Raw genomic sequence first — 57,671 nt, 5'->3', positions numbered from 1 at the left:
CGTGGTTCTTTATAAACTGCTTTCTCTCAAGGTCAATTGAGTTCCCAGTTTGACCATGCGGGGGTGGTAGTTGGCTGGTTTATGGAGCATGGCATGGACCAAGTCAACCGCCTGTATGCCCATTTCTTCGGTAAAGACCGTGATGCTTGACAGGGCGGGGTAGACTTGTTTGGTAATCGGGGTATCGTTAAAGGTGATGATTTGAACCCGATTGGGAACGGCGATTTGAGCTTCTTGTAAGGCGCGGAGGGCACCGACTGCGAGGCTATCATTGGCAATGAAAAAGGCAGTTGGCAAGTCATCTCCCAACTTATCAATGGCTTCTTTCATGAGCTGGTAGCCTGATTGGCTGGTAAAGGACCCTGTAAAGACAAGTCGTTCTTGGTAGAGGTCACGATCAGACAGGTATTGTTTGAAGGTCCGCAATCGTGGGTCTAACAAGGTTACTTCCTTGTCGTAGGTCTCTTCTTGGCCGGCAATCATACCGATTTCTCTAATCCCTTGCTCAAGATAGTGGTCAATCACTTGCATGACAGAGCGATTAAAGTCCGTCGTCACGCAGGAAAATCCGTCTGCCAGCGTATCAAAATCCACAAAGACCAATGGTTTATGAAAATGAGCGAGTTCAGTCATCTGTTGGTGGCTAAACTTTCCAATGGCAATCAAGGCGTCGACCTCTTTTAAGAGCGGGGAAGAAATATCGTGGAAACAACGGACAATGTCGTAGCCTAATTCTAAGGCTCGCTGCTCCAAGCTAATCCGAATTGAATAGTAGTAGAGATCATCCAACTCCCTGCTTTCGGTATACCATTGAATGATACCGATTTTTCGAATGTTGCCATCTTGCTGTTGCTGCTTGATAAGATGTTTGGTATAGCCTAATTCTTTGGCAATGGCAAAAACCTTTTCGCGCGTGTCAGGGCTGACAGATAAGCTCGCATCTTCTTTTAAGACACGGGACACCGTAGCAGTAGATAACTGCGTTTTTTGTGCAATATCTTTTAAAGTAACCATAATCCTTCTCCTCAGTTCTCTTTCATTATACCACACTTTATACTAGAATTTGACAAAATAGACGGTTTAGTAAAATAAGCAGTTTAGTAAAATTTACTAAAAGATTGACAAACCAATCAAATCAGTTTACAATAAAATAAAAACGGTTACATCGGGAGGATAACAGATGAACACAGCAGAACTTCAACAGGCATTTGAGGAAATTTTTGGAAAAGAAGCGGATGCAACCTTCTTTTCTCCAGGACGGATTAACTTAATTGGAGAGCACACGGACTACAATGGTGGCCATGTGTTTCCAGCAGCGATTACCTTGGGAACCTATGGTGCAGCCCGTAAGCGTGAGGACAATGTGTTGCGCTTTTATTCTGCTAACTTTGAGGAGCTTGGCATCATCGAGGTAAACTTAGAGAGCTTAGTCTATGACAAGGCAGACAACTGGACCAATTATGCCAAAGGGGTCTTGAAATATTTACAAGAAGCAGGCCACATGATTGATACAGGGCTTGATGTCTTTGTCTATGGCAATATTCCAAACGGTTCTGGCTTATCATCGTCTGCTTCTTTGGAATTGTTGATTGGGATTATCGCAGAGGAATTGTTTGATTTGGACTTGACCCGTCTTGATTTGGTGAAGATTGGCAAACAGACTGAAAATCAATTCATCGGGGTTAATTCTGGTATCATGGACCAATTTGCTATCGGCATGGGAGCAGATCAGCGGGCGATTTATCTAGATACCAATACACTTGAGTATGAATTAGTGCCACTTGATTTGGGTAATCATGTCATCGTCATCATGAACACCAATAAACGCCGTGAACTCGCAGATTCCAAGTACAATGAACGCCGGGCAGAATGTGAAAAAGCAGTGGAAGAATTAAATGCAGTGTTAAACATTCAGACCTTGGGTGAGCTCGATGCGCAAACCTTTGATGAGTATAGCTATTTGATTCAAGATGAAAACCGCATCAAACGTGCCCGCCATGCTGTCTGGGAAAATCAGCGCACCTTGCAGGCAAGACAGGCCTTGGAAGCAGGTGATTTGCAGCAATTTGGCCGCTTGGTCAACGCTTCTCATGTGTCTTTAGAGCATGATTATGAAGTAACAGGTCTTGAATTAGACACCTTAGCGCATACTGCTTGGCAACAAGAAGGGGTGCTGGGAGCACGCATGACAGGGGCAGGTTTTGGCGGTTGCGGCATTGCCATTGTTGAAAAGGACAAGGTGGATGCCTTCACCAAAAATGTTGGCAAGACCTACACCGACATCGTGGGCTACGCACCGAGCTTTTATATCGCTGAAATTGCAGCAGGTTCCCGCGTTTTATCTCGAAAATAAGTAGGTAGAGTGAATGACAAAGAGTGTACTAGACAGATTTGTGGACGGGGTCATATCAGACAGCAGTTATGAGGACTTGGATTGTATCTATCTGCGGAATCGGATCATGGCTCTCGTCGGTGAAAGCGGAGTAGAGCGAGAAAGTCAGGCCGCGACCATTGTGGAAGCCAAGGATGAACTAGTGGCAATTGCAGTTGAAAATGGCATGGTTGGGAATCTCCTTGAAGAGCAGGAAGTGCTGGGGGCGGAGTTGATGGATTTCATCACTCCAAGCCCTAGTCAGGTCAACCAAGCCTTTTGGTCCCAGTATGAGAGCCACCCTGATCAAGCGATTGCAGATTTTTATGAGCTTAGCAAGCGCAACGATTACATCAAGGTCAAGGCTATTGCAAAGAACATCTATTATCAGGTGCCGACAGAATATGGCGACTTGGAGATTACCATCAACCTATCCAAGCCTGAGAAGGATCCTAAAGCCATCGCGGCGGCTAAACTAGTCGAAGCCTCCAACTATCCCAAGTGTCTCCTTTGTATGGAAAATGAGGGCTACCAGGGGCGGATTAACCACCCTGCGCGTGCCAATCACCGGATTATCCGTCTGGATTTGGGCGAGGAAAAATGGGGCTTTCAATACTCTCCGTATGCCTATTTTAATGAACATGCCATTTTCTTAAATACAGAACATGTGCCGATGGCGATTACGCCGAAAACCTTCGAGCAGCTGCTCGATTTGGTGGATTTGTTACCGGGTTATTTTGTGGGTTCTAATTCGGATTTACCGATTTCAGGTGGATCCATTCTGACCCATAATCACTATCAAGGTGGCCGGCATACCTTTGCCATGGAAAAGGCGGAAATCGAGCATCCGCTGACCTTTGCAGGTTTTGAAGATGTAGCAGCAGGTCTTGTGAAATGGCCGATGTCGGTCATTCGTCTGGCTTGTGAAGACAAGGAGCGTCTGGTGGAGCTTGCGACCAAGATTTTGGAAAAATGGCGGAGCTACTCTGATGAGTCAGTGCAGGTTCTCGCATCGTCAAATGGCGAACCCCATCATACCATTACCCCAATTGCACGGAAAAAAGGTCAGCAATTTGAGCTGGACTTGGTCTTGCGGGATAATCAGACGTCAGAAGAATTTCCAGACGGCATCTATCATCCACACCCAGATGTGCAGCATATCAAGAAAGAAAATATCGGTTTGATTGAGGTTATGGGACTGGCGATTTTGCCACCTCGTTTGAAGGTAGAATTACAGGAAGTAGAGGCCTATCTGCTAGGAGAGGTGGATCAGGTTGCGGCCTACCACCAAGATTGGGCGGATGCCTTGAAAGAGCAGTATCCTGATATTTCTAGAAGTAATGTAACCCAGATTGTGCGTGATGCAGTCGGACAAGTCTTTGGACGTGTCCTAGAAGATGCTGGTGTTTACAAACGCACATCAGAAGGACAGGCAGCCTTCCTGCGGTTTGCAGCTGATGTCGGTTTGTCAGATAATCAAAAGTAAATGCTTTCAATTAGAAAGCGGACGAATTTTCGTCCGCTTTTATGCTACAATAGAGTGAGAAGTGACAGACGAGGAGATGTGCGGGATGAACGAGAAGATGAAGGGTACACTTTTGACCCTGATAGCAGGGATTGCCTGGGGCTTATCAGGTGTTAGTGGCCAGTTTGTGATGGCAAGGGGTGTGAATGTGGAGACGCTAACTGCCCTGCGTCTAGTGATTTCTGGTGTCCTCTTGGTTGCCCTAGCGGCAGTTCAAAATCCGCAGCAACTCAAGCAACTCTTGATGGATAAGAAAGCCATGATTCGTCTGCTGCTCTTTTCAATTTTTGGCCTAGTCTTAAATCAATCTGCCTATCTAACTGCGATTTACCATACCAATGCTGGAACGGCAACAGTATTGCAATACCTCTGTCCCATTTTGGTCTTGGCCTATGTCTGTTTGAAAGAGAAACAACAGCCGACAGCGGTTGAACTAATTGCGATTGTCTTTGCTGTTCTTGGCACCTTTCTGATTGCGACCCACGGGCAGATCAATCAGTTAGCCATGACACCAAAAGGCTTATTCTGGGGCTTGTTTTCAGCGGTGACTTATGCGCTTTACATCATTTTGCCGACAACGATTATTAAACAATACGGGAGCTTAGTGGTGATTGGGCTGTCCATGTTCTTGGGCTCGTTGGAAGTGGGGCTCGTCTTTCAACCTTGGCGCCATACCATGCCCTTTAATGGCGAAATCTTCTGGGGGCTTGTTGGTATCGTGGGAGTAGGAACCGTTTTTGCCTATACTGCCTTTTTAAAAGGTGTGAGCATGGTCGGGCAGGTCAACGGAAGTCTACTTGCATCCATTGAGCCGATTGCCTCTGTCTTTTTTGCTGTTTTACTAGTCAATGAAATCTTTTATCCAATTGATTTTGTTGGGATGATCCTGATTTTGCTTGCTGTCCTACTCGTTTCCGTCAAGGATATGGTACTAGCAAGAAAAACTAGAAATATTCTAAAGGTAAAGGAGTAAGTGCGCCACTTGCTCTTTTTTATGTTATACTAAAAGAAAAGGCTTACATAATGGAGATCGTCAATGAAAGAATTTTGTGCGGAAAATCATGTACGGATTGCGCAGGCAATCGCTTTGGGTGCAGGTCGGATTGAGCTGTGTGACAATTTAGCGGTGGGTGGAACTACTCCCAGCTATGGTGTCATTGACGCGGTATGTGAGTTGGCCCATGAACAGGGAGTGCCTGTCATGACCATGGTGCGGCCCCGTGGTGGTGATTTTTGCTACGATGTAGCAGAAAAGAAGATGATGTTAGAAGATGCAAGAATTGCCAAGGAATTGGGATCGGACGGCCTTGTTTTTGGTGCTCTTACCGAGGCTAATTGGTTGGACGAGGCGTTTTTGCACCAGCTGATTGCAGAGGCTGGACATCTTGAAACTGTCTTTCATATGGCTTTTGATATGATTCCACGTAAACGGCAGTTTGAAGCCATCGACTGGCTAGTCGAACAAGGTGTAACACGGATTTTAACCCGTGGTGGGATTCATGGTGCTGCGGGTGATAATGCAGTATGGCTCAAGGAGTTGATTGCGCATGCCGATAATCGAATTGAAATCCTAATCGGAGGCGGTGTGACCCTAGACAATGCTGAACACTTGATGCGAGAGCTGGGAGTGACACAGGTTCACGGGACACGCTTATTTTGGTAATTCTCGGGGATAGGCACTTTTTCATGATGCACTCGCTTGCTGAATAGTTGTTTTGTCTTCTTTCGAAAAACAAGATATGTTATACTATAGCTAATAAAAAAAGAAAGATGAAAGCAAAACGTTTTAAAGGAGATAAAATGAAGTCAACGAAACAAAAGAAACAATGGTTAAGGTTTGCCTATAATGGCTGGTTGTTCTTAGCGATTATTTACATGATTTTTTATATCTTGGTGGATACAAAAGTTATTTCTGCCACTCAACCCGTCAGCCTCATCGTCTTGGCGATTGCAGTTGGTCTTTCTTCCAGTGTCAAAAAGGTGATTGAAAAGAAGCTCGATGAACAAAAGGACGACAGCGTTCAGAAATAGATAAAAAGGTGCTTGATAGGAGTCAAGCCCTTTTGTTTTCCAGTCGCTATTTATCCCAAATTATGGTAAAATAAACTAATTGAGTTCTTTTATATAGAGGACGTAGAGAGTGAGACTGACAAAATTGAAGTGTGGTCAGTGAGCGATGTTAGCCCGCTCTTAGGACAGTGGAGAATAGTGTGACGATTGAGAATTATATGCCAGATTTTGTGCTTGAGAAAGCCTATGATGTGACAGTAGAAAGTTTGCAAAAATACCACATTCGGACGGTTTTTGTGGACTTGGATAATACCTTGATTGCCTGGAACAATCCCGATGGAACACCAGAGATGCGCAAGTGGTTGCATGATTTACGCGATGCGGGAATCCATGTGGTTGTTGTTTCGAATAATAAATATGAACGTGTCAAGCGTGCAGTAGAACGTTTTGGCATTGACTTTGAAGCCTTTGCTCTGAAACCTTTTACCGTTGGCATTGAGCGCGCCATTAAACGTTTTGGCATTAAGCGCGAAGAAGCGATTATGATTGGCGATCAGCTGATGACGGATATTCGAGCAGCCAAGCGGGCGGGGATTCGCTCGGTCTTGGTGCGACCGCTCATTGAGACAGACTCGATTAACACTCAAATCAATCGCTGGCGTGAACGCCGTATGATGAAAAAAATCACTGCCAAGTATGGCGCATTTGATTACAAGAGGGAAATGTAAGTGGAAGAATTGTATTGTATTGGCTGCGGAGCCTTGATTCAGACTGAGGAAAAGGAAGAGGTAGGCTATACGCCACCATCTGCCTTGGAAAAGGGACTAGCGACTGGACAGGTCTACTGCCAGCGGTGTTTCCGCCTCCGTCATTATAATGAAATTTCAGATGTTAATATTTCAGATGATGAGTTTCAGACCCTGCTTCATAGTGTCGGAGACAGTGATGCCTTGGTGGTCAATGTTGTTGATATTTTCGACTTCAACGGCTCTGTCATTCCTGGCTTATCACGTTTTGTGTCTGGAAATGATGTCCTTTTGGTCGGGAATAAAAAGGATATTTTGCCCAAGTCTGTTAAGGACGGCAAGGTCACTCAATGGTTGACAGAGCGTGCTTATGAAGTGGGCTTGCGCCCTGTAGATGTCATGCTGACATCTGCCCAAAACAAGCATGCCATTAAGGACTTGATTGACAAGATTGAGCAGTACCGTAAGGGGCGTGATGTCTATGTGGTCGGTGTCACCAATGTCGGGAAATCAACCTTGATTAACGCCATTATTCAGGAGATTACAGGGGACAAGGATGTGATCACCACCTCTCGTTTCCCTGGGACAACCCTTGATAAGATTGAAATTCCCCTCGATGACGGATCTTACATCTACGATACACCGGGGATTATTCATCGTCATCAGATGGCCCATTATTTGTCTGCGAAAAATTTGAAATTTGCAAGTCCTCGCAAGGAAATCAAGCCCAAGACTTATCAGTTAAATCCTGAACAAACCCTCTTTTTAGCTGGTTTGGGACGATTTGACTTTATCGCAGGAGAAAAACAAGGCTTTACTGCATTTTTTGACAATGAATTAACACTTCATCGCACCAAATTAGAGGGCGCGACAGCATTTTACCAAAAACACGCAGGCAGCTTGCTGGTGCCGCCAACTAGTGCAGAATTGGAGAACTTCCCAGAATTGGTTCGGCATGAATTTACCATCACCGAAAAGACGGATGTCGTCTTCTCAGGTCTAGGTTGGATTCGCATCAATGGAACAGCCAAAATCGCAGCTTGGGCACCAAAGGGTGTCGGCGTTGTGATTCGCAAAGCAATTATATAGAAAAAGGAAATACTATGACATTAACATCAAAACAACGGGCCTTTCTCAACAGTCAGGCACATAGTTTGAAGCCTATTATTCAAATCGGGAAATACGGCTTGAATGACCAGATTAAGACCAGTGTTCGTCAGGCTTTAGACCGACGGGAGTTGATTAAGGTGACGCTGCTACAAAATACGGATGAAAATATCCATGATGTGGCGGAGACCTTGGAAGAAGAAATCGGAGTGGATACCGTGCAAAAGATTGGTCGGACCCTGATTCTCTTCAAGCAATCAAGCAAGAAGGAAAATCGAAAACTCTCTGTCAAAGTGAGAGAAATCTAGTGGGCATGTCCCAAGAATGGATGAGTTGGATAAGGAGTCTACATGGCAATTGAGCTCTTAACACCCTTTACAAAGGTTGAGTTAGAAGTTGAAAAGAAAGAAACAAATCGCAAGCAAGTTGGTATTTTGGGAGGAAATTTCAATCCTGTTCATAATGCCCATTTAATTGTGGCTGACCAGGTTCGGCAGCAGTTGAAATTAGATGAGGTCTTGCTGATGCCGGAATTTCTACCGCCTCATGTCGACAAAAAAGAAACGATTGATGAACTGCATCGGTATAACATGTTGAAAATGGCGATTGCAGGGATTGAAGGTCTTGGTATTGAAACGATTGAGCTAGAGCGCCGTGGTATCAGCTATACCTATGACACGATGAAACTCTTGAAGGAAAAGAATCCTGATACGGATTACTATTTCATCATCGGCGCAGATATGGTGGATTATTTGCCCAAGTGGCATCGGATTGATGAGTTGATTCAGCTGGTGCAATTTGTCGGCGTACAGCGGCCGCGTTACAAGGCGGGAACTTCCTATCCGATTATCTGGGTTGATGTTCCGCTCATGGATATTTCTTCCAGCATGGTTCGCCAGTTTATCCAACAGGGGCGCGTGCCAAACTTTATGTTGCCGCACGAGGTCTTGGATTATATCGAAGAAAAGGGACTCTACAAATGATAGCAGCAGATTTGTCCTTTAATCGTGAAAAGCTCCTTGAAAAAATCAGCTCTGCCATGTCAGCAAAACGCTTCCGTCACGTCCTTGGTGTCGAAGAAGCAGCGCTTGAGCTAGCCCGCCAGTATGGTTGTGATGAGAAAAAAGCGAGCTTAGCGGCTCTCTTACATGACTATGCCAAGGAAGTAGAAGATCAGGTCTTTCTGGACTTGATTGACCAGCATCAGTTGGGAGAGGACTTGAAAGTCTGGGGCAATAATGTCTGGCATGGAATGGTAGGCGTTTATAAAATCAAACAAGACTTTGGTGTGCAAGACCAAGAAATTTTGCAGGCCATCGAGCGCCACACAGTCGGTGCGGCCCAGATGACCCTACTTGATAAGGTTCTCTATGTGGCAGACTACATTGAGCCCAACCGTGATTTTCCAGGAGTTGATGAAGCCAGAAGATTAGCCAAAGTATCGCTGGAAAAAGCCGTGGCCTATGAAACAGCCCATACGGTAGCGCATCTAGCCACAAAAGGAATTCCCATCTATCCCCAAACGATTGAAACCTACAATGCTTATGTGGGGTATGTCAATAAGTAACCAATAATGAGGTAAAACGTGAAAGAAAAAGAATTAGTAGAATTGGTCGTAAAAGCGGCCGATGAAAAACGTGCAGAAGAGATTGTCGCGCTTGATGTGACAAGCCTGACAAGTGTGACAGATTACTTTGTTATCGCAAGCTCCATGAACAGCCGTCAGCTTGAGGCGATTGCGGACAATATCCGTGAAAAAGTCAAAGAGGCGGGCTTTGCAGCGAGTCAAATCGAGGGTGATTCAGCAGGTGGCTGGGTCTTACTGGACCTCGGTGGCGTCGTAGTTCACATCTTTTCAGAAGAAATGCGTGCCCACTACAATCTTGAAAAATTGTGGCATGAAGCCGAGAATGTTGACGTAGCTGACTGGTTGTAAGACTGTAGAAAGAATGCATAACTCAGTTGGGAGCCGACTGAGTTTTTTCAAGAAAGGAAACCCATGGCGACTTATGAAACCTTTGCTTCGGTCTACGATGCGATTATGGACGATAGTCTCTATGATCAGTGGACCGATTTCAGTTTGAGGCATTTTCCCAAAGGCAAGAAAAAATTGTTGGAACTAGCCTGTGGTACGGGAATTCAATCCATTCGATTTAAGGAAGCAGGCTTTGATGTGACAGGGCTTGACCTTAGCCGAGATATGTTAGATTTGGCCGCAAAGCGCACCCAAGAAGCAGGGCTTACGATTCCCTTCTTAGAGGGCAATATGCTCGATTTATCAAGCCTTGAGCGTTTTGACATGGTGACCTGCTATTCTGATTCGATTTGCTATATGGAAGATGAAGTTGAGGTCGGCCAAGTCTTTCAAGAGGTCTACCAGCACCTCAATGAGGGTGGTGTTTTTCTCTTTGATGTGCATTCGACCTACCAAATGGATGAGGTTTTCCCGGGTTATAGCTATCATGAAAACGCCGAGGATTTTGCCTTTGTGTGGGATACCTATGCGGATGAGCCACCGCATTCGATTGTGCACGAGTTGACCTTTTTTGTACAGGAAGAAGACGGTCGCTTCAGTCGTGTGGACGAGATTCACGAGGAGCGGACCTATGACCTCTTGACCTACGATGTCCTGCTGGAGCAGGCTGGCTTTAAAAAGGTCAAGGTGTATGCGGATTTTGAGGACAAGGAGCCGACCGAGACGAGCGCTCGTTGGTTCTTTGTAGCAGAAAAATGACTGTTACAGGTATCATTGCGGAGTTCAATCCCTTTCACAATGGGCATGCCTATCTACTTTCTCAAGCAAGGGGCTTGAAGATTATTGCCATGAGTGGTAATTTCACCCAGCGGGGGGAGCCTGCCATTGTGGACAAATGGACGAGAGCTCAGATGGCGCTGGAAAATGGGGCAGATTTGGTGGTAGAATTGCCATTTTTGGTCAGCGTGCAGGCGGCGGACTTTTTTGCCCAAGGAGCGATGGATATTCTAGCTCGGCTAGGGATTGATCAGCTGTCTTTTGGGACGGAAGAAGTCTTGGACTATGGGAAAATAGCAGAGCTGTATGAGAAAAAAAGCCTTGAAATGGCGGATTTTCTGACCCACTTACCCGATAAGCTCAGCTACCCTGAAAAAACGCAGGCCATGTGGGAAACCTTTGCAGGCTTGAGCTTTTCGGGAAATACGCCCAATCATGTCCTTGCCCTTGCCTATGCCAAGGCGGTAGCAGGAAAAGGCATTGCCCTGTGTCCCATCAAGCGAAGAGGGGCGGGCTTTCATTCCTTGGAAGATGATGTGGAATTTGCCTCGGCAACGGCTCTCAGAAATCGGATAGGCGATACAGATTTTGTCGCGACCTTTAGCCCAAGTGCGGATTTGCTAGCGCAAGCGGCCCAAGTATCGTGGCAGGATTATTTTCCCTATCTGCGCTACCAAATCCTATCCCATCCTGATTTGTCCAGCATTTACCAAGTCAACCAAGAAATGGCTAGCCGTATGAAAGAGGCCATCAAAACGGCTTCTTCCTTTGAAGATTTGGTGGAGATGATTGCGACCAAGCGCTATACCAAGGCACGAGTGAGAAGGCTTTTGACCTATATTTTGGTGCAGGCGAATGAATCGCCACTCCCAGAAGCCATTCATGTGCTAGGCTTTACCGAAAAAGGGCGTAAGCATTTGGCGAGTTTGAAGCAGGAGGTGGCTCTCATTAGCCGAATTGGCAAAGAGCCGTGGGATGCCCTAACCCAGCAGGCAGACAGGATTTACCAACTGGGTAATTCCCAACTGTTAGAGCAGAATTTCGGCCGCGTGCCGATTCGCATGGAGACAAAATAGCAAGTCTAAGAAAGAGGAGACAAGATGATTCGACCAATTATGAAAGATATTTTCTTTTTACAGCAGCCATCAGAACCTGCAACCAAGGTAGATGTGGCGATTGGGCAGGACTTGCAGGATACCTTGTTGGCTCACCGCGATGCCTGTGTCGGAATGGCTGCTAACATGATTGGCGTTCGCAAGCGCATTATCATTGTTCATATGGGCTTCACCAATCTTGTCATGTACAATCCTGTTCTCGTAGCAGGTAGACAGCCCTACCAGACCGAGGAAGGGTGCCTGTCCTTAGAGGGTGTTCGCCCTACCAAGCGTTTTGAAGAAATCGAGGTTTCCTTTTTCGACCAAGATTGGCAGGCCAAGCGCCTGACCTTAACAGGTTTTACCGCCCAGATTGTTCAACACGAGTTGGATCATTTGGAGGGGATTATTATTTGATAAAAAACGGAACTAAGTCGATAGATTTAGTTCTTTTTTTAAAAACTAAAAATTGGTCAAAAAAAGTCAGAAAAAGCATTGACTTTTACTGACCAATGGTGTATACTAGTTTGTGTAAGGTTGGAAAACCTTATCAGACCAATAGTTGAAGGAATTTTTCTTTTTAAAGAATTGGTCAGTAAACGTCAAACGAAAGAATCAAATGAAACGTGAAGTCTGGCTTTGTTTTCTTTTAAGAGATTGGTCAGAGATGGTCAAAATAAATCATCATCAGATTTCTTTTTTAGAATAAAGGTCAGTAAACGTCAAATAGAAAAACGAGGTATGAATATGAACAACTATTCCAACAACTTTAACAACATGGACGATCTTTTCAATCAGCTTATGGGACGTATGCAGGGCTACAATACAGAGAGTCGCCGTTACCTTATAAATGGTCGCGAAGTGACGCCAGAAGAATTTGCTCATTATCGCTCAACTGGTCAATTGCCACAGAGAGAAGAGCAAGAGGTGAAAGGTCACCATCCGCATTTCAAAAAAGATGGTATTCTTGCAAAACTCGGTCGCAACTTGACCGCTGAAGCAAGAGAGGGCATGCTTGATCCCGTTATTGGCCGCAACAAGGAAATCCAAGAAACGGCTGAAATTCTTTCTCGCAGGACGAAGAACAACCCTGTTTTAGTCGGAGACGCTGGTGTGGGTAAGACAGCAGTTGTGGAAGGATTAGCGCAGGCCATTGTACACGGAGATGTGCCAGCAGCGATTAAAAATAAGGAGTTGATTTCGATTGACATTTCAGGGCTTGAGGCAGGCACCCAGTACCGTGGTAGCTTTGAGGAAAATATCCAAAATCTGATGGCAGAAGTCAAAGAAATGGGCAATGTCATCGTCTTCTTTGATGAAATTCATCAAATTCTTGGGGCAGGAAGTACAGGAGAAGCAGGTTCTAAAGGACTTGCAGACATCTTGAAACCAGCTCTTTCTCGGGGAGAATTGACCGTGATTGGAGCGACCACTCAAGATGAATACCGCAACACCATTTTGAAAAATGCAGCTCTGGCGCGCCGGTTCAATGAAGTCAAGGTCCATGCACCATCTGCAGAAGATACCTACAAAATCCTCCAAGGAATCCGCAACTTGTACGAGGCCCACCACAATGTCATCTTGCCAGATGAGGTCTTAAAAGCCGCAGTGGACTACTCTGTTCAATACATTCCCCAACGGAGCTTGCCAGATAAGGCGATTGATTTGCTCGATGTGACCGCAGCCCACTTGGCGGCCCAACATCCTGTGACAGACATTCATGCGATTGAATCAGAAATTGCCCAAGAAAAAGAAAAACAAGAGCAGGCTGTACAACGTGAAGACTACGAAGCAGCCTTGAATGCCAAAGTCCGCATTGAAGAATTGGAAAAACAGATTGAAAACCATGCTGAAGATACCAAGGTAACGGCAAGCATCAACGATGTAGCCGAGTCTATCGAGCGCATGACAGGCATTCCAGTCTCTCAGATGGGTTCAAGCGACATCGAACGTTTGAAAGAGATGAACAGCCGTCTCAAGACCAAGGTGATTGGTCAAAATGATGCGGTAGAGGCAGTCGCACGGGCCATTCGCAGAAATCGTGCAGGTTTCGATGAGGGCAACCGCCCCATTGGTAGCTTCCTCTTTGTCGGGCCGACCGGTGTTGGAAAGACGGAGTTAGCAAAGCAGCTTGCCCTTGACCTCTTTGGGACAAAAGACGCTATTATCCGCCTAGACATGTCTGAATATAGCGACCGTACAGCAGTTTCGAAGCTCATTGGTACAACGGCTGGATATGTGGGGTATGATGACAATAACAATACCCTGACCGAGCGCGTGCGTAGAAACCCTTATTCTATCGTTCTGCTTGACGAGATTGAAAAGGCAGACCCACAGGTTATCACGCTGTTACTCCAAGTCCTCGATGATGGACATTTAACCGACGGCCAAGGAAATACCGTCAACTTTAAAAATACAGTCATCATTGCGACTTCAAATGCAGGATTTGGCTACGAAGGAGCTGCAAGTGATGAAGAGAAACCTGACATCATGGATCGTCTCAAACCGTTCTTCCGCCCAGAATTCCTCAATCGTTTCAATGCGGTGATTGAATTCCTCCACCTTGGTAAGAAAGACTTGGCAGAGATTGTCGATTTGATGTTGGCAGAAGTCAACCAAATGTTGGCGAAAAAAGACATGCAGCTGGAAGTGACAGATAGCGCCAAAGAGTATTTGATTGAGCAAGGGTATGACGAAGTTATGGGCGTGCGCCCACTGCGCCGTGTGATTGAGCAAGAAATCCGCGACAAGGTGACAGACTTCTACCTTGACCACCTAGATGCCAAGGAGCTTCTGGCAGATATGGTAGAGGGCGAGTTACGCATTAGCGAAAAAGCAGCCTAGTCGGATGATGAAGGAAAAAGGGAGTGGGACAGAAATCGATAACTCGTAAGAGTTCGATTATCCTCACTCCTTTATTTCTAGGTTCGGGTATCAACAGTCACTCCCCTGACTGTTGATACCCCGCAAGGTTGACTTGCTTCCACAATCGAGAATTGTGGAAGGTTGGAAATAAGGCTAGCGAAGAATCGTTCGCTAGCCTCTTCTAATAGAATATTGATTTATCAATGTCATGGATAAGTTGCTCACAACTTTCTGTTCTCTTCAATGCTCCACTGGAGCATTGAACCCAGCGCCAGGCCTCGCTTTCTAGTTTCTAGGCTCAGGTATCAATAGTCACTCCCCTGACTATTGATATGCGTCAAGCTGCTCAAATTATAAAAATAAGGAGGTTGGGTACTTTTGTCCCAAGCTCTTTTAGCGTGTCGCAGTGGACGTAAAGGTGATTTTATCGGGACGATAGCTAATGCTGCCGTATTGAAAGGCCTTGCCATTATCGAGGTAGCTGGTGCTAGTGACGACCACCACCATGTCGTATTCCCCTAAATCAAGGTTGTTCCGTTCTTCTTCATTAGCGTAGCGGAAGGAAATTTCCCGCTCGGAATGGCTAATCGTGAGGTTGAGCTCCTGTTCCAAATAGCGATAAATCGAGCCTTCTGCAATCTCGCGGTTGAGATAGGGCACAATTCGGCGGTCAAAGTAGGCAATTTCATACTCGACACACTCTCCGTTAATGGTACGAGAGCGTCCCACACGGTAAAAATCAACGCTATCATCCACTTGGAAAGCCTCCATGAGAAGTGGCTCACCTTGGACGATGTAAAGGCTGGTCAGCTTGGTTTTAACATCGTGGGTATGGGGATGGTTCAGCTCACCTACCGTTTTAATCTCTGACAAGGGCTGTGGCTTGGTTAATTGTGGCTCAAGCACGATGGAATTACGTCCCTGCTGTTTGCGGATATAGCCGTCACGTTCAAGGAGGGATAGGGCCTTGCGAATGGTATCTTTTGAGAAATGGTAGTGATGCATCAGGTCGTTTTCGCTCGGCAACTCCTTATTTGCTGGAAATAAGCCAGCGATAATCTTTTCTTTTATATCTTCATAGACCTTTTTATACTTACTCATCATCGTTCCTCTCTTTTTTATTAGTATAGCATAAAAGGTTGAAAATTTATACGTACAAGTCTTGGAAATATCCATTGAATTACGTACAAGATAAAACTGTTACGTAAAAGTTATTGACAAAAGCAAACGTTTGCGTTAGAATGAACATGTAAGGGAAAGAAAGGAATTCGAATATGACAAATCGTACAAGTGGTGTTTTGATGCACATTACCTCCCTACCGGGAAAGTTTGGTATTGGAACATTCGGGAAAGAAGCCTATGATTTTGTGGATTTCTTGGTGGAAACCAAACAAACCTACTGGCAAATTCTTCCGTTGACAACGACTAGCTATGGGGATTCTCCCTACCAATCCTTTTCTGCCATCGCAGGAAATACCAATCTGATTGACCTTGATTTGCTGGTCGAAGCGGGTTGTTTGCAAGTCAAAGACTATGAGAAGGTCAACTTCGGGACTGATCCAGAAGTGATTGACTATGCTCAATTATTTAAAACACGCCGTCCAATTTTGGAGATGGCTGTGAAAGGTTTTTTGGCCCAAGATAAGCATATTGCAGCATTTAGAGAATTTGAAAAAGCTAATTCTTCATGGTTGAACGACTATGCAGAATTTATGGCGATTAAAGAACATTTTGGCAATAAGGCGCTTCAGGAATGGGAGGACAAGAAAGTCATTGCCCGCAATGAAGAAACGCTTGAGGCCTACCGTCAGGACTTGGCAGAGCAAATTGACTACTTCAAGGTGACCCAGTATTTCTTCTTCAGCCAATGGAAGGAATTGAAAGCCTATGCCAACCGCAAGCATATCAAGATTATTGGCGATATGCCCATCTATGTTTCTGCCGATAGCGTAGAAGTGTGGACCAAGCCTCATCTCTTCAAGCTAGACAGCGAGAGAAAGCCTCTTTATGTGGCGGGGGTTCCTGCGGATAACTTTAGTGCAGATGGTCAGTTGTGGGGCAATCCGCTCTACGATTGGGCTGAACATGAAAAGACAGGCTTTAGTTGGTGGATTTACCGCATTCATGAGAGTTTCAAACTCTATGATGTGTTGCGAATCGACCATTTCAAAGGTTTTTCTGATTTCTGGCAGGTGGCAGGAGATGCGACAGTAGCTAAAGTCGGGACTTGGGAGCCAGGACCAGGCTACAACCTCTTTAAGGTGGTCAAAGAAGCCTTGGGAGATTTGCCTATCATCGCAGAAGATTTAGGAAATATTGATGCAAAAGCAAGAAAACTCTTGAATGACTGTGGCTATCCGGGAATGAAAATCTTGCAGTTCGGTTTGGAAGATGTAGACGGTAAGAGCATTGACAGCCCGCACCGCTGTATTCCAAACTCTGTCTCCTATACTGGAACGCATGACAATGACGTTATCAATGGTTGGTACAATAGCTTGACAGCAGAACAACAAGAATATGTCGATGATTACAGCAACCGCAAGCCAATTGAGCCAGTCACTCAGGCCATGCTCCGTGTCTTGTTTGCAACAGTCAGTGACACCGTCATTGCTACGATGCAGGATATTTTGGACTTGCCTGCTTCATCGCGCATGAACATGCCGTCTACCATCGGTGGCAACTGGCAATGGCGCATGAAAGCCGAAGATTTAACTCAAGACAAGAAAGACTTCTTAGTGAAAATTACCAAATTATATCAGCGAGGAAATGAACAACATGACTAATTTTACAAGATTTGCAGAAGCAAATACCGCAAAAACACTAGCCGAATTGACCAATGAGGAAATCTATTTCCAACTATTAAGCTACGTCAAAGAAGCGGCAGCACCTAAACCAAAAAATACGGGAAAACGCAAGGTGTACTACATTTCAGCAGAGTTCCTGATTGGAAAACTCTTGTCCAACAACTTGATTAACCTAGGAATCTACAAAGACATTCAAACAGAACTGGCCGCAGCAGGAAAATCTCTCAGCCAAGTCGAAGATGTGGAGCCAGAACCATCACTTGGAAATGGTGGACTTGGCCGTTTGGCTTCTTGTTTTGTGGATTCGATGTCAACGCTCGGAATCAACGGTGAAGGGGTTGGTCTCAACTACCACTGTGGTCTTTTCAAGCAAGTATTTGACAAGAACGAGCAAGAAGCGGAGGCCAACTTCTGGATTGAAGATCAGTCTTGGTTGATTCCAACGGACATCAGCTATGAAGTGCCATTCAAAGACTTTACTCTTACCTCTAAGTTGGACCGTTTGGATATCTTGGGCTACAAGAAAGACACGAAAAACTACCTCAACTTGTTTGACATTGAGCGTGTCAACTATGACTTGATTCAAGAGGGAATTGCCTTTGATAAGACAGCTATTCAGGAAAACTTGACCCTCTTCCTTTACCCAGATGATTCAGATAAAAATGGGGAATTGCTCCGTATCTCCCAACAGTATTTCATGGTGTCAAATGCTGCGCAACTCTTGATTGATGAAGCACTGGAGCGTGGAAGCAACCTCCATGATTTGGCAGAATACGCCTATGTGCAAATCAACGATACACACCCATCCATGGTGATTCCAGAGTTGATTCGTCTTTTGACTGAAAAACATGGATTGGACTTTGCAGAAGCTGTTGAGATTGTCCGCAATATGACAGGCTACACCAACCATACCATCTTAGCAGAAGCCTTGGAAAAATGGCCACTTGCTTTCCTAGAGGAAGTCGTGCCGCATTTGGTTACGATTATCAAGGAATTGGATGCCATGGTGCGCGCTAGCTATCAAGACCCTGCGGTTCAAATCATTGACGAAACTGGCCGTGTTCACATGGCCCACATGGATATTCACTTCTCTAATTCGGTCAATGGGGTTGCGGCTCTCCATACGGAAATCTTGAAAAATTCTGAGTTGAAAGTCTTCTATGACCTCTACCCAGAGAAATTCAACAATAAGACAAACGGAATCACCTTCCGTCGCTGGTTGGAATTTGCCAACCAAGACTTGGCAGACTACATCAAGGAATTGATCGGGGATGGCTATCTGGAAAATGCGACAGAGCTTGAAAAATTACTGGCCTACGCAGATGACAAGGCAGTTCATGCTAAACTAGCCGAGATTAAGTTCCAAAACAAACTGGCCCTCAAACGTTACCTCAAGGATAACAAGGGGATTGACTTGGATGAACATTCGATTATCGATACGCAAATCAAGCGATTCCACGAGTACAAGCGCCAGCAGATGAATGCCTTGTACGTGATTCACAAATACTTGGAAATCAAAAATGGCAACCTGCCAAAACGCAAGATTACGGTCATCTTTGGTGGAAAAGCTGCGCCAGCGTATATCATCGCCCAAGACATTATCCATCTCATCTTGTGCTTGTCCGAGTTGATCAACAACGATCCAGAAGTCAGCCCATACCTCAATGTGCATTTGGTGGAAAATTACAATGTGACTGTCGCTGAAAAATTGATTCCTGCAACAGATATTTCCGAGCAAATTTCTCTTGCTTCCAAAGAAGCATCTGGTACGGGAAATATGAAATTCATGTTGAACGGTGCTTTGACATTGGGAACCATGGACGGTGCCAATGTCGAGATTGCAGAGCTTGCAGGTAGCGAGAATATCTACACATTCGGTAAGGATTCAGATACCATTATCGACTTGTATGCGACAGCTGGTTATGTGTCACGTGAATACTATGCAAATGATGAGGACATCAAGCGTGCGGTTGACTTTATCGTCAGCGAAGACTTGGTGCGTCTTGGTAATAGCGAACGCTTGGAACGTTTGTACCAAGAACTTTTGAACAAAGACTGGTTTATGACCTTGATTGACTTGAAGGAGTATATCGCTGTCAAAGAACAGGTCTTAGCAGACTACGAAGATCAAGATGCTTGGAACAAGAAAGTCATCCACAACATCGCAAAAGCTGGTTTCTTCTCATCAGACCGTACGATTGAGCAATACAATGAAGATATTTGGCATAGTCACTAATTCTCGTTGAAAATCAACATCAGAGGTCGTTACCTTATCTTGATGAAGGTCGGTTCTATCTGCGCCTCGTTGCTTTGTTCTTACATAAAACGATAGAAGAGAGGGGGTATCAGAGCAGTTTCTATGAAATTACTAACGCTCAATGTTCATGCCTGGTTGGAGGACAATCAGGTGGAAAAAATAGATCTTTTGGCTCGGACTATTGCCGAAAAGCAGTATGATGTGGTGGCTCTTCAGGAGGTCAATCAGCTGATGACGGCACGTCCAGTGACCAAAGACTTAAAAGAAGATAATTATGGCTTGCTCTTGGTGGAAAAAATCAACCAATTGAGCATGGAGAAGTATTCCTTGTTTTGGAGTAATTCGCATATTGGCTATGACAAGTACGATGAGGGAATTGCCTTCCTCACCAAGTTACCTGTCTACGATGTCGACCCGTTTTACTGTACGGAGCATCAGACGGTGCAGTCGATTTTCTCACGGAAAATTGTGGGCATTACTGTTGCCTATCAAGGTCAGTTGGTGGACTGTTATTCCTGCCACATGAATCTTCCAGATTGTCAAGAGGAGGATCCGATTGACAATCTGCGGGCGATTGTGGAGCGCTCAACGCATTCACATTTGAAAATCTTGATGGGAGATTTCAACACAGATGCGATTTCTGCTCCAGCAGATTATGAGGCCATCAAAGCAACAGGTCTATTGGATACCTATGAGCTCGCTCAAGAAAAAGATGCGGGAATTACGGTATCAAAAGCCATCGATGGCTGGAGCGGTCATGGGGCGGAAAAGAGAATTGACTATATCTTTTTGAACCAAGAACGCGAAGTGCTATCCAGCCGAATTATTTTTAATGGGGAAAATGAAGCTGTTGTTTCTGACCATTTTGGTCTAGAAGTACATGTAAAATGTTAGGAGAATTAGAAATGAAAAAATTTCTCAGTTTTGAATTTTGGCAAAAATTCGGAAAATGTTTGATGGTCGTGATTGCCGTTATGCCTGCTGCAGGTCTGATGGTAAGTATCGGAAATTCCTTGCCATTGTTGAGTGCAGACTCCGAACTCTTGGCACGTATCGGCAATATCATTGCTCAAATCGGTTGGGGAATCATCGGCAACCTTCACCTCTTGTTTGCCCTTGCAATCGGTGGTAGCTGGGCCAAAGAACGTGCCGGAGGAGCCTTCTCAGCAGGGCTTGCCTTTATCCTGATTAACTTGATTACAGGGAATTTCTTCGGAGTCACTGTAGCCATGCTGTCAGACGCAGAGGCGCATGTCAGCACCGTTTTTGGAACACAAATTCCTGTTGCCAACTACTTTGTCAACGTCCTTGGTCAACCAGCCCTTAACATGGGTGTCTTTGTCGGGATTATTGCTGGTTTTGTCGGAGCAACCGCCTTCAACAAATACTACAACTACCGCAAATTGCCAGACGCTTTGACCTTCTTTAACGGAAAACGCTTTGTACCGTTCGTCGTTATTTATCGCTCTGTCTTGGTGGCTCTTGTGCTTGCGATTTTCTGGCCTGTGGTTCAGACAGGAATCAACAGCTTTGGGAAATGGATTGCCAACTCACAAGATACAGCGCCAATTCTGGCACCATTTATCTATGGTACCTTGGAGCGTCTCTTATTGCCATTTGGGTTGCACCACATGTTGACCATTCCGATGAACTATACCTCTCTTGGTGGCACCTACGAAATCATGACAGGTGCCCAAGCTGGTCAGCAAGTATTTGGACAAGACCCACTCTGGTTGGCATGGATTACAGACTTGATTAACCTCAAAGGTGCAGGAGATACCAGCCAGTACAATGACCTTCTTGCAACCGTCACTCCAGCTCGTTTCAAGGTGGGACAAATGATTGGCTCAACTGGTATTCTCATGGGATTAACCCTTGCCATGTACCGCAATGTGGATCCTGATAAGAAGAAAAAATACAAAGGGATGTTTGTCTCATCTGCCCTTGCGGTCTTCTTGACAGGTGTAACAGAGCCGATTGAATACATGTTCATGTTTGCTGCAATGCCACTGTATGCCCTCTATGCGGTCATTCAAGGGGCAGCCTTTGCCATGGCAGATATCGTTCACTTGCGTGTGCATTCATTCGGAAATATCGAGTTCTTGACCCGTACACCAATGGCCTTGAAAGCAGGTATCGGACTTGATGTGGTCAACTTTATCTGGGTATCCGCCCTCTTTGCAGTCTTGATGTACTTCATCGCAGACTTTATGATTAAGAAACTGAACCTTGCAACCGCAGGTCGCAATGGAAACTATGATACTGAAACAGCAGATGACACTCCGATTTCTGGAGATGCGGGTGTTGCGGATGGAAATTCCCAGATTGTCCAAATTATCAATCTCCTCGGTGGTCGTGAAAATATCGCCGATGTGGATGCATGTATGACCCGCTTGCGTGTAACAGTTAACAATATTGAAAAGGTCGGTGAAGAGGCGGCTTGGAAACAGGCAGGTGCGATGGGCTTGATTATCAAAGGCTCTGGTGTACAAGCTGTTTACGGACCAAAGGCCGATGTCTTGAAATCAGATATCCAAGACTTGCTTGATTCTGGACTTGAGATTCCTAAAACAAGTGTGACAGTAACAGAAGAAGCAGTTGTCGAAGACCATTTCAAAGGCATCACAGCAGACGTTCATTCGGTCGCAGATGGTCAAGCCATGGCGATTACCGAAGTGAGTGATCCTGTATTTGCTCAAAAAATGATGGGAGATGGCTATGCAGTCGAGCCTGCAAATGGCAATGTCTACGCCCCTGTCTCTGGTTTAGTCACCAGCGTCTTCCCAACCAAGCACGCAGTCGGTCTCTTGACAGATAGTGGTTTGGAAGTCTTGGTACACGTCGGCTTGGATACCGTTGCCCTAAACGGTGCACCATTCTCCATCAAAGTATCCGATGGACAACGTGTTGAAGCAGGAGACCTGCTCCTTGTTGCAGATCTTGAAGCCATCAAGTCAGCGGACCGTGAAACAACGATTGTCGTTGCCTTCACCAATACAGCTGAAATCAAGGCGGTTCACTTACAAAACCTAGGAACTGTAACGAAAGATACCCTTCTTGCACAGGTAGAATTGTAAGACACCCCTCTTTTCTCCATTAAACCTCATCGGGCAATAGATGATGATATTAAAAACAGCAGAGGCAGGGTCAAAAGTCCAACCCTAAATATAGAAAGCGAACAAAACTAGTTTTCTGACACTCAGAATTCTATCTTGTTCGCTTTTTGTATCTAATTTATCAATTTGAAGAATGGATGATAAAGAATTTCAAAATCAAAATCTTTTTTATACGAAAACTAAAAAAGTGCAAAAAAATCCTCCCCTAGATACTCCTAGTGAGGGCTTTATGCGAGTTTTCATATGTTTGTGGGTGAGCGCGACGCGCTCATCATGGTTTATCCCACCTTCTTCAGAACGTAGACAAGTCCAAAATCTATTTAAACAAGTTCAAAAGCCCTGCTAACTGAACATTCGATTTACCGATTTTCGCGAGCGGAGCGAGCCTCATCAGATCCTTTTCGCTGTGGTAAAAGTAGCGTCACTCCCCGTAATGACGCTACTCGGAAATGTTGAGACCCTAGGCTCAACATTTAGGTATGGAATTCCGCAGGAAGTCGCTACCGTCCGTACCACCTCAGAAAAGGATCAGAAAAGAACTTTTTCTTCAATCCTAAGGGAGTTTTCACAAACTTTTCGGTCTAATTTTTTGTATTTTTTTGGAAATCATGTTAGGATAAAATACATGCAAATGATTTTGGAAAACCCTTATTGATAAAGGGAAACAGTTGTTAAAACAATCACAAAATATATTTAAAAATGCATATAAAAGAGGGGTTATGAGGAAGTTTTTACAAAATGTTGTGACAGAAATTGTTTATTATTTGGAGCTGATGCTATCAGCGATTTTGGCAGTTGCGCTCCTGATTTTATCACTCTTGTTACTGGGAGATTTGGTGTCGGCTATTCCCAATGGGATTCATGGGGATACTTTCCTGAAAGAATTTTTAAATCGAACCATTACACTAGCGGTTGGGGTCGAGTTTATCAAGATGTTGTGCAAACAGTCGCCTCGTACCGTCATTGAGGTGCTACTCGTTGCCATTGCCCGTCAGTTGATTGTTGAGCATGCTTCAAGTACAGACTATTTAATTGGGATGGTTTCTGTAGCGATTCTTTTTGCAGTACGGAAATATCTCTTCATTCAGTTCGATGATTCAGATAATATCGTCATGCGGGCGAGTCAAAAAGTAAAAGTAGCTAACATCATTGCACGAGTGAAAATTCCCGGTGAAAAAGGAGAAACTCTGCGTGATTTTGTTGTTCGTAAACTCAATGAGGAAGAAAAAACGATTGCCATTGGCGCTTGTGTTTACTTGAAAAATGTAGCGCTCCGTGTGGATAACATGCATGGAGACTTGGTCACTCGGGTTGAAATTATCAAGAGTATGTATTAAAGAAGTTGGAATCATCCAGCTTCTTTAATACTTTTTTTGAGGTCGATTTTTATAGGCCATGTAAAGGTAGAAGAGGGCGGCACCTAAGATAATAAAAGCAGGAAAAAGGCTTCGTAGAAAGAGGACAATAGGTGTTTCAATCAGAAAAGGTATCCAAAAGTCAGCACCTGATCTTTCCCATAAACCAGGCCGATAGAGTTCCTTCAGGTTCCAAATGCTTTGTTGATGATGGGAGTTAAGCAGGTGTAGAGAGAGAAAGTTTGTCATGGAAATGGTAAAGAGGAGAAAGGCATTCTTACTCACTCGTTTATGGAGGGCCTGGCGGGATTCGTCATCTGAAAAAATATCGGTGTCACCGTCATTGCCAGTATGCGTAAAATACTGATAGCCCCCACGGCGACTACCAGGAATCAGAGTCCAGCCACACTCTGCAAAGAGAGAAAGATACTCGAAATAATCCTGTTTGGAAGCAAATTGCCGGTAGTCCAGCCGTACGACGGGGATATCCGTTTCTTGCTCAACTTTTTCAAAGGTATAGCCTCCGGTGTAGGGAGATACTTTGATTAGGCGATAACCTTGGGCTTGAATCTGGTTAATCCATTGTTCTTCTGCGGAAATGGTTACAAAGAGTTTATGCTTTTTCATAGGAAACCTCCTTAAAAATCAAAACGGCTAGCAAGCGTACTTAGCTTTCGCATGCGCTCAGTTTCGAGTGCCAAAATGGCCTTGCCTGTCGGGGTGATATGGTACATTTTCCTTCGACTATCTGTACTTGGGACGGCGACAATCCAGCCCAACTTGAGGAGATTGTCAATGGCTCCATACATGGTACCAGCAGCGATTCGAACCTCTCCTTCGCTCATTACTTCTACCTCTTGCATAATAGCGTAGCCATGATTGGTTTCTAGCAGAGCAAGGAGGATATAGTAGGTCGTCTCGGTCAGAGGCAGGTGTTTATTTCGTTTCATTTTTTCTTCTTTCTTTTTATATCGTTCAACTGTATAGTTGTATTATATATCGTATGACTGTATAAGTCAACTGTATACTTAAAAGATAGTAAAAATCTTCTCAAATAGGCAATCTTGTGGTATAATAAAACGATTGAAAAAAATGTAGGAGGTTCCTTATGGGACGTAAATGGGCCAATATTGTAGCCAAAAAAACAGCTAAGGACGGAGCAAACTCAAAAGTTTATGCTAAATTCGGTGTCGAAATCTATGCCGCAGCTAAAAAAGGCGATCCAGATCCAGAGACCAATACAGCCTTAAAATTCGTTATTGATCGTGCCAAGCAAGCGCAAGTACCAAAACACATCATTGACAAGGCCATTGACAAGGCAAAAGGAAACACAGACGAGACATTCGTAGAAGGTCGTTATGAAGGATTTGGACCAAATGGTTCGATGCTCATCGTTGACACCCTTACTTCTAACGTCAACCGTACGGCAGCGAACGTGCGTGCGGCTTTCGGTAAAAATGGTGGAAACATGGGAGCTAGCGGTTCTGTTTCTTACTTGTTCGATAACAAAGGGGTGATTGTCTTTGCGGGTGACGATGCAGATAGCATCTTTGAGCAATTGCTGGAAGCAGATGTCGATGTAGAAGATGTGGAAGCAGAAGAAGGAACAATTACTGTCTACACTGCCCCAACAGACTTGCACAAAGCCCTTGTAGCCTTGCGTGAAGCAGGAACAAGCGAATTCCAAGTGACCGAATTAGAAATGATTCCTCAGTCAGAAGTGGTCTTGGAAGGCGATGATTTAGCAACCTTTGAAAAATTGTACGATGTCCTTGAAGATGACGAAGATGTCCAAAAAATCTACACCAACGTCGAAGGATTTTAAGAGAAAATCAAGTCTCCTTGAAACAGCTAGCTGTTCAAGGAGTTTTTTATCAAATGATGAAAGAATGATAAGGAAAGGTAGAATCCTTCATATAGTTTGCACTGAAGTGAAATTTTGATATAATGATATAACAAAGTATGAATACAGGAGGTACTATAATGAATAAGAAAATAGTCATCGGTTTTTTCGCGCTTTTAGCAACTACCGTATTATTAGCTTCGTGTGGCAATGGGACAAAAGATGTGGTGAAAACAGAAGGTAGTAGTGAAGCTGCTCAAACAGAGGAGGATATTATTCGTAAAGATGTAGAAACCTTACTAGATAGTGTGTTGACATCAAGTGATAAAGGGTTCTCTCGCTTGTATGGCGAGTCCTATGATCGTTGGACCGAAAAGAACATTTTTCCAGAGCAGATTGAAGGGGCTATTAAGGACAATGATTGGACCCCTGAGAGCAAGTATACCTACCAGTATGCTAAAGATTTTGATAAATTAACGCCATCTGATGTATTGGAGCGCTTCTTAAAGACAAGACGGGATAATCTAAAAGATATTAAAGAGTATGATATTAAAGATATTGATGTAGCGGATGATAAGGCAACCGTCACTTTTATGTCTCGCCAAATCAATAATACTGCGTCAGCAAATGCAGTTAATAATATCTATTTAGCTTTAGCAGATGGGAATCTTGATGTCTTTGGAGCCTTGAATCAGGCCAATGCTGCAGATAGTGAATTCAAGAAACTTCATACTTTGGTTTCTTATTTCCTCTACTATGCGAACTTTAGCAATCTACTAGTTAGTTATAGTGATATCCCAAGTCGCTTGAATGAAACACCCTTGACAGAGGGAACCTATGAAATTACCTTCGATTTGGAAAAAGATAGCGAAGGTCATTGGGTGATTTCAGAACAGAATTACAAGAATTTGATTTCTGATTTGCTCAACTATGATGAACCAGCAAGCCAGTTTGTTTATCCAGACGGCACACATGCTAAAGCCGGTTCAACAGAAACAAGTTCTTCGACGAATGTAGGCTAGGCCATCCAGATAAAAAGTGCTCATCAAAACAACTACCCCTCGGGAATTTCCCGAGGGGTAGTTTGCTTATGGCAACAATTATTGACTGTTTCCAGAAATAGTTGGAATCAGGCTGTATAAATAGGGGACAATCTGTTCCCCTTCTAATTCCTCCAAAGATTCAATCCAGCGGAAATCAGCGTGTTCTTCTGGATCAAGCAGGACGGGGCGTTCTTCCTTTAGGTGAGCGGCGTAGACCAATCGTGTAAAAACAGTCTGTTTTTGGCAATCAAACTGGCTATCTTCGTGGAGAATACCAGTAATCGTGATGGCTTGATTGGCTTCTTCAAGTGTCTCCCGAAGAGCAGCAGCTCGTGGCAGTTCACCCTGCTCCACACCGCCACCGGGAATGTCCCAGTAGTTTGGGTAAACATTGGCTTGTCCTCGTTTGGTAACAGAGCGTTTGATGACAAGATAGGCCTGCTTATCTTGAATTAAGGCGTGGGCAATGAGCTTGACAGACATGGTATCCTCCTATTTTCCGAGGCAGAATTGGCTGAAGAGCTGGGTAATCAATTCATCGGGCGCAGCATCTCCAGTAATCTCTCCGAGGATCTGCCAGCAGCGGGTCAAATCTACTTGGAGCAAGTCGACAGGCATGCCCATTTCAAGTCCGTTGTTTACCGCCTGTAGCGCCTCTACGGCTTGTTCAATGAGAGAGATGTGACGAGCATTGGAGAGATAGGTCGCATCTTGCTCCACGAGCCCTGCATTTTCAAGGAAGAGCTGATTGATTCGCTCTTCAATCTGGTCGATATTTTGATTGTGAAGCACAGAAATGGCAATGGTATCAGGGGTGAGCTGGTCTTGCTCAATCTGAATTGGCAGATCCGTCTTATTGAGCAGGATAATCCGATTGCTGTCTTGGCTGATGCTCAACAGTTGGCGGTCCTGTTCGGTCAATGGTTCGCTCGCATTTAAGACCAAAAGAACCAAATCAGCCTCTTCCAGCGCTTTTTTAGAGCGTTCAACCCCAATCTTCTCCACTACATCATCGGTTTCACGGATTCCCGCTGTATCAATCAATTTGAGCGGAACACCGTTGATGTTGACATATTCTTCGATGATGTCACGCGTCGTACCCTCAATATCGGTGACAATGGCCTTATCCTCACGTAGCAGATTGTTCAGCAAACTTGATTTGCCGACATTTGGACGACCGATAATAGCCGTTGCAATTCCCTCCCGAAGGATTTTTCCACGGCGAGCTGTTTTGAGCAGGCGTTCCAACAATTGCTGAAATTCCATGGTTTTCTCACGAACCAGTTCAGTCGTTGCCTCCTCCACATCATCATATTCAGGATAGTCGATATTCACCTCGACTTGGGCAAGGGTGTTGAGAATTTCCTGTCTGGTATTGTTGATGAGGGTAGAAAGCGATCCGTCTAGCTGTCGAACGGCTTGGTGCATAGCCTTGTCTGTCTTAGCACGGATAATATCCATGACCGCTTCAGCTTGAGTGAGGTCCACGCGGCCATTTAAAAAGGCCCGCTTGGTAAATTCCCCTGGCTCTGCTAAACGCGCTCCCTGACGGATGACCAGTTGGAGAATTTCATTGGTCACCGCAATCCCGCCGTGAGTATTGATTTCAACGATATTTTCCCGCGTGAAGGTCTTGGGCGCTTTCATGACAGAGACCATGACCTCATCGACCACGATATCTGCTACCGGATCTAGGATATGCCCATAGTGAATGGTATGGCTAGCAACTTCGTCTAGGTTTTTTCCTTTAAAAATGCGGTTTGCAATGGCTAGCGCCTCGCTTCCCGACAAGCGGACAATGCCGATGGCCCCCTCACCTAAAGGGGTAGAAATGGCTGCAATAGTGTCAAATTCTTTTGTAATCATAACTCTATTGTAACGCAAAATACCCTCTCTATCAAGAAAATAGAAAGGGGAGTGGGAATAGGAACGTTCTACGATACAGCGGAATGCTTGAAAAGAAAGGAGATGGCTATACAGCGGAATGTTTGAAGAGAGAGTAAGTAGCCTGATGGATATGTTTGGCGACCTGCGGATTGTTCATCGTATATAAGTGGATTCCCGCTACATCCTGTGTGACCAAATCGACAATCTGGTCAATGGCATAGGCTAGACCTGCTGCTCGCAAGGATTCGGGGTCGTGTTCGTACTTGTCCAAAATCGCTCGGAATTTCCGTGGCAAGCGGATATTTTCACAGGTATTGAGCAAGCGCAGCGCCTGATTGCGATTGATAATGGGCATAATGCCTGCTAAAATCGGAACCTCAATGTCTGCCAACTGGCATTTTTCCTGAAAATCGTAAAAGACATCGTTATCGAAAAAGAGCTGGGTGACAAGACTTGAGCAACCTGCGTCTACTTTTTTCTTGAGATGCTTAATATCTGACACCTGATTTGGTGAATCAGGGTGCTTTTCAGGATAGCAGGCGCCGATAATGTCAAAGTGTGGCGCCTCGTCCTTGATAAAAGAAATCAAATCCGTCGCATAGCGAAAATCTGTCTGCGGCGCAACATCAGGAAGGATATCCCCACGCAGAGCCAAAATCTTGTGAACTCCAATCTGATCGAGCGCAGTCAAGATGTTGAAAACCTGCTCCTTATTCAGATAAATGGCAGGAAGGTGGGCAATGGAGGGAATGGCCAAGTCGTTATGGATATAATCAGCCAAACGAACCGTGGTTTCTTCGATATTGAACTTGTTATTGCTTGCGGTCACGCTGATAAAGTGCGGCGCTAAGTCCTGCATGTCGCGGAGGGCCGATAGGATTTTTTCATTGCCTGCGGTAGGATTTGGTGGAAATACCTCAAATGAAAGACTAGGAGTATGAACCATTGTTTTGTCCTTTCTAGGTGAGTAGAGGAGAAAACGGGGTTCTCTCCTGTCTAATCAGTAATCGTTTGACGTGCAGCCCGAGCAGCCTCTACGAGGCGAACCAGACTTTTGCGGGTTTCTTTGATACCACGGGTTTTGAGACCGCAGTCTGGATTGATCCACACCTTACGGCTCGGAACTTTGGCAAGAATCGCCTCAATCGTGTGGTCAATTTCGCCTTCGGCAGGCACGCGCGGTGAGTGAATATCATAAACCCCAGGGCCGACCTGCGTTTGGAAGTTTTGTGCTTTTAATTCGTCCAGAATCACGAGGTTGGAGCGGCTCGCTTCAAAGGAGATAACATCCGCATCCATATTGTCAATGGCAGGGATAATATCGGTAAATTCGCTGTAGCACATGTGGGTGTGGATTTGTGTGTCAGGTGCGACCGTTGAATGTACCAAGCGGAAGGCAGGAATAGCCCAATCGAGGTAGTCTTCGTACCAGTCGCTTCTGCGTAGCGGCAATTTCTCACGGAGTGCAGCCTCGTCAATTTGGATAATCTTAATGCCCGCCGCTTCTAAATCAAGTACCTCTTCCTTAATTGCCAGAGCAATCTGCAAGGTCGACTCCTTAATCGAAATATCTTCACGCGGGAAGGACCAGTTGAGAATGGTCACAGGTCCTGTCAGCATGCCCTTGACAGGCTTCGTAGTCCTACTTTGAGCATAGCTGGACCATTTGACGGTAATTGGCTGCAAGCGAGTGACATCGCCCCAGATGATTGGTGGCTTCACACCACGCATACCGTAGGACTGGACCCAGCCGTTCTTACTAAAGAGGTAGCCAGACAGGTTTTGCCCGAAGTATTCCACCATGTCATTGCGTTCAAATTCACCGTGGACGAGGACATCAAAGCCAACTTCCTCCTGCCACTTGATCCATTCGTCAATGTGTTTCGCCAAAAAGTCGTCGTATTCTTGGGCGGACAAGTCTCCTTTGCGGAAGGCCAAGCGAGTTGCTCTGACTTCTGCCGTTTGCGGGAAGGAACCGATGGTGGTCGTTGGGAGCTCTGGCAAGTGGAGCCGCTCTGCCTGCAAGACTTCACGCTCCGCAAAGGCTGGTAAGCGAGTGTAGTCAGCATCTGTCAAGCCTGCAATGCGAGCGCTAAGGTCTGCATTTTCACCAACTCGCTCTGCGGCGAACAAGGCTTTATTCGTCTCCAAAATCTCCTGTCCACCACCAGCTACAATCGTATCTAAGTTGCGGAGTTCAGCTAATTTTTCGACTGCAAAGGCAAAATGCTGTACGATAGTCTCTTCAAATTCTTCATTCGCTGTTGTAAAGGGTACATGTAGGAGTGAGCAAGAGGTGCTCAAGACGAGATTTTCAGCAGGGATTTGCTCTAAAATAGCAAGGCTCTTTGCATAGTCATTGCGCCAGATATTTTTGCCATTGACAATACCTGCATAGAGAACCTTGTCAGAAGGGAAGCCTGTTGAGACCAGTTCTAAAGTCTTTTTCCCTTCGACAAAGTCAAGTCCCAGAGCATCAATCGGCAAGGCAATCAAATCCGCATAGACATCTCGCACATCGCCAAAGTAGGTTTGCACAAGGACTGACAAGCCTTTTTTATCTGCCAAGAGCCTGTTGTAGATGTCTAGGAAAAGGGCTTTTTCTTCAGCTGCTAAATCCTTGACCAAGCTCGGCTCATCTAGCTGAATCGTTTCAGCGCCTAGTTCAGCTAATCTTGCAAAAACTTCTTGATAGGTGGCAACAATCCCCTCTACAAAGTCAGTAGCGTCTAGCCCTTCTTCGTAGTCTGCCAACTGTAAGAAGGTGAAAGGCCCGATAAGAACTGGACGAGTGAGCAAGCCCTGCGCTTTTGCTTCGGCAAATTCATCAAAAATCTTGTGGCTAGCCAGTCTCACGTCCGTTTCTTTTTCAAATTTCGGGACGATATAGTGGTAGTTGGTATTGAACCATTTTTTCATCGGAAGGGCTCGGACATCCCCTTTTTCACCCTGATAGCCACGCGCTAGGGCAAAGTAGCGTTCCAAGTCTGTCAAGGCCAAATCCTGAACCGCTTTTGGCACTACATTGAGCAAGAATGCGGTGTCTAAGACATTGTCGTAGTGCGAGAAGTCGTTGCTTGGAATTTCTGAAATTCCCGCTTCTTTGACCAAATTCCAATGCTTGCTACGGAGGTCCTTGGCTGTTTCCAGCAATTCGGCTTCGCCGATTTCCCCTCTAAAGTATTTTTCTGTTGTAAATTTTAATTCACGAAATTCTCCCAAACGCGGGAAACCGATAATGCTTGTTGTCATAGAAACGCCTCCAAAACTTATTCTTGACACTATCCTAACAGAAAATAGGGTATTTGTATAATTGAAAATAAATAGGGAATCATATAGTTTTAAACTATAGGTAAAACGATAAAAATATACAGTTTATAGGGAGAAAAGGTATAGTTTTTCTGAATGATTCCTGATAAAAATTTTTAAAGTCTTGATAAAACATCTATATTAGACAGGGGTGTACGGGCGTGCTATCATAGAAAGCATAGTATAGTCTTTTGAATGCGAGCTAAAATCTCGGAAAATAGATGAGCCTCCCTAGAAATACGATTTCTTCGGCTGCTTCCCTAATTTTCTGTCGATTTCTTAACGCTCTTATATCATGTGATTTGAATGCGAGCTAAAATCTCGGAAAATAGATGAGACACCCTAGAAATACGGTTTCTTCGGCTGCCTCCCTAATTTTCTATCGATTTTTCAACGCTCTTATATCATGTGATTTGAATGCGAGCTAAAATCTCGGAAAATAGACGAGCCTCCCTAGAAATCCGCTTTCTTCGGCAGTCTCCCTAATTTTCTGTCGATTTTTCAACGCTCTTATATCATAGTCTTTTGAATGAACTTTGATACATCGTCACTTTCGACTTGCCATACTCATAGTCAATGAAAATCAAAAGCAGACTAGGCGACGCCGATGCAGATAGAACTGAAGTTCATCAAATCAAGTCAACAACGTCTGCTTTGGATTTTCGAAGAGTATCCAGTACTGTCTGCGTCTTCCGTTCCTTGTCTGAAAGTTCATTCATTTGACTATAAAAGAGAGAGGTGGCACCATGAAGAAAGTGATTGTTGGGATTACAGGAAATGAAAAGGAAATGCCACCCATGTCTGGCTTGACCTATGTAGCGGTGGCGCGTGATTTGGCAGAAGGTATCAAAGCGGCAGGCGGTTTGCCGGTTGTGATTCCGATTGGGACGCCTGATTTGGCCAAGGATTATGTTGACATGATTGACAAATTGATTCTCTCGGGTGGTCAGCATGTTAGTCCTCATTTTTACGGAGAGAAGCAGATGGTGGACAGCGATGAGTATTCGCTAGCGCGAGATGAATTTGAGCTGGCATTGATAGCAGAGGCCTTGAAGCAGAAGAAACCCATCTTTGCCGTTTGCCGAGGTATGCAGCTCTTAAATGTCGCCTTGGGTGGTAGCTTGGAGCAAGAGGTGAGAGACCATTGGCAGGAGGAGTTGGAAGGAACTTCTCATGGTTTGCAGGTTAGACCCAATAGTCGGGTCAGTCAATTATTTGGTCAAGGGAGCCAGATTAACTCTTTCCACAGGCAAGGAATCAAGCGCTTGGCACCTGACTTAGTGGTAACGGCCCGTGATCCGCGTGATGGAACGATTGAAGCGGTTGAAGGGCGAGGCAGTATGCCGATTTTGGGAGTGCAGTGGCATCCAGAGTTTTTATGTAAAGATTGTCAAAGCAATCAGCAGTTGTTTGACTATCTAGTCCATCAGCTGTAAGGAGTTGATGAGTGTAAAAGAGTGAGGACAGTTGAGACTTGGACATCAGATGTTGAGTGTCGACGAGTATCACTTTCTTTTTTTGTATCCGCTGTCACATTTTGGAGCCCCTATTGAGTGGCTTTTTTGTTTGGACAGGAGTAAACTATAAGTGAGGAAGGTTGCTTGCCTGCTCTTAGAGAACACCAAAGGAGGTTCCATGATGTTTGTCCGTAGTCTACCTTATATAAAAAAATATTATCCCCTGCTCATTTTGGTGGGCTTTCTGCTCTGGTTCAGTCCTTTCCTACTTCCAGATGAGCTGACCATTAAAACCCAAGACCATCTAGGCTGGGGCTATGTTGTGACAATCTTTCTTCTTCCGATGTTGGGGGCGCTTAGCTTTCCATTTTCTCTCTACTTTAAAGAAAAGAAGTGGATGCTACCGAGCTTAATGCTCTTACTGGCTTTTCCGATTTCAATCGGCATTCATCTTTTTCTTCTGTTCTTCGTCTAAAGGAGGCTTTCTATGTTACAGGTATTTTCTCAATTCAGTAAAAAACATGCGTTACATCTCATCTTGTTCGGATTTTTCATCTGGATAGCGCCCTATTTGATGCTATTTGTTCCAAAAATGATACGAGAACCATTTTTTGCTACAGCAGATTGGTATGCTGTTACCATCGTTTGGCTGGTTCCTATCATCGGTATCCTTGCATTTCTTTGCTCGCTCTATCTCAAACGTAAAAAATACCTATTTTTCAGCGCCTGCTTAATCTTGGCTCAACCGATTTCTTATCTGCTCTGGATAGCGAGTTTTTATCTCTTTGTCTGGGGTTATGGTTTCTTCTATTGGATCAGCCAGTTCTTTCGTTAAGGGCTATAGCCAAAAACTATAACTTTTACAAAAGAGACATAGAAGATTTTTAAGTGGCACATAAAATTTCTATATTGGTCAAAATCTTACTCCTGTGATAAGCTATGTATAGTTCATTATGAAGGAGTAAGATATTATGAAATTGAAAAAAATCGTTGGTTTAGCAACCGTGGCTTTTGCTTCCGTTGCAGCCTTGGCAGCATGTGGATCAGGTGCTTCAAAAGAGGCAAAAGAAGACAATGTTCTTCGTGTCGGTGTGATGAGTTTGAGCGAATCAGAAGAAGCACGTTGGGATAAAGTTCAAGAGCTTCTTGGTGATAAGGTGAAATTAGAGTTCACTCAATTCACAGACTACTCACAACCAAATAAGGCGGTTGCGGAAGGTGAAGTGGACATCAATGCCTTCCAGCACTACAATTTCTTGGAAAATTGGAACAAGGAAAATGGAGAAGACTTGGTAGCAGTTGCTGATACCTACATCGCTCCAATTCGCCTCTACTCTGGTACAGAAAACGGGAAAAACAAATACAAATCTGTCGATGAAATCCCAGATGGTGCGGAAATTGCGGTACCAAACGACCCAACAAACGAAAGCCGTGCCCTTTACCTACTTCAATCAGCAGGCTTGATTAAATTGGATGTGTCTGGTACAGAATTGGCAACAGTTGTCAACATCAAGGAAAACCCTAAAAAGTTGAAAGTAACAGAATTGGATGCTAGTCAAACAGCGAGCTCGTTGCCATCTGTTGCAGCAGCCGTTGTCAACAATACCTTTGTACTTGAAGCAGGTCTTGACTACAAGAATGCCCTTTACAAAGAGCAAAAAGATGAAAATTCACACCAATGGTACAACTTGATTGCAGCTAAAAGCGATTGGGAAAAATCACCAAAAGCAGATGCGATTAAAGAATTAGTAAAAGCATTCCATACAGACGAAGTGAAAAAAGTCGTTGAAGAGTCTTCTGACGGTATGGACGAACCAGTTTGGTAAAACCTATAAAATGCTGTGGTGGTCTTCCCCATGGCATTTTATATTCATGATATATACAGATAGAAACAGTCAAACATGCGATATTTGATATTTCTTAGGTAGTGCAGACGCCATGTAGAGTGTGGTATAATGGTGCTTAGAGAACAGAGAGGCACTAAGCCTCAATAAGGAGAGACGATGGCAAAACAAGCAGAACAAATCAAAAAATTTGAAGAGGATGCGATTACCCAGACCTATTTTGAAAAGTTGAAAGTATTGATTTCGAAGAAATCCATTTTCGCTCAGCAGGTAGGATTGCTGGATGTGGCGACCTATTTGCAAGAAATCTTTGAAGAAGCAGGGGCCGAGGTGACTTTGGATAACAGTTATGCTGCTCCCTTTGTCATGGCCAAGTTTGCCAGTCCTGTAGCCAATGCCAAGACCTTGATTTTCTATAATCACTATGACACGGTGCCCGCTGATAGCGATCAGATTTGGACAGACCAGCCTTTTGAACTTAGCGTGCGCGATGGCTACATGTACGGTCGAGGAGTGGACGATGACAAGGGGCATATCACGGCGCGCTTGTCTGCTGTTCAAAAGTACCTAGCTACACACGATCATTTACCTGTCAATATCATCTTTATCATGGAAGGGGCAGAGGAGTCAGCATCGGTTGATTTGGACAAGTATTTGGCGAAATACCAGTCGCATTTGGCTGGCGCTGATTTGCTGGTCTGGGAGCAGGGGGCTCGCAATGTCTTAGGACAGTTGGAAATTTCAGGTGGTAATAAAGGGATTGTGACCTTTGATGTCGCAGTCAAGAGTGCAGAGAGGGATATTCATTCCTCTTATGGTGGTGTCATTGATTCGGCTAGCTGGTACCTAATGGCGGCTCTTCAGTCTATGCGAGACCGTGACGGGCGCATCTTGGTCGAGGGAATTTATGAGCAGGTAGAAGAGCCTAATGAACGCGAACTGGCCTTGGTTGAAGCATTTGCCTTGGCAAATAGTGAATCGGCAACAGAACTCTACGGCTTGACCTTGCCGACCTTGGCGGCAGAGCGTAGCGCCTTTTTAAAACGTCTCTACTTTGAGCCGTCCATGACGATTGAGGGATTTTCAACAGGTTATCTGGGACAAGGTGTGAAGACTATTATCCCTGCTGAGGCTCGTGCTAAGATGGAAGTTCGTCTAGTGCCAGGCTTAGAGCCGCACGATGTATTGGCCAAGATTCGCAAGCACTTGGTGAAGCACGGTTTTGAGCAAGTAGAAGTGACCTTTACCCTCGGGGAAATGAGCTATCGTAGCGACATGTCAGCTCCGTCCATCCTCAATGTGATTGAGCTTGCCAAACGCTTGACGCCAGAAGGAGTGGCAGTCTTGCCAACCTCACCCGGAACAGGTCCTATGCACACGGTCTTTCATGCCTTGGGTGTGCCGATTGCAGGTTTTGGGCTGGGAAATGCCAATAGCCGTGATCATGCAGGCGATGAAAATGTCAGCATTGCCGACTATTACAGCCATATCGAATTAGTAGAGGAGTTAATTGCAAGTTATGAGTAAGGAGATTATTACACTAGACAATATTGATGTGACCTTCCACCAGAAAAAACGCACGATTGAAGCGGTGAAAGATGTCACGATTCATATTGAGCAGGGAGATATTTATGGGATTGTGGGCTATTCTGGTGCCGGGAAATCGACCTTGGTGCGGGTGATTAACCTCTTACAGGTGCCTACTGCTGGTCGCATTTGTATCAATGATGATGTCATTTTTGAAGGCAGCAAGGTGACCTTGAATGCTGCTCAATTGCGGAGCAAACGCCGAGAAATCGGAATGATTTTCCAGCATTTCAACCTCATGGCCCAGATGACAGCTGCTGAAAATGTGGCCTTTGCCTTGAAACATTCTGGCTTGTCAAAGGAAGAAAAGAAAGCAAAAGTTGAGAAACTCTTGGACTTGGTTGGCCTAGCAGACCGTGCGGAAAACTATCCCGCCCAGTTATCGGGTGGTCAAAAGCAGCGGGTGGCCATTGCGCGTGCCCTTGCCAATGACCCTAAGATTCTGATTTCAGATGAGTCTACCTCTGCCCTCGACCCTAAAACAACCAAGCAAATCTTAGCCTTGTTGCAAGAACTCAATGAAAAATTGGGCTTAACCATCGTCATGATTACCCATGAAATGCAGATTGTCAAGGATATTTGTAACCGTGTGGCAGTTATGCAGGATGGACGTTTGATTGAAGAGGGCTCTGTCTTGGAGATTTTCACCCATCCAAAAGAGCCGCTGACACAAGACTTTATCAAAACAGCAACAGGAATCGATGAAGCCTTGGTGAAAATCTATCAACAAGATATTGTCAAACATCTACCGGAAGATAGCCTCTTGGTTCAGTTTAAATACGCAGGTTCAGCGACTGATACGGCCATTATCAATGACTTGTATAAGACCTACCAAGTATCTGCGAACATCCTGTATGGAAATATTGAAATTTTAGATCACACGCCAGTCGGCGAGATGGTCTTGATTTTGTCAGGTCATCAGGAGCAGCTGCGCGAGGCTTTGACGGCAGTCACAACGGCCAATGTAGAGGTGACGATTTTGAAAGGAGATTATTAGGATGAATGAATTACTTTCATGGATTCAGGCCAATTTTCCTCATATCTATAAGATGGGATGGGGTGGTCAGACAGGCTGGGGAACAGCGATTTACAGTACCTTTTATATGACCTTTGTGTCCTTTGGTTTCGGTGGTGCCATGGGTCTAATTTCAGGACTATTTCTCGTCTTGACAGGTCCTCGTGGGATTGCGGAAAATCGTGTCGTCTTTTGGATTTTGGATAAGGTGGCCTCTGTCTTGCGTGGGATTCCTTTTATCATCTTGCTTTCAGCCATTGCACCGATGACAAGGGCTATTATAGGGACTTCTATCGGGATGAATGCGGCTCTTGTCCCCTTGTCTTTATCTGTCTACCCATTCTTTGCTCGTCAAGTCCAAGTCGTTCTTTCTGAATTGGACGGCGGAGTGATTGAAGCGGCACAAGCATCTGGTGCAACCTTTGGAGATTTGATTATGGTCTATTTCCGTGAGGGTCTACCGGACTTGATTCGAGTGACGACCTTGACTCTTATTTCCCTTGTCGGCTATACAGCTATGGCGGGCGCAATCGGAGCAGGCGGTTTGGGACAAGTAGCCCTTTCTTACGGTTATCTTCGTTCAAATGACGATGTCACATTTTTAGCGACCTTCCTCATTCTTATCTTTATCTTTGTCATTCAATTTGTGGGAGACTTTATCACCCGTAAAATTAGTCATAAATAAGGCAAAACCAAGATTTATTGAAACAAGTTCAAAGTTCTGCTAACTTACTAGTCGATTTTCCGAATTTCGTGAGCGGAGCGAGCCTTATCAGCACCTTTTCGCTGTGGTAAAAGGAGCGTCATTAAAGATAGTGACTTCCACACCATCTAAGAAAAGTAGCACAACAGAACTTTTTCTTCAATCTAAAACCAAGCGACTTGCTTGGTTTTTTGCTATACTAGATGTAGTAAAAGAATAGGAGGACGACATGAAAACATATACGATGAACAACGGGCTTACCATTCCAGCGCTTGGCTTTGGAACCTATTTATCAAAAGACGGGGACGAAGTCTACAATGCGGTGCGTAAGGCCTTAGAAGTAGGCTATCGCCATATCGATACGGCAGCTTTTTATGGCAATGAGGAGAGTATCGGACGAGCAATCAAGGATTCGGGTATTGCGCGTGAGGAACTTTATATCACGACGAAGTTATGGAATGATGCGCATGGCTATGAGGAAGCCAAGGCAGCCTTTGCGCTGTCTCTTGAAAAATTGCAGCTGGACTATCTTGATTTGTATCTCATTCATTGGCCAAATCCAGCAGGCATTCGGGACCGCTGGCAAGCAGCCAATGCAGATGCTTGGCGGGCCATGGAAGAATTGGTTGCAGAAGGAAAAATCCGCTCGATCGGGGTCAGCAATTTCATGGTGCACCACATGGATGAACTGTTGAAAACAGCCACAATTGTCCCTGCGGTCAATCAAATCCGTCTTGCGCCTGGTGTTTATCAAGAGGAGATTGTTGCGTATTGCCGTGAGAAAAACATTGTCATTGAAGCCTGGAGTCCGCTCGGTCGTGGAGAACTCTTCACCCATCCAACCATGTTAGCTCTCGCTGAAAAATATGGCAAAACGGTGGCTCAGGTAGCCCTTGCCTGGTCATGGGCTCAAGGATTTCTACCACTTCCAAAATCCGTAACAGATAGCCGAATTGTGGAAAATTTGGATTTTGAAGATATTGCCCTGTCAGAGGAAGATATCGCAGCCATCACAGCCATTACAGGTGTGACAGGAGCTTACAACCCAGATGAAGTGAATTTCTAGTGATACCAACAGGAGCTTGTCTTGTTCACTCCCGAGAAATTTTTATAGAGTATGGATAGACAGCCGAAAGATTTTCTGCTATACTATCAGATAAGAAAGAGGGTCTCTTGATACAACCTCTAGCGAGTTTGGGACGGTGGAAGCCAAGCGGGTGTAAGAGTGATTGGCGCTTTCTCAAGCATTTTTAAGAACACAATGAAGTAATAAATTAGGGTGGAACCGCGTTTCAACGCCCCTATGGAAACATAGGAGTGTTGGCGTGGTTTTTGATTTTTTGTGCGTTTGGCATGAAGACACTCGACATTTATCACGATTAAAATAGAAAGAGAGAAACGAATGTCTAAAAAATTAACTTTCCAAGAGATTATTCTGACCTTGCAACAGTTTTGGAATGAGCAGGGCTGTATGCTGATGCAGGCCTACGATACAGAAAAAGGGGCGGGAACCATGAGTCCCTACACTTTCTTGCGGGCTATTGGTCCTGAGCCATGGAATGCGGCCTATGTGGAGCCAAGCCGTCGCCCCGCAGATGGTCGGTACGGGGAAAATCCAAACCGTCTCTACCAACATCACCAGTTCCAAGTGGTCATGAAACCAAGCCCAAGCAATATCCAAGAATTGTACTTGGAATCTTTGGAGCGCCTTGGAATCAATCCTTTGGAGCACGATATTCGCTTTGTAGAAGATAACTGGGAAAATCCGTCGACTGGTTCAGCAGGTCTAGGCTGGGAAGTCTGGCTTGACGGTATGGAAATCACCCAATTTACCTATTTCCAACAGGTTGGGGGGCTTGCGACAGGTCCTGTGACTGCCGAGGTGACCTACGGTTTGGAGCGCCTAGCTTCTTATATCCAAGAGGTGGATTCGGTCTATGACATCGAGTGGGCTGACGGGGTTAAATACGGAGAAATCTTCCTCCAACCAGAATACGAGCATTCAAAATACAGCTTTGAAATCAGCGACCAAGACTTGCTGCTGGCTAACTTTGAAAAATTTGAAGTAGAGGCAAAACGCTGTCTTGAGGAGCACTTGGTTCACCCTGCCTTTGACTATGTCTTGAAATGTTCGCATACCTTTAATTTACTCGACGCGCGCGGTGCGGTGTCGGTAACGGAGCGGGCAGGCTACATCGCTCGGATCCGAAATCTAGCGCGCGTGGTCGCAAAGACCTTTGTGGCAGAAAGAAAACGCCTTGGTTATCCGCTATTGGATGAAGCTACAAGAGCGCAGTTATTAGCAGAGGAGGCAGAATAATGGCAATAGTTACGCGTGAAGATGAGCTTATGCCTGTTGTGTTAATTTTGGAATTAAGAAATTCTGATTTAAGTTTAGAAAATAATCCAGAAAACTTGAAGAAGGAGCTAAAAACTTATTTTGCTAACATTTTAAAAGTTGACGATAAATATTTAGAGTATTGTCTGATAAGTATAGAGAATGATCAATCAGTTAGATTTTACACCTCCATTTCAAAGTTGACAATTGACGAACAGAATAAACTGGTAGAAAGTTTAAAAAATCCTTTACCTTTGACAATAAAACTGTCAACAGGTGGTGTTTTGACAAAAAATGTCAGTCAAATTAAAGTAACATTCGGAGAATAATTATGTCTAAAAATTTATTAGTAGAACTTGGTTTAGAAGAAATTCCAGCTTACATTGTAACACCTGCCATGGTGCAATTGAAAGACCGCATGGCACAATTTTTGACAGACAATCGCTTGGCGTTTGAAGAGATTGAGATGTTTTCAACACCTCGCCGGTTAGCAGTACGTGTCCGTGGCTTGGCAGACCAGCAAGAGGATTTGACAGAAGATTTCAAAGGTCCAAGCAAGAAGATTGCCCTTGATGCGGACGGGAATTTTACCAAGGCTGCAGAAGGATTTGTCCGTGGAAAAGGCTTGACGACTGCTGACATCACATTCCGTGAAATCAAAGGGGAAGAATATGTCTATGTGACTAAGCATGAAAAAGGAAAATCAGCCAAGGAAGTCTTGGTAGGCATTCCAGAGGTGCTTGCTTCGATGACCTTCCCAGTTAGCATGCATTGGGCTTCCAACAAATTTGAATACATCCGCCCTGTTCACACCTTGACGGTCTTGTTGGATGATGAAGCGCTTGAGATGGACTTTCTCGATATTTCGTCAGGTCGTATCAGCCGCGGCCATCGTTTCCTTGGTCATGAAACGGAGATTGCGACAGCAGACAGCTACGAAGATGATTTGCGCAAGGAATATGTCATTGCAGATAGCCTAGAGCGTGAAAACATGATTGTGGAGCAAATCAAGGCGATTGAAAAAGCGCAAGATGTGGTCGTTGAGATTGACCAAGACTTGCTCAATGAAGTCTTGAACTTGGTGGAATATCCGACTGCTTTCATGGGAGCTTTTGATGCCAAATACCTTGCAGTTCCAGAAGAAGTTTTGGTAACTTCGATGAAAAATCACCAACGCTACTTTGTTGTCCGTGATAAGGCGGGTAAATTGTTGCCGAACTTCATCTCTGTCCGCAACGGAAATGCGGAATTCTTGGACAATGTCATCAAGGGAAATGAAAAAGTCTTGGTGGCACGGTTGGAAGACGGTGAATTCTTCTGGCGGGAAGACCAAAAACTAGAAATTGCAGACCTTGTGGAGCGCTTGAAAGCCGTGACCTTCCATGAGAAAATTGGTTCCCTTTATGAACACATGGAGCGCACCGCAGCTATTAGCGCTCTCTTGGCTGATCAAGCTGGGCTTTCTGATGAAGAAAAAACAGACCTTGCTCGTGCGGCTGCGATTTACAAATTTGATCTTTTGACCGGCATGGTCGGTGAATTTGACGAATTGCAAGGGATCATGGGAGAAAAATACGCCCTTCTTGCAGGGGAGACAGCAGCTGTTGCTGCGGCAATCCGTGAACACTACCTGCCAAACAGCGCAGATGGCGACCTTCCTGAAACCAAGGTAGGAGCAGTCCTTGCCCTCGCAGATAAATTAGACACGATTTTGTCCTTCTTCTCAGTTGGCTTGATTCCAAGTGGTTCAAATGACCCGTATGCTCTTCGTCGTGCAACCCAAGGTGTGGTACGGATTTTGGAAGCCTTTGGCTGGACGATTGCCATTGATGAATTGGTAGAAAAACTCTATGCTCTTGAACATGACAGTCTTGCCTATGAACATCAGACAGAAGTGCTTGATTTCTTCCGCGCTCGTGTTGAGAAGATGATGGATAAGAGTGTCTCAAAAGACATCGTGACAGCAGTTCTAAATAGCAGCAACTTTGTCGTTAGCGATATGGTAGAGACTGCCCGTCTCTTAGCTGAAAAAGCTAAAACAGCTGACTTTAAACCAGCCGTTGAAAGTCTCTCTCGTGCCTTTAACTTGGCAGAAAAAGCAGCAGCAGATGTCGCAGTAGATAGCAGCCTCTTTGAAAATGAAGAGGAAAAAGCCTTGGCAGAAGCTGTAGAGAAGATTGCCTTTACCACAGACTTGGTAAGCAACATTGACCAGCTCTTTGCTCTTCAACCAGTGATTGACGCTTTCTTTGACAATACGATGGTCATGGTCGAAGACGAAGCCGTGAAGACTAACCGTTTGGCCTTGCTTGCAGCATTGACCAACAAGGCGCAACAGGTTGCCCAATTTAACCAAATCAATACCAAATAGGAGGAAAAATGGAGCAAGCAAAGATTGATCGTATCAATGAATTAGCCAAAAAGAAAAAAGAAGTTGGCTTGACAGAAGAGGAGTTAAAAGAACAAGCAGCCCTTCGTGAAGAATATATCGAGGGCTACCGTCGCAGTGTTCGTGCCCATGTCGAAGGAATCAAGATTGTCGATGAGGATGGAAACGATGTGACGCCAGAAAAACTCAGACAGGTCCAACGCGAAAAAGGGCTTCATGGCAGAAGCCTAGAAGACCCTAATTCATAAGAAATAGCAGCTGGAAGCTCCAGCTGCTATTTTTAGATAGTCTCTTGTTTCAATTTTCTCGTTAAAATAATACTGCTAGGAATTAAGACCATAACACTGCCGATCCAGGCGGCAGGGTTAGCCGCAGCGACACCGTAAAAGCCAAAATAGGTCAACCCGATAATGGCCACTCCAGCCCGCATGACCAACTCCATGATACCGGCAAGGGTTGGCACAAAGCCTTTTCCTAGCCCCTGAATGAAGCTACGGAGGATAAAGAGAATGGACAAAATCCAGTAACAAGCCCCGTTAATGATGTAATAGACGAGCGCCAGTTGGTAGACTTCTGTGCTACCGTCTGCAAGAAACAGACGCGAGAAGAAGCGGTTGGCGGAGATGAGTAAAATGGCAAAGAAAATGGCCCAAGCAATGCTGATAAAGACAGACTTTTTCAAGCCCTCCAAGATTCGTGGGTAGAGTTTTGCTCCGTAATTTTGAGCCGTAAAGGTAGAGACAGCAAGCCCTAAGTTAATCATCGGGAGCATGGCAAGCTGATCGGTCTTGCTGGCAATGGCCTGAGCGGCAATGGCATTAGTCCCCAGTTGATTAAGCATGACCTGCAAGGTGATAGAGCCGATAGCGATAATGCTGGCCTGAAAGGCCATAGGAAACCCTAGTTGCGCATGCTTGATGAGGTTAAGCCTGTCCAGTCGGATTTCAGCCCATTTCACATGAAAATAAGGAACTTTTTTATAAATATAAACTGCCAGATAGAGGACGGAAAAAGCCTGCGCTGTAATGGTTGCAAGCCCTGCCCCAAAGACGCCCAGACCGACATTCAAGATAAAAAGAAAGTCGAGTGCGATATTGATAAAGCAGGCGATGATGAGAGCAATTAAGGGCGTTGTGGAATCCCCTAGGCTACGAATCAGGTTAGACAGATAGTTAAAGAGAACAGAAAAGATAGTCCCACCAAAAATAGCGGTTAAAAACTGCTGCGAATGCGGCAGTAATTCCTCTGGTGTCTGCATAAAAATGAGCAGGGGACGAAGGAATGAAAGGGCTAGAATTGTCAAGACAAGACTGGTGCAGAGGGCGTAAAAGAGACCATGAACAAAACTTTTTTTGATTCCTTCAAGGTCATTTGCACCAAATCGTTGGGCGGTCACAATGGTCAGCCCGCTGGTCAAGCCTTGCGCGAATCCGAGAATGAGAAAGACAATGCTTCCAGTCGCTCCGACGCTGGCAAAGGCGACCTTTCCTAATGTGTGGCCGACAATAATACTATCTGCAAAATTATAGGCTAGTTGAAAAAAACTTCCGATTAACAGTGGCAGGGTGAAGCGCAAAATGACCTGAATGGGCTTCCCTTGAGTTAAATCCTGCATAAAAACTCCTTAGTAAAGGTGGGAACAAGTGGTGGCAAGGTTGATGATAGGAAGACTTACAATTTATTGGTGTATTCTTCAAAGTGGTCGACGGTGTGATTGTCTGTCACGGCCATAATCAGTTCCTGCTCATTAAAGGTATAATCTGGTGAAAACTGGACATTTAATTTATTGGTTTGCGCATCGCGGTAGCCGATGATATTGAGATTGTAGTGTCGGCGCAATTGCAGTTCGGCAAGGCTTTTGCCAATCCATTTTTGGGGCGCGTGAAACTCAATAATGGTCACATCGCCGTCCAGCTCGATGAGGTCTGTTGTATCGCGGTGCAGGAGGTGCTTGGCAAGGGAGACACCTGTTTCTCTTTCTGGAGAAATGACGCGGTCAGCTCCGATTTTTAAGAGAACTTCCTTGCTTGTTTTGCTCTTGACCTTGGCAACAATCTTAGGTACGCCCAAGGCCTTACAATGGAGGACTGCTAGAACGCTTGATTCCAAGTTGCGCCCTGTTGCAACGACCACCGTATCACAACGGTCAATCCCTGCGGCCCGCAATAAATCCTTGTCTGTAATATCGCCCACGATTCCCTTGGTCAGAACGGTTTCAAGCTGATTGATTCGGTCAGCATGATTATCGATGGCGATAATGTTGCAATCATAGTGGTGTAAAGTTTTGGCAATGGTGGTTCCAAAGACACCAAGGCCTAAAATTCCGATCGTTTGAGTTTGCATGATAATCTCCTTAAATTAAGATATGAGGGCGTATAAAGCACACAGTGAAAATAGGAAATCTGACGAAGAGTTTAAAAACTCTAGGAAGATTTATCTTTTTCACACCGTGCTTAGCCCGAATTCAATTCCACAAGATATGAGGGCGTATAAAGCACACAGTGTACCCCTAGGGCATCCGTATCTGTAAAACGAGCAAGCTCGTAACAGCTACGGCAAAAGAGGAAATCTGACGAGTGAAAAGCTCCAGTGGAGGTTTTCAGCCTAATTTCTAAAGTGATTTTCAGCTGTAACCAACTAAAGTTGGAACACCTGCGGCTCTTTTTCACACCGTGCTTAGCCCGAATTCAATTTCACAAGATACGAGAGCGTTAAGCAACTCCTAGACAAAATAGGCGGCCGAACAGAAAGCCTCTAGGCTTCGTCGTGAGACCCCCACAAAGGCAACTAGATTGTTGTGATAGCAACAATCAGATGCCTACTGTGCCCTATCGCTGGTAAATCTAACTTCACCAGATTGTCAGAGAGTTGTAGCCCGAATTCAATTTCACAAGATATGAGGGCGTATAAAGCACACAGTGTACCCCTAGGGCATCCGTATCTGTAAAACGAGCAGGCTCGTAACAGCTACGGCAAAAGAGGAAATCTGACGAGTGAAAAGCTCCAGTGGAGGTTTTCAGCCTAATTTCGTAAAGTGATTTTCAACTGTAACTAACTAAAGTTGGAACACCTGCGTCTCTTTTTCACACAGCTTTTAGCCCGAGTTCCGTTACACAATCATAGATGATTTTGCATATTGTATGGTTTCTTCCTTGGACAATTTCCGAGCAGAAAGACTGATGAGAATCGACATAGGACCAATCCGTCCAAAGAACATGAGGGCCATGATGACCAGTTGCCCTAGTTGAGATAAATCAGGAGTCAGATTGGCCGTTACCCCAACGGTTGCGAGGGCTGACATGACCTCGAAAATGAGAAAGAGCATCGGTTGATGAGGGTCTGTCATACTGATGGCAAAGAGCCCCAAGAGAAAGACCATGATAAAGACGATGAAAGTTGCAAAGGCTTTTTGGATGGTCACATCGTCAATGGTCCGCGCCTTGAAATTGGTATGGGGCAGCCCAATAACCTCGCTTCTTGCATAGAGGATTAAGGTCAGAAAGGCTGTGATTTTAATCCCGCCTGCTGTTCCGCCTGGTGCTCCCCCGAGCATCATTTGGAAGACATAGACCAGTAGGGTGACGGGGTTGGCCTTGGTATAGTCAATGGTTGCAAAACCTGCTGTTCGCATTGTAACCGTTTGGAAAAAACTAGCTAAGACTTTTTCGGGAAAATTCAGTACACCGATGGTTGCAGGGTTGCTGTATTCGGTTAGGAGAGTTAGTATAGTCCCAGTCAAGAGGATTAGACTGGTCAAGGTGAGGACCACCTTGCTATGAAAACTTAACTTGCGAAAGCTCAAGCGTTTTTGAATCTTGGTCTGCATATCAAACCAGACCGTAAATCCAAGCCCTCCCATGATAATCAAGGCAGCAATGGTCAGATTGACCAAGGGATTGGTGGCATAGCTGACGAGACTGGTGGAGCCAAAATTATCAAAGCCGGCATTACAAAAGGCTGAAATAGCAAGGAATATCGAAGAAAAAATCCCGCGTTGCCAGCCAAACTCTGGTACGAATTGGAAGGAAAGGATAAGAGCTCCCAGCGCTTCTGTTGCAAAGGTAAAACCAAAGACAGACTTGATAAAACTGCGAAAATGCTTGGTTTCTGCAAGGCTAAAACTTTCTTGGAGGGTGGCCATATTGATAAAACTTAGTTTACGCCCGCCTCTCAAGGCAAAGAGCCCGATAAAGCTAATCAAGCTCAAGCCCCCGATTTGGATTAGCAACATGCAGATGATTTGCCCAAGTGTATTATAGGTTTCAGCAACAGGAACAGTAAAGAGACCCGTCACACAGACCATGGAAATGGTCGTAAAGAGATGGTCCCAGTAGCGTGCTTCAGAACTTGCGAGCTGTGAAATGGGCAAGGATAACAGGAGCGAGCCAATCAGGATTACACCTGCAAAGCTCAGGACAATCCGTTGGCTCGGTTTTAATTTTAAACTAAGGATAGACATGATTTCCTCTCGTGATTTGGAAATTTGGATATGAGGATATTGTAGCACAAATTGCTAAAAATAACAGAAAAACCTACCTAATTTGGTAGGAAAAGACGACTTATTTCCATTCTGCTAAGATGATTTGGTGATAATAGCGGAGCGGACCGACCTTTTTAAGCAGATAATTGGCGGTCAAGCCGACCAAAAAGCCAGATAGAATGCCACTGAAAGACAGAATGGGCAGATAGTTGAGGACCAGTAAGGATTGGGCAATCCAGGCAAAGACGAGGAGTTGCCCGATGTTGTGGAGCATCCCGCCTAGGATGGAAATACCAATGGCGCTGACCCGTCGGGGTCCTAGCTGCTTAGCGGAGAGCATTCCGATGTAGCTAAGGGTAACTCCTGCAAAGCCATATAGGAAGGTTGAAAAAGTTCCACCCAAAAAGGTAGAAATCAAGAGGCGAATGCTGACGACTTTGATGCTATCCTTGGCGGGTAGGGTGAAGATGGCAATCAGACTGATGAGGTTCCCAAGTCCCAGTTTTGCTCCAGGAGCAAAGGAAAATGGGGTGGGAATCAGTCGTTCAACTAAGGAAATCACCACTGCCTGGGCAGCCAGCATCGTGATAAACAGTAACTTTTGATTTTTTGAATTCATAATTGTATCTCTATCTAAATCGGCAGAAAATCATTGAATGAGCGATATGCTAGACACCCATTATTTTCTACTTCCATTATACTATCTGTTTTTTGAAAGATATGCAAGTTTTTTAGTAAAATCATGTGTAAATACGAACTATCCAATTGTACAATCTGTATAAAAGGTGTATAATAGGCTTTGTTAAAAAACAGACAAACTAATCGGAGGTTATGTTTTGACTAAAAATATTGTAATAGTAGGTGCTGGATATGCAGGGATTTCTGCAGCGCGCTTGCTCGGGAAAAAATTCAAGAAAAACGCCGACGTGACCGTTACCTTGATTGATAAAAACTCATTCCATACCTATATGACAGAATTGCACGAAGTGGCAGCTGGTCGTGTGGAAAAAGACGCAATCAAGTACGACTTGAAACGTATTTTCAACAAGTATCCAAAAGTGAACTTGGTCACAGACAAGGTTGTTGAAATTGACTACGACAAAAAAGAAGTGATTGCAGAGCACCAAACGCTTCCATTTGACTACCTCTTGCTTGCCATGGGTGGGGAAGCCAACGATTTCGGTATCAAGGGTGTAAAAGAAAATGGCTTTACTCTTTGGTCCATCGAAGCAGCAGAGCGTTTGCATGATCATATCATTGACGCTTGTTACCGTGCCATGCGCGAACACGATGCTGAAAAACGCCGTGCCCTTTTGACCTTTACGGTTATCGGTGCAGGTTTCACTGGTATTGAGATGATTGGTGAGCTGATTGATTGGGTTCCAATCTTGGCGCACGAATTCAAACTCGACCCAGCAGAATTCTCTCTCAAAGTGATCGAAGCAATGCCAAATATCTTGCAGATGGTTACTGAGAAAGAGCAAGTGAAAACCCGTAAATACCTTGAGAAAAAAGGTGTTGAATTGGTGCTTGGTGATGGAGTTGCAGCTGTTGAAGCAGACAAATTGGTCCTTTCATCAGGTCGCGAAATTCCAACCTACACCTCTATCTGGACAGCAGGTGTGCAAGCCAATAGCGATGCCAGCGAATTTGGCATTGAAAAAGCGCGTGCAGGTCGCTTGGTTGCTAACGAATACATGGAAGCCAAAGGCAAGGAAAATGTCTATGTAGCGGGTGACTTGGTCTACTACGAAGAGCCAGGAAATGACGGCAAACCAACACCGCAAATCGTTCAAGCGGCTGAACAAACTGGACATACTGCGGCACAAAACATTATCGCTGCGATTACAGGTGGGGAAAAACATAGCTACAAAGGGAAATACGATGGCTTCATGGTTTCAATCGGTTCTCGCTATGGGGTTGCCTTCTTGATGGGCAAATACCACTTGTCAGGCTTTATGGCTATGTTTATGAAGCACATGGTAAACTTGCTATACTTCTTTACCATCCGTAGCTTCTTCTACATGGGTTCTTATATTCGCCATGAATTCTTTGATATTAAGAACAAACGCAATATCTTTGGCGGTCACACATCTGGTAAAGGAAACCTTCTTTGGTCTCTCCCACTCCGTGTCTTCTACGGTTCAGTCTGGCTCTACGAAGGGGTTAAGAAAGCCTTTGGACTCTTTGGTACGACTTCATGGTTAGGAGACCAAGTGGTCTTCCCATTCCCATGGTTGGCAGATCCTGTCTCAGGTGCCTCTGCAGCAGAAGCAACATCAGGTGCCTCTCAAGCTGCGACTGAAACAGCACAAGCCATCTTTGGTCTTAGCTACGCTTACGGTGAGCAACCAATGACCGTCTTAGATGGTATGCCAGACTGGTTTGCTTCTATCATGCAATTCATGATGCCAAACCAAGAAGTTGCCCTCTTCATGCAAAAATTCATGACCATTGCGGAAATCGGAATCGGTCTTGCCTTGATTGCAGGTGCCTTCGTTTGGATTGTCAGCGCAGCAACTGTTGCCTTGGTCATCATGTTCAGCTTATCAGGCATGTTCTACTGGGTGAACATGTGGTTCATTCCAGTTGCCATCTCATTGATGAATGGTGCTGGTCGTGCTTTCGGTCTTGACTACTGGATTATGCCATGGTTGGGTCGCTTCCTCGATAAGAAGATTTATGGGAAGCCAAAGCATATTTATACCTTAAAAGAGAAACGATAATGAATAGTGGTTCTTGATTCCATTATCATTGCATACTCGTCAAACATCAGCTTCTTCCGTTGGTAAGCCACTTTTCTGAACTGATGAGAAAAGTTGTTACTTTTCTTATTTCCAACTTGAAATAGTTCTCAACTATTTCAACTACCTGTGGTTTTGTTGCCTAGTCAGAAGTTGATGGTTATAGAGTATACATCATTCAAAAAAATGATAAGGACTATTCAAAAAACGGGAGAAAAGTTTGCTGAATAGTCCTTTTTCTATGATGAAGTAGGAGAATTGTGGTACATCAAATTTGGGAAAATCATCCAGAAATACAAAGGGGACTAACACAAGTCAAGCGCATCATGCTGACAGAGATGAAGATGATTCATCCAGCCGTGCGTGAAAAAATTGTTGAATATATTGAAGCACCGGGAAAATATTTGCGTTCTGGTTTATGCCTTTTGTTTGCCCAAGCGGTAGACGGAGAAATCAAGCCAGAAAAGCTCTATTTTGCTGCCTACGTGGAGGTGCTACATCTTGCCACCCTCATCCATGATGATGTCATCGATGAAGCAGATGTACGCCGTGGAATTGTGGCTGCCCATCGTCAGTTTTCAAATCGGATTGCCATCTACGCAGGGGATTACCTGATGGCCTATGCAGGGCGCTTGCTAGCAAAGGGCGTGCGCTTGTTAGAGCTTGAAACAGTAGAAGCGGAAGTTCTCAATGAAAAGTTGATGGAGGGCATTTTAGCAGGGGAGTTGGCGCAGTTGATGAATCAGTTTGATGCGACGATGACCATGAAACGCTACCTCAAGCAAATTCAAGGAAAGACAGCCTTCTTGTTCGGCTTAGCTTGTCAATTGGGCAGTTTACAGAGCGGAAAATCCATCAATAAAACCTACCCGGCCTTTCGTGCTGGCCGTTCCTTTGGCATGGCTTTTCAGCTGCGAGATGACCTGATTGATTACTACTTAACAGCACAAGAATCGGGGAAGCCTGCCCTACAAGATATTCAAAACGGGATTTACACAGCTCCACTCCTTCTGGCAATCGAAGAGGATCAGAGTATCCGTCAAGACTTGCTGGCAGTAATCGAGACCAAGGATGCGGCTTTAGTGGAGCGATTGGTGGAAAAAATCAGTCAGACCAAGGCGCAGGCGCGCACCGAAGCCTTGATGAAGGCATATGTGCAGAAAATGGATAAAGCTGTTCTCTTACTAGAGACAAGCGGTCGGACAGTTGACTGGAAATGGCTGGCAGAAAAAATAGTTGGTTCCTATCATTAACGTTCAAAGAGATTTCGCGCAATTTCGTGTTAAACATTGGACATTTTTGTCAAAAAGGTATATTATTATAACGTAAGAAAACGCTTCAGTTTTAATCAGCTGAGGTAGGGAAAAGGAGTTTTATTATAATGAAAACAACAAAAGTTGTCTTGAAAAGTGTTGCAGTCTTAGCTGCTGCTTTTGCCTTGGTAGCATGTGGTGCAAAAGAAGAGAAGAAAGATGCAGCAATGTCTTCATCTGAAACTACCATGTCTTCAACATCAGAAGCAACAATGATGGCTCCATTGAAAGACGGTATGTATTCAGCAGAATCTGCACCAGACGATCGTGGCTATAAGATTGTTCACACCATCACTGTAAAAGACGGAAAAATCACTGAGTCTAAGTTTGACTACGAAGACAAAGACGGTAAAATGAAGTCTGAAAACGAAGAATACAACAAAATGATGAGCGAAAAAGCTGGTGTTTCTGCTAAAGAAGCAATCGAAAAATTGAACGCTGGCCTTGTTGAAAAACAAGACGTAGAAGCAGTTGAAGTTGTTTCTGGTGCTACTCATACTTCAGAAGACTTCAAGAAGAGTACAACAGCTCTCCTTGCTGCAGCTGAAAAAGGTGACACTGCAAAAGTGATGCTTGACAAATAATCTAGCATACCATAAATGAACAATAGGGAGGTTGGGCATGAAGTCCAGCCTCTTTTTGAGTGGATTTTTAGCTAGAAGATGGTACAATGGTATAGAAACAGTATGATAAAAAGGAGTATAGAGATTATGAAATGGAGATGGCTGGCGCTTGCCTTGCTCTTTTGTAGCTTTTTCTTAGGAGCTTGTCAGTCCAAGCAAACAGTCAAGGAGAGTTTGCCTGTTGTGGACAAACCCTTGACCCGTACAGAGAGCCTGCTTCATACGGTTGTCCAGATTAGTATCTATCATAAGAACCAGGAAGAAGCTATGGACGAGGGGATTGCCTACGTCAAGGAAATGGAGCGGCTCCTATCAACGAATCTTGAGGGTTCAGATGTTTACCGTATCAATCAGGCGGCAGGAAAAGAAGCTGTCAAGGTTGATCCGCGGACCTTTGAGTTGATTGAACAGGCTCTAGGAATGGGTGAGAAAAGTCAGGGACGGTTTGATGTGTCGATTGGAGCGGTCAATAATCTTTGGAAAATCGGATCAGAAGATGCACGCAAACCAAGTGATGAAGAAATCAAGGCAGCTCTCCCCCGCATCAACTACAAAGATGTGCAGTTGGATAAGAAGCACCAGACGGTTGCGGTAAAAGAAGGCATGATTTTAGAGTTGAGTGCCATCTCAAAAGGCTATATCGCTGACGGTTTGAAGCGCTTGTTTGCAGAAAAAGGCATCACAACAGCCATTATCAATCTCGGTGGAAATGTGGTCGTGATGGGGAGTTCTCCTGCCCACAAGGAAGGCTGGAAGGTTGGGGTTCAAGATCCTGATGAAGTGCGGGGAACCGTGGTTGGCTCAGTCTATGTGACGGACGGATCAGTCGTGACTTCAGGAATTTACGAGCGCTATCTGGAAGTGGATGGGGTCATCTATCACCATATCCTTGACCCAGAAACGGGCTATCCAGTTGAGAACAATATCTCGGGTGTAACCGTCTTTACCAAGACTTCTACCCAGGGGGATGCCCTCTCCACAACGCTTTTCCTCTTGGGAATTGATAAGGGAATGGAATTTATCGACCAACTGGAGGATGTAGAAGCGGTCTTTGTGGATAAGGGTCGCGGTGTTCATCTAAGTAAGGGGCTCAAGAATCGATTTGAATTGAGCAATGAGGAGTATCATCTTGTCAAAGACAAATAAAAAAAGGGGTATCACCCTGCCAATCTTTTTAGAATTTATCGAATTACGGACCAAGGTCGCAAGTGTTTTTCCGATGGTACTGGGGATTCTATGGGCCAGTTACCGCTACCATGCCTTTAATGGTCTGAATACCGCTCTATTTGTCTTAGCCGTCTTGAGTTTTGACATGTGTACAACAGCGATTAATAATACCATGGACTATGTCAAGGCCAAGGACCAGATTTACCGAGAGGAGCACAATGTCATCGGGCGCAATCAGCTAGATTTTCGGCAGATGGTGCAGATTGTCTTTCTGCTCTTGTTCTTTTCGATTGCGGTCTCGCTTGTCTTGGTCTGGCGGACGGATTTGATTTTGCTACCGCTTGGCGCCTTGTGTTTCTTGATTGGTATCTGTTATACCTTTGGTCCGATTCCCCTCTCGCGCATGCCGCTCGGAGAGATTTTCTCAGGGGTCACCATGGGGCTTGGCATCTTCTTCTTGGGGGTCTTTGTTCAAGCGCCGAATCTGTTGTTAACCAGTCGATTTGTCGGAGAATGGTTTCAATTGCAGTTAGCCTGGGGCAAATTCATCGAGATTGGTCTTATGAGCCTGCCCTTGGTCTGCTTGATTGCGAATATCATGTTAGCGAATAATCTGTGTGACTTGGATGAGGATATTCGCAATCATCGCCACACGCTGGTCTTTCATATCGGACGGGAAAAGGGATTGCTACTTTACGTTTGTTTAGCCATGTTCCCGTGGCTTTTGTGGCTGGTTTATCCCTTGATTGGCTTCTTGCCATTTTGGGCTTGGCTAGGTTACGGTGTGGCTATCTTGTCCTATAAGAGTCTCGGGCGTTTCTTGGAAAAGCAGGTCAAGCGTGAAACCTTTGTCGAAGCAGTCAAAAGTTTTGTCCTCTTTTCACTCATGTATCTAGTGGTACTGATTATTGCTTGTTTGGTATAAGATAAGGGAGTGGGACAAAAATCGTGATTTCGTAGAAATCGATTTTGTAGTCCTCGCTCTCTAGTTTCTAGGCTCGGGTATCAACAGTCACTCCCCTGACTGTTGATACCCCGCAAGGTTGACTTGCTTCCACAATCGAGAATTGTGGAAGGTTGGAAATAAGGCTAGCGAAGAATCGTTCGCTAGCCTCTTCTAATAGAATATTGATTTATCAATGTTTTACAAGCCCGACAACTACTGCGTCAAACTGCTCAAATTATAAAAATAAGGAGGTTGGGTACTTATGTCCCAGCCTCTTTAAATTGGTAAAATCAATTCTTCTTCCTCATCACTTTCTTGGTCGTCTGGGGTTCGGATTTCGATGATGAGGTTGTGGGGGAGGCAGACTGCGATTTCGCCAGACTTGCTAATCCAGCCGGTATTGACTGCGATTTGGTCGGGACTATTGTCTTCCTTGTCCCGAATGCGCTCACCGTCAATCTCGATGATATTGTACTGACCGGGATTGGGATAGTAGGTCACTTCCTTGTGGGGCGTGCTTTTTGAGAGTTTAAATTCATCGACAATCTCCCCATTGATACGGACAGAAGCAATCAGATAGGGTTCTTCAGGCTGGCCTTGACTGCCCGCATAGGTCACTACTGCTGGTACAAAGGACAGGAGTAGGGTGATTCCAATCAGGATGAAATCAAAAGGCTTAAATTGACGTAAAATCTGTTTCATTCTTCTCCTCATTCTCTCACGAATAAGAATATTGTAAAGGAATTCCGCCACTTTGTAAACTGTTTGGGGTTAAAGCCTGTTGCTATGTTCTCCTAATCTTCAACAATGACAATGTTACGCCGGTTAGTGATAAAGAAACAGACAAAAGATACGCTCGTGATGAGGAGGGAAGCAAGGGGCGCTGCGATGTACCAGAAGGTTTCAAAGCTATCGCCGCTCTCTTGTGGGATTTTCATATGCCAGAGCATAAGAAAGATGAGAATTGCAAACAGAACAATACCTGCAGTTTCTAAAAGGGTACGCTTGAACATCTTTTGGCGTGCCATTTTTAGCTCGGAAGGAGCAATTTCAAGTTTGTGCAATCCTAGCCGTCTGATTAAGGCGCTTTGTTTGGCGAGAGGAAGAATAAAGCCGATGACCAAGATAAGTTCAGCTAGGTCTTCAAACCCTAAGAGACCCAAGATTATGGCTAGGAAGACAGTTATATAGATCAGCATATACATGTTATTACCAAAATAGTTGATTTCCTGCACAGAATATTCATCTAAGTCTCCTGTAATCGTGTAGAAGTAGCGGATAAAGCGTAGGTGTAGGTCTTCTTTTTTCATGATTATTCTCCTTTTTATTCCTCCCAAAACAGTGTGTTTAAGTCTGTCTGGAGGGCGCGGGCAAGATTGAGACAGAGTTCCAAAGTAGGATTGTACTTGTCATTTTCAATCATGTTAATGGTTTGTCTGGAGACGCCGATTTGTTTGGCTAGCTCCAGCTGTGATTTTCCGACATTGAGTCGGTACTCTTTGACACGGTTCATTGCCACCTCCTTTAGATATCGGATATATGCGACATGATGACTTAAAATTCTTTGGGATTTCTCCCGAGGGTGTCACATATAATAGACATCTTCTTGACTTTATTTTACAATTTTTGAGAAAGTATGTCAACTATATTTGACAGTTTTTTTGAAAATAGTTTTCCATCTCCTTTTGCCATAAAATGTGGTACAATAGTAAGGATATGATGAAGGAATTTAACCATACGACCGTTTTATTGCATGAAACCGTGGATATGTTAGCGGTGAAGTCTGATGGCATCTACGTTGATGCAACTTTAGGCGGTGCAGGTCACAGCGAGTATTTATTGAATCAATTAAATGAAAAGGGTCATCTCTATGCCTTTGATCAGGATGAGACGGCTATTTTGAATGCCCAAAAACGCTTGGCTCCTTATATTGAAAAGGGCATGGTTACCTTCATCAAGGACAATTTTCGTCATTTAGAGGCACGCTTGAGAGAATTGGGTGTGACAGAGATTGACGGGATTTGCTATGATTTGGGTGTGTCTAGTCCTCAGCTCGATGAGCGGGAACGTGGATTTTCGTATAAAAAAGATGCTCCACTTGATATGCGGATGGATCGAACAGCGCCTTTGACTGCCTATGAAGTAGTCAATCACTATGACTATCATGATTTGGTGCGGATTTTCTTCAAATATGGTGAGGATAAATTCTCCAAGCAAATCGCACGAAAAATCGAGCAAGCTAGAAGTGAAAAGCCGATTGAGACGACGACCGAGCTGGCAGAATTGATTAAATCTGCCAAGCCTGCTAAGGAATTGAAGAAAAAAGGACATCCTGCCAAGCAGATTTTCCAGGCCATTCGGATTGAGGTCAATGACGAGCTTGGTGCGGCCGATGAGTCGATTCAACAGGCGATTGACTTGCTTGCGGTAGACGGTCGGATTTCGGTCATTACCTTTCATTCCTTGGAAGACCGCTTGACCAAGCAGCTCTTCAAAGAGGCGTCAACGGTTGATGTGCCAAAGGGCTTGCCTTTTATTCCAGATGATTTAAAACCCAAGATGGAATTGGTCAACAGAAAGCCAATATTGCCGAGCAAAGAGGAACTAGAAGCCAATAACCGCGCTCATTCTGCTAAATTGCGCGTGGCGAGAAAGATACACAAATAGGTGAAAAACATGTTAGAAGATCAACGAAAAGACGCTACCATGCGCGTCATCAGTGAAAAAATCAAGACATTTTCTCGAGTGGAGAAGGCCTTTTATGGCAGTATTGTCTTGTCTAGTTTGACCTTGGCGATTGGCATTGTCTTTATGCAGACACGCTTGTTGCAAGTACAGGCGGAGATGGCTCGTGTCAATCAAGAAATTAACAGTAAGCAGGTGGAAATTGACGATGCTGAGCAGGCTGTCAATGAATTGATTCGGAATGCCCGCTTATTGGAAATAGCAGACAAGGCTGGTTTGACGTATAAAAATGATAA

Annotated in this window: 56 protein-coding genes (1 of these 56 cut by a window edge); 41 read left to right on the top strand and 15 right to left on the bottom strand. The window is 44.7% G+C overall.

Translation table 11 applies throughout. From position 1 onward, the window contains the following. Nucleotides 1-9: 9 nt before the first annotated feature. Complete coding sequence (locus BU202_RS04740; protein ID WP_075104655.1) at nt 10-1,014, bottom strand: LacI family DNA-binding transcriptional regulator; 1,005 nt, start codon at nt 1,012-1,014, stop codon at nt 10-12. Nucleotides 1,015-1,180: 166 nt separating this feature from the next. Here BU202_RS04740 and BU202_RS04735 point away from each other — a divergent pair, with 166 nt between their 5' ends. The 15 genes from BU202_RS04735 (at nt 1,181) to BU202_RS04665 (ending at nt 14,449) form a co-directional block, all read left to right on the top strand. Next, nucleotides 1,181-2,353, top strand: coding sequence for a galactokinase (locus BU202_RS04735; RefSeq protein ID WP_075104654.1), 1,173 nt, complete (start codon nt 1,181-1,183; stop codon nt 2,351-2,353). Between the two features lie 13 nt (nt 2,354-2,366). Then, nucleotides 2,367-3,857: a UDP-glucose--hexose-1-phosphate uridylyltransferase gene (gene galT / locus BU202_RS04730; protein WP_075104653.1), complete on the top strand. Its 1,491-nt coding sequence runs from the start codon at nt 2,367-2,369 to the stop codon at nt 3,855-3,857. 85 nt (nt 3,858-3,942) lie between these two features. Next, the gene (locus BU202_RS04725) at nt 3,943-4,869 is read left to right on the top strand and encodes a DMT family transporter (protein WP_075104652.1); all 927 of its coding nucleotides are present in this window, start codon (nt 3,943-3,945) and stop codon (nt 4,867-4,869) included. Between the two features lie 63 nt (nt 4,870-4,932). After that, nucleotides 4,933-5,559 (top strand): copper homeostasis protein CutC, encoded by a 627-nt coding sequence (locus BU202_RS04720; RefSeq protein ID WP_075104651.1) that lies wholly within the window; start codon nt 4,933-4,935, stop codon nt 5,557-5,559. Nucleotides 5,560-5,696: 137 nt separating this feature from the next. After that, nucleotides 5,697-5,927 (top strand): hypothetical protein, encoded by a 231-nt coding sequence (locus tag BU202_RS04715; RefSeq protein WP_075104650.1) that lies wholly within the window; start codon nt 5,697-5,699, stop codon nt 5,925-5,927. A 179-nt stretch (nt 5,928-6,106) separates the two neighbouring features. After that, nucleotides 6,107-6,634 carry a YqeG family HAD IIIA-type phosphatase gene (locus BU202_RS04710; RefSeq protein ID WP_075104649.1) on the top strand — a complete coding sequence of 176 codons (528 nt, stop codon included), beginning with the start codon at nt 6,107-6,109 and terminating at the stop codon, nt 6,632-6,634. Then, the gene (gene yqeH, locus BU202_RS04705) at nt 6,635-7,741 is read left to right on the top strand and encodes a ribosome biogenesis GTPase YqeH (protein ID WP_075104648.1); all 1,107 of its coding nucleotides are present in this window, start codon (nt 6,635-6,637) and stop codon (nt 7,739-7,741) included. Between the two features lie 14 nt (nt 7,742-7,755). Beyond that, the gene (yhbY, locus tag BU202_RS04700) at nt 7,756-8,067 is read left to right on the top strand and encodes a ribosome assembly RNA-binding protein YhbY (RefSeq protein ID WP_075099572.1); all 312 of its coding nucleotides are present in this window, start codon (nt 7,756-7,758) and stop codon (nt 8,065-8,067) included. Nucleotides 8,068-8,109: 42 nt separating this feature from the next. Continuing rightward, nucleotides 8,110-8,742 carry a nicotinate-nucleotide adenylyltransferase gene (locus BU202_RS04695; RefSeq protein ID WP_075104647.1) on the top strand — a complete coding sequence of 211 codons (633 nt, stop codon included), beginning with the start codon at nt 8,110-8,112 and terminating at the stop codon, nt 8,740-8,742. Beyond that, nucleotides 8,739-9,326, top strand: coding sequence for a bis(5'-nucleosyl)-tetraphosphatase (symmetrical) YqeK (gene yqeK / locus BU202_RS04690; protein ID WP_075104646.1), 588 nt, complete (start codon nt 8,739-8,741; stop codon nt 9,324-9,326). The genes BU202_RS04695 and yqeK overlap by 4 nt, the downstream gene beginning before the upstream one ends. An 18-nt stretch (nt 9,327-9,344) precedes the next feature. Next, entirely contained in the window at nt 9,345-9,695 is a 351-nt protein-coding gene (rsfS, locus tag BU202_RS04685; protein WP_075104645.1) for a ribosome silencing factor, read from the top strand. Between the two features lie 63 nt (nt 9,696-9,758). Further along, nucleotides 9,759-10,493 (top strand): class I SAM-dependent DNA methyltransferase, encoded by a 735-nt coding sequence (locus BU202_RS04680; protein ID WP_075104644.1) that lies wholly within the window; start codon nt 9,759-9,761, stop codon nt 10,491-10,493. After that, complete coding sequence (locus BU202_RS04675) at nt 10,490-11,587, top strand: nucleotidyltransferase (RefSeq protein ID WP_075104643.1); 1,098 nt, start codon at nt 10,490-10,492, stop codon at nt 11,585-11,587. The genes BU202_RS04680 and BU202_RS04675 overlap by 4 nt, the downstream gene beginning before the upstream one ends. A gap of 24 nt (nt 11,588-11,611) precedes the next feature. Then, nucleotides 11,612-12,022, top strand: coding sequence for a peptide deformylase (locus BU202_RS04670; RefSeq protein WP_075104642.1), 411 nt, complete (start codon nt 11,612-11,614; stop codon nt 12,020-12,022). A gap of 330 nt (nt 12,023-12,352) precedes the next feature. Continuing rightward, nucleotides 12,353-14,449 carry an AAA family ATPase gene (locus BU202_RS04665; RefSeq protein WP_075104641.1) on the top strand — a complete coding sequence of 699 codons (2,097 nt, stop codon included), beginning with the start codon at nt 12,353-12,355 and terminating at the stop codon, nt 14,447-14,449. A 414-nt stretch (nt 14,450-14,863) separates the two neighbouring features. Here the strand turns inward: BU202_RS04665 and BU202_RS04660 are convergent, their stop codons facing one another. Next, on the bottom strand, nt 14,864-15,574 hold the full coding sequence (locus BU202_RS04660; protein WP_208604246.1) for a GntR family transcriptional regulator: 711 nt from the start codon (nt 15,572-15,574) through the stop codon (nt 14,864-14,866). Between the two features lie 170 nt (nt 15,575-15,744). Between BU202_RS04660 and malQ the strand changes: the two genes are divergently transcribed. From malQ to BU202_RS04635, 5 genes are all read left to right on the top strand, one after another. Continuing rightward, nucleotides 15,745-17,253, top strand: a complete 1,509-nt coding sequence (malQ, locus tag BU202_RS04655) for a 4-alpha-glucanotransferase (RefSeq protein ID WP_075104640.1) — start codon at nt 15,745-15,747, stop codon at nt 17,251-17,253. Further along, nucleotides 17,246-19,510: a glycogen/starch/alpha-glucan family phosphorylase gene (gene glgP / locus BU202_RS04650; protein ID WP_075104639.1), complete on the top strand. Its 2,265-nt coding sequence runs from the start codon at nt 17,246-17,248 to the stop codon at nt 19,508-19,510. The genes malQ and glgP overlap by 8 nt, the downstream gene beginning before the upstream one ends. 123 nt (nt 19,511-19,633) lie before the next feature. Then, a complete protein-coding gene (locus BU202_RS04645; RefSeq protein WP_075104638.1) occupies nt 19,634-20,425 on the top strand; it encodes an endonuclease/exonuclease/phosphatase family protein in 792 nt (263 codons plus the stop codon). 11 nt (nt 20,426-20,436) lie between these two features. After that, nucleotides 20,437-22,608, top strand: a complete 2,172-nt coding sequence (locus tag BU202_RS04640; RefSeq protein ID WP_075104637.1) for a PTS transporter subunit IIBC — start codon at nt 20,437-20,439, stop codon at nt 22,606-22,608. A 758-nt stretch (nt 22,609-23,366) separates the two neighbouring features. Beyond that, nucleotides 23,367-23,984, top strand: coding sequence for a hypothetical protein (locus BU202_RS04635; protein WP_075104636.1), 618 nt, complete (start codon nt 23,367-23,369; stop codon nt 23,982-23,984). Between the two features lie 24 nt (nt 23,985-24,008). On the opposite strand, the gene BU202_RS04630 is transcribed toward BU202_RS04635, so the two are convergent. Both BU202_RS04630 and BU202_RS04625 read right to left on the bottom strand, forming a co-directional pair. Next, complete coding sequence (locus tag BU202_RS04630) at nt 24,009-24,629, bottom strand: DUF2812 domain-containing protein (RefSeq protein WP_075104635.1); 621 nt, start codon at nt 24,627-24,629, stop codon at nt 24,009-24,011. Nucleotides 24,630-24,640: 11 nt separating this feature from the next. Continuing rightward, nucleotides 24,641-24,952, bottom strand: coding sequence for a PadR family transcriptional regulator (locus BU202_RS04625; RefSeq protein WP_075104634.1), 312 nt, complete (start codon nt 24,950-24,952; stop codon nt 24,641-24,643). Between the two features lie 158 nt (nt 24,953-25,110). Between BU202_RS04625 and BU202_RS04620 the strand changes: the two genes are divergently transcribed. Together BU202_RS04620 and BU202_RS04615 are read left to right on the top strand one after the other, a co-directional pair. Continuing rightward, on the top strand, nt 25,111-25,827 hold the full coding sequence (locus tag BU202_RS04620) for a YebC/PmpR family DNA-binding transcriptional regulator (protein WP_075104633.1): 717 nt from the start codon (nt 25,111-25,113) through the stop codon (nt 25,825-25,827). A 158-nt stretch (nt 25,828-25,985) separates the two neighbouring features. Beyond that, complete coding sequence (locus BU202_RS04615) at nt 25,986-26,867, top strand: hypothetical protein (RefSeq protein WP_075104632.1); 882 nt, start codon at nt 25,986-25,988, stop codon at nt 26,865-26,867. A gap of 78 nt (nt 26,868-26,945) precedes the next feature. On the opposite strand, the gene BU202_RS04610 is transcribed toward BU202_RS04615, so the two are convergent. From BU202_RS04610 to metE, 4 genes are all read right to left on the bottom strand, one after another. Further along, a complete protein-coding gene (locus tag BU202_RS04610; RefSeq protein WP_075104631.1) occupies nt 26,946-27,371 on the bottom strand; it encodes an NUDIX hydrolase in 426 nt (141 codons plus the stop codon). A gap of 9 nt (nt 27,372-27,380) precedes the next feature. Further along, the gene (mnmE, locus tag BU202_RS04605; RefSeq protein WP_075104630.1) at nt 27,381-28,754 is read right to left on the bottom strand and encodes a tRNA uridine-5-carboxymethylaminomethyl(34) synthesis GTPase MnmE; all 1,374 of its coding nucleotides are present in this window, start codon (nt 28,752-28,754) and stop codon (nt 27,381-27,383) included. Nucleotides 28,755-28,860: 106 nt separating this feature from the next. Further along, nucleotides 28,861-29,721, bottom strand: coding sequence for a methylenetetrahydrofolate reductase [NAD(P)H] (gene metF, locus BU202_RS04600; protein ID WP_075104629.1), 861 nt, complete (start codon nt 29,719-29,721; stop codon nt 28,861-28,863). Between the two features lie 50 nt (nt 29,722-29,771). Further along, nucleotides 29,772-32,027, bottom strand: coding sequence for a 5-methyltetrahydropteroyltriglutamate--homocysteine S-methyltransferase (metE, locus tag BU202_RS04595; protein ID WP_075104628.1), 2,256 nt, complete (start codon nt 32,025-32,027; stop codon nt 29,772-29,774). An 803-nt stretch (nt 32,028-32,830) separates the two neighbouring features. Here metE and BU202_RS04590 point away from each other — a divergent pair. From BU202_RS04590 to BU202_RS04535, 12 genes are all read left to right on the top strand, one after another. After that, nucleotides 32,831-33,520 (top strand): gamma-glutamyl-gamma-aminobutyrate hydrolase family protein, encoded by a 690-nt coding sequence (locus tag BU202_RS04590; RefSeq protein WP_075104627.1) that lies wholly within the window; start codon nt 32,831-32,833, stop codon nt 33,518-33,520. Nucleotides 33,521-33,719: 199 nt separating this feature from the next. Continuing rightward, the gene (locus BU202_RS04585; RefSeq protein WP_142354764.1) at nt 33,720-34,016 is read left to right on the top strand and encodes a hypothetical protein; all 297 of its coding nucleotides are present in this window, start codon (nt 33,720-33,722) and stop codon (nt 34,014-34,016) included. 12 nt (nt 34,017-34,028) lie between these two features. Then, nucleotides 34,029-34,376 carry a hypothetical protein gene (locus BU202_RS04580; protein WP_075104625.1) on the top strand — a complete coding sequence of 116 codons (348 nt, stop codon included), beginning with the start codon at nt 34,029-34,031 and terminating at the stop codon, nt 34,374-34,376. Between the two features lie 136 nt (nt 34,377-34,512). After that, on the top strand, nt 34,513-35,367 hold the full coding sequence (locus BU202_RS04575; RefSeq protein ID WP_075104624.1) for a MetQ/NlpA family ABC transporter substrate-binding protein: 855 nt from the start codon (nt 34,513-34,515) through the stop codon (nt 35,365-35,367). 177 nt (nt 35,368-35,544) lie between these two features. Next, nucleotides 35,545-36,912, top strand: coding sequence for a M20/M25/M40 family metallo-hydrolase (locus BU202_RS04570; protein WP_075104623.1), 1,368 nt, complete (start codon nt 35,545-35,547; stop codon nt 36,910-36,912). Continuing rightward, complete coding sequence (locus tag BU202_RS04565) at nt 36,905-37,969, top strand: methionine ABC transporter ATP-binding protein (RefSeq protein WP_075104622.1); 1,065 nt, start codon at nt 36,905-36,907, stop codon at nt 37,967-37,969. The genes BU202_RS04570 and BU202_RS04565 overlap by 8 nt, the downstream gene beginning before the upstream one ends. Before the next feature lies 1 nt (nt 37,970). Continuing rightward, nucleotides 37,971-38,672 (top strand): methionine ABC transporter permease, encoded by a 702-nt coding sequence (locus tag BU202_RS04560; RefSeq protein WP_075104621.1) that lies wholly within the window; start codon nt 37,971-37,973, stop codon nt 38,670-38,672. A gap of 247 nt (nt 38,673-38,919) precedes the next feature. Further along, the gene (locus BU202_RS04555) at nt 38,920-39,756 is read left to right on the top strand and encodes an aldo/keto reductase (RefSeq protein ID WP_075104620.1); all 837 of its coding nucleotides are present in this window, start codon (nt 38,920-38,922) and stop codon (nt 39,754-39,756) included. A 336-nt stretch (nt 39,757-40,092) separates the two neighbouring features. Beyond that, nucleotides 40,093-41,010 carry a glycine--tRNA ligase subunit alpha gene (glyQ, locus tag BU202_RS04550; RefSeq protein ID WP_075104619.1) on the top strand — a complete coding sequence of 306 codons (918 nt, stop codon included), beginning with the start codon at nt 40,093-40,095 and terminating at the stop codon, nt 41,008-41,010. After that, on the top strand, nt 41,010-41,357 hold the full coding sequence (locus tag BU202_RS04545) for a hypothetical protein (RefSeq protein ID WP_075104618.1): 348 nt from the start codon (nt 41,010-41,012) through the stop codon (nt 41,355-41,357). Before glyQ ends, BU202_RS04545 begins: the two co-directional genes overlap by 1 nt. Nucleotides 41,358-41,359: 2 nt before the next feature. Then, complete coding sequence (gene glyS / locus BU202_RS04540) at nt 41,360-43,399, top strand: glycine--tRNA ligase subunit beta (protein WP_075104617.1); 2,040 nt, start codon at nt 41,360-41,362, stop codon at nt 43,397-43,399. An 8-nt stretch (nt 43,400-43,407) separates the two neighbouring features. Continuing rightward, nucleotides 43,408-43,665, top strand: a complete 258-nt coding sequence (locus BU202_RS04535) for a DUF896 family protein (protein WP_075104616.1) — start codon at nt 43,408-43,410, stop codon at nt 43,663-43,665. Between the two features lie 32 nt (nt 43,666-43,697). Here BU202_RS04535 and BU202_RS04530 read toward each other — a convergent pair whose 3' ends face one another. The 4 genes from BU202_RS04530 to BU202_RS04515 form a co-directional block, all read right to left on the bottom strand. Continuing rightward, nucleotides 43,698-45,032 (bottom strand): MATE family efflux transporter, encoded by a 1,335-nt coding sequence (locus tag BU202_RS04530; RefSeq protein ID WP_075104615.1) that lies wholly within the window; start codon nt 45,030-45,032, stop codon nt 43,698-43,700. 56 nt (nt 45,033-45,088) lie between these two features. Continuing rightward, on the bottom strand, nt 45,089-45,760 hold the full coding sequence (locus BU202_RS04525; protein ID WP_075104614.1) for a potassium channel family protein: 672 nt from the start codon (nt 45,758-45,760) through the stop codon (nt 45,089-45,091). Between the two features lie 766 nt (nt 45,761-46,526). Next, nucleotides 46,527-47,876 (bottom strand): TrkH family potassium uptake protein, encoded by a 1,350-nt coding sequence (locus BU202_RS04520; protein ID WP_075104613.1) that lies wholly within the window; start codon nt 47,874-47,876, stop codon nt 46,527-46,529. A 100-nt stretch (nt 47,877-47,976) separates the two neighbouring features. Further along, nucleotides 47,977-48,516 (bottom strand): Gx transporter family protein, encoded by a 540-nt coding sequence (locus tag BU202_RS04515; protein ID WP_075104612.1) that lies wholly within the window; start codon nt 48,514-48,516, stop codon nt 47,977-47,979. Between the two features lie 217 nt (nt 48,517-48,733). Between BU202_RS04515 and BU202_RS04510 the strand changes: the two genes are divergently transcribed. From BU202_RS04510 to BU202_RS04490, 5 genes are all read left to right on the top strand, one after another. Further along, a complete protein-coding gene (locus tag BU202_RS04510) occupies nt 48,734-50,623 on the top strand; it encodes an NAD(P)/FAD-dependent oxidoreductase (protein ID WP_075104611.1) in 1,890 nt (629 codons plus the stop codon). A gap of 278 nt (nt 50,624-50,901) precedes the next feature. Continuing rightward, nucleotides 50,902-51,894, top strand: coding sequence for a polyprenyl synthetase family protein (locus tag BU202_RS04505; RefSeq protein ID WP_075104610.1), 993 nt, complete (start codon nt 50,902-50,904; stop codon nt 51,892-51,894). A 128-nt stretch (nt 51,895-52,022) separates the two neighbouring features. Next, nucleotides 52,023-52,538, top strand: coding sequence for an FMN-binding protein (locus BU202_RS04500; protein WP_075104609.1), 516 nt, complete (start codon nt 52,023-52,025; stop codon nt 52,536-52,538). A 126-nt stretch (nt 52,539-52,664) separates the two neighbouring features. After that, the gene (locus BU202_RS04495; protein ID WP_075104608.1) at nt 52,665-53,723 is read left to right on the top strand and encodes an FAD:protein FMN transferase; all 1,059 of its coding nucleotides are present in this window, start codon (nt 52,665-52,667) and stop codon (nt 53,721-53,723) included. Further along, nucleotides 53,692-54,669 (top strand): 1,4-dihydroxy-2-naphthoate polyprenyltransferase, encoded by a 978-nt coding sequence (locus BU202_RS04490; RefSeq protein ID WP_075104607.1) that lies wholly within the window; start codon nt 53,692-53,694, stop codon nt 54,667-54,669. Before BU202_RS04495 ends, BU202_RS04490 begins: the two co-directional genes overlap by 32 nt. 297 nt (nt 54,670-54,966) lie before the next feature. On the opposite strand, the gene BU202_RS04485 is transcribed toward BU202_RS04490, so the two are convergent. From BU202_RS04485 to BU202_RS04475, 3 genes are all read right to left on the bottom strand, one after another. Continuing rightward, nucleotides 54,967-55,404: a NusG domain II-containing protein gene (locus tag BU202_RS04485; RefSeq protein ID WP_075104606.1), complete on the bottom strand. Its 438-nt coding sequence runs from the start codon at nt 55,402-55,404 to the stop codon at nt 54,967-54,969. Between the two features lie 80 nt (nt 55,405-55,484). Beyond that, nucleotides 55,485-56,000: a DUF3278 domain-containing protein gene (locus BU202_RS04480; RefSeq protein ID WP_075104605.1), complete on the bottom strand. Its 516-nt coding sequence runs from the start codon at nt 55,998-56,000 to the stop codon at nt 55,485-55,487. 14 nt (nt 56,001-56,014) lie between these two features. After that, nucleotides 56,015-56,203, bottom strand: a complete 189-nt coding sequence (locus tag BU202_RS04475) for a helix-turn-helix transcriptional regulator (RefSeq protein WP_075104604.1) — start codon at nt 56,201-56,203, stop codon at nt 56,015-56,017. Nucleotides 56,204-56,406: 203 nt separating this feature from the next. On the opposite strand from BU202_RS04475, the gene rsmH reads away from it, so the two are divergent. Together rsmH and ftsL are read left to right on the top strand one after the other, a co-directional pair. Further along, nucleotides 56,407-57,357 carry a 16S rRNA (cytosine(1402)-N(4))-methyltransferase RsmH gene (gene rsmH, locus BU202_RS04470; protein WP_075104603.1) on the top strand — a complete coding sequence of 317 codons (951 nt, stop codon included), beginning with the start codon at nt 56,407-56,409 and terminating at the stop codon, nt 57,355-57,357. A gap of 9 nt (nt 57,358-57,366) precedes the next feature. Beyond that, nucleotides 57,367-57,671 carry the 5' portion of a cell division protein FtsL gene (ftsL, locus tag BU202_RS04465; protein ID WP_075104602.1) on the top strand. 19 nt of this gene lie beyond the right edge of the window, so 305 of the gene's 324 nt are visible here — the first part of the coding sequence; it begins with the start codon at nt 57,367-57,369; its stop codon lies beyond the right edge, outside the window.

Origin of the sequence: Streptococcus cuniculi (assembly GCF_001921845.1) — a bacterium.
In the GTDB taxonomy this organism is placed as follows: domain Bacteria; phylum Bacillota; class Bacilli; order Lactobacillales; family Streptococcaceae; genus Streptococcus; species Streptococcus cuniculi.
Note: the sequence above shows the minus strand (reverse complement) of the source record. Positions and strands in the feature narration are given on the sequence as shown.

Coding starts and splice junctions, on each gene's coding strand:
- BU202_RS04740 (WP_075104655.1), bottom strand. CDS start 1,014: ATGGTTACTTTAAAAGATATTGCACAAAAAACGCAGTTATCTACTGCT.
- BU202_RS04735 (WP_075104654.1), top strand. CDS start 1,181: ATGAACACAGCAGAACTTCAACAGGCATTTGAGGAAATTTTTGGAAAA.
- galT (WP_075104653.1), top strand. CDS start 2,367: ATGACAAAGAGTGTACTAGACAGATTTGTGGACGGGGTCATATCAGAC.
- BU202_RS04725 (WP_075104652.1), top strand. CDS start 3,943: ATGAACGAGAAGATGAAGGGTACACTTTTGACCCTGATAGCAGGGATT.
- BU202_RS04720 (WP_075104651.1), top strand. CDS start 4,933: ATGAAAGAATTTTGTGCGGAAAATCATGTACGGATTGCGCAGGCAATC.
- BU202_RS04715 (WP_075104650.1), top strand. CDS start 5,697: ATGAAGTCAACGAAACAAAAGAAACAATGGTTAAGGTTTGCCTATAAT.
- yhbY (WP_075099572.1), top strand. CDS start 7,756: ATGACATTAACATCAAAACAACGGGCCTTTCTCAACAGTCAGGCACAT.
- BU202_RS04695 (WP_075104647.1), top strand. CDS start 8,110: ATGGCAATTGAGCTCTTAACACCCTTTACAAAGGTTGAGTTAGAAGTT.
- yqeK (WP_075104646.1), top strand. CDS start 8,739: ATGATAGCAGCAGATTTGTCCTTTAATCGTGAAAAGCTCCTTGAAAAA.
- BU202_RS04680 (WP_075104644.1), top strand. CDS start 9,759: ATGGCGACTTATGAAACCTTTGCTTCGGTCTACGATGCGATTATGGAC.
- BU202_RS04675 (WP_075104643.1), top strand. CDS start 10,490: ATGACTGTTACAGGTATCATTGCGGAGTTCAATCCCTTTCACAATGGG.
- BU202_RS04670 (WP_075104642.1), top strand. CDS start 11,612: ATGATTCGACCAATTATGAAAGATATTTTCTTTTTACAGCAGCCATCA.
- BU202_RS04665 (WP_075104641.1), top strand. CDS start 12,353: ATGAACAACTATTCCAACAACTTTAACAACATGGACGATCTTTTCAAT.
- BU202_RS04660 (WP_208604246.1), bottom strand. CDS start 15,574: ATGATGAGTAAGTATAAAAAGGTCTATGAAGATATAAAAGAAAAGATT.
- malQ (WP_075104640.1), top strand. CDS start 15,745: ATGACAAATCGTACAAGTGGTGTTTTGATGCACATTACCTCCCTACCG.
- glgP (WP_075104639.1), top strand. CDS start 17,246: ATGACTAATTTTACAAGATTTGCAGAAGCAAATACCGCAAAAACACTA.
- BU202_RS04645 (WP_075104638.1), top strand. CDS start 19,634: ATGAAATTACTAACGCTCAATGTTCATGCCTGGTTGGAGGACAATCAG.
- BU202_RS04640 (WP_075104637.1), top strand. CDS start 20,437: ATGAAAAAATTTCTCAGTTTTGAATTTTGGCAAAAATTCGGAAAATGT.
- BU202_RS04635 (WP_075104636.1), top strand. CDS start 23,367: ATGAGGAAGTTTTTACAAAATGTTGTGACAGAAATTGTTTATTATTTG.
- BU202_RS04630 (WP_075104635.1), bottom strand. CDS start 24,629: ATGAAAAAGCATAAACTCTTTGTAACCATTTCCGCAGAAGAACAATGG.
- BU202_RS04625 (WP_075104634.1), bottom strand. CDS start 24,952: ATGAAACGAAATAAACACCTGCCTCTGACCGAGACGACCTACTATATC.
- BU202_RS04620 (WP_075104633.1), top strand. CDS start 25,111: ATGGGACGTAAATGGGCCAATATTGTAGCCAAAAAAACAGCTAAGGAC.
- BU202_RS04615 (WP_075104632.1), top strand. CDS start 25,986: ATGAATAAGAAAATAGTCATCGGTTTTTTCGCGCTTTTAGCAACTACC.
- BU202_RS04610 (WP_075104631.1), bottom strand. CDS start 27,371: ATGTCTGTCAAGCTCATTGCCCACGCCTTAATTCAAGATAAGCAGGCC.
- mnmE (WP_075104630.1), bottom strand. CDS start 28,754: ATGATTACAAAAGAATTTGACACTATTGCAGCCATTTCTACCCCTTTA.
- metF (WP_075104629.1), bottom strand. CDS start 29,721: ATGGTTCATACTCCTAGTCTTTCATTTGAGGTATTTCCACCAAATCCT.
- metE (WP_075104628.1), bottom strand. CDS start 32,027: ATGACAACAAGCATTATCGGTTTCCCGCGTTTGGGAGAATTTCGTGAA.
- BU202_RS04590 (WP_075104627.1), top strand. CDS start 32,831: ATGAAGAAAGTGATTGTTGGGATTACAGGAAATGAAAAGGAAATGCCA.
- BU202_RS04585 (WP_142354764.1), top strand. CDS start 33,720: ATGATGTTTGTCCGTAGTCTACCTTATATAAAAAAATATTATCCCCTG.
- BU202_RS04580 (WP_075104625.1), top strand. CDS start 34,029: ATGTTACAGGTATTTTCTCAATTCAGTAAAAAACATGCGTTACATCTC.
- BU202_RS04575 (WP_075104624.1), top strand. CDS start 34,513: ATGAAATTGAAAAAAATCGTTGGTTTAGCAACCGTGGCTTTTGCTTCC.
- BU202_RS04570 (WP_075104623.1), top strand. CDS start 35,545: ATGGCAAAACAAGCAGAACAAATCAAAAAATTTGAAGAGGATGCGATT.
- BU202_RS04565 (WP_075104622.1), top strand. CDS start 36,905: ATGAGTAAGGAGATTATTACACTAGACAATATTGATGTGACCTTCCAC.
- BU202_RS04560 (WP_075104621.1), top strand. CDS start 37,971: ATGAATGAATTACTTTCATGGATTCAGGCCAATTTTCCTCATATCTAT.
- BU202_RS04555 (WP_075104620.1), top strand. CDS start 38,920: ATGAAAACATATACGATGAACAACGGGCTTACCATTCCAGCGCTTGGC.
- glyQ (WP_075104619.1), top strand. CDS start 40,093: ATGTCTAAAAAATTAACTTTCCAAGAGATTATTCTGACCTTGCAACAG.
- BU202_RS04545 (WP_075104618.1), top strand. CDS start 41,010: ATGGCAATAGTTACGCGTGAAGATGAGCTTATGCCTGTTGTGTTAATT.
- glyS (WP_075104617.1), top strand. CDS start 41,360: ATGTCTAAAAATTTATTAGTAGAACTTGGTTTAGAAGAAATTCCAGCT.
- BU202_RS04535 (WP_075104616.1), top strand. CDS start 43,408: ATGGAGCAAGCAAAGATTGATCGTATCAATGAATTAGCCAAAAAGAAA.
- BU202_RS04530 (WP_075104615.1), bottom strand. CDS start 45,032: ATGCAGGATTTAACTCAAGGGAAGCCCATTCAGGTCATTTTGCGCTTC.
- BU202_RS04525 (WP_075104614.1), bottom strand. CDS start 45,760: ATGCAAACTCAAACGATCGGAATTTTAGGCCTTGGTGTCTTTGGAACC.
- BU202_RS04520 (WP_075104613.1), bottom strand. CDS start 47,876: ATGTCTATCCTTAGTTTAAAATTAAAACCGAGCCAACGGATTGTCCTG.
- BU202_RS04515 (WP_075104612.1), bottom strand. CDS start 48,516: ATGAATTCAAAAAATCAAAAGTTACTGTTTATCACGATGCTGGCTGCC.
- BU202_RS04500 (WP_075104609.1), top strand. CDS start 52,023: ATGAAAACAACAAAAGTTGTCTTGAAAAGTGTTGCAGTCTTAGCTGCT.
- BU202_RS04495 (WP_075104608.1), top strand. CDS start 52,665: ATGAAATGGAGATGGCTGGCGCTTGCCTTGCTCTTTTGTAGCTTTTTC.
- BU202_RS04490 (WP_075104607.1), top strand. CDS start 53,692: ATGAGGAGTATCATCTTGTCAAAGACAAATAAAAAAAGGGGTATCACC.
- BU202_RS04485 (WP_075104606.1), bottom strand. CDS start 55,404: ATGAGGAGAAGAATGAAACAGATTTTACGTCAATTTAAGCCTTTTGAT.
- BU202_RS04480 (WP_075104605.1), bottom strand. CDS start 56,000: ATGAAAAAAGAAGACCTACACCTACGCTTTATCCGCTACTTCTACACG.
- BU202_RS04475 (WP_075104604.1), bottom strand. CDS start 56,203: ATGAACCGTGTCAAAGAGTACCGACTCAATGTCGGAAAATCACAGCTG.
- rsmH (WP_075104603.1), top strand. CDS start 56,407: ATGATGAAGGAATTTAACCATACGACCGTTTTATTGCATGAAACCGTG.